Below are 57,671 nucleotides of genomic sequence, written 5' to 3' on the forward strand. Positions count from 1 at the left end.
GTGGAGCGTGCGGCCGTAAGGCTGCGCATTCCAGTCGTTGGTGGAGATGGAGAACGGGCCGAACGAATCTGCGCCCTTGATGGTGGTGTTGTTGCTGCCGGCGAGGTCGGCGGAGCCGCCCCACAGCTCGGGCAGGATCGGTCCGAGCGCGTTGAGTGCCGAACCGGAGGCCTTGCGAGTCGCAACGCCCTTGGCGTCGGCCTCGTAGGTCGGGAGAGCGTCGGCCCAGCCGGCGGGGAACTCACCGGCGAACAGGCGGTCGAAGAGTTCCTTGCGCTCGGTCTCACGTGCAGCCCACGCGTCGAACTCGACCTGCCATGCCTTGCGTGCGTCGGCGCCGCGGGAGACGACCTCACGGGCGTGAGCCAGAGCGTCGGCGTCGACGTCGAAGGACTTGGCCGGATCGAAGCCGAGGGCTTCCTTGACCGCTGCAACTTCGTCGGCACCGAGAGCGGAGCCGTGGACGTCGCCGGTGTTCATCTTCTTCGGAGCCGGGAAACCGATGATGGTGCGGAGCAAGATGATGGAGGGACGATCGACGACGGCCTTGGCCGCGGCAACCGCGTCGAGGATGCCGGAGACGTTCTCGCCACCTTCGACGTGCTGAACGTGCCAGCCGTATGCCTCGTATCGCTTTCCGACGTCTTCGCCGAGAGCGATGGTGGTGTCGTGCTCGATGGAGATCTTGTTGTCGTCGTAGAAGACGATGAGGTTGCCCAGTTCCTGGACACCGGCGAGAGACGAGGCCTCGGACGTAACGCCTTCTTCGATGTCACCGTCGGACGCGATCACGTAGATGTGATGGTCGAAGGGGGAGGAGCCGACCGGGGTCTCCGGATCGAACAACCCACGCTCACGACGCGCAGCCATCGCCATACCGACTGCGGACGCAAGGCCCTGGCCCAGCGGACCGGTGGTCATCTCGACGCCGACGGTGTGGCCGACCTCGGGGTGGCCGGGGGTCAGTGCGCCCCACGTGCGGAGAGCTTCGAGGTCAGCGAGCTCGAGACCGTAGCCCGACAGGTAGAGCTGGGTGTACAGCGTCAAGGATGAATGGCCACAGGAGAGAACGAAGCGGTCACGGCCGACCCATTCTGCATCCGAAGGATCGTGGCGCATGACGCGCTGGAAGAGGGTGTATGCCAACGGCGCCAAGCTCATTGCAGTTCCGGGATGGCCGTTGCCGACCTTCTGAACCGCGTCGGCGGCGAGCACGCGGGCGGTATCGACAGCCTTGGTGTCCAGGTCGGTCCAGTCCGAGGGGTGGACGGGTTGCGTGAGGACGTGGATCTCGTCTGTGATCGACACTGGCAGATGTCTCCTGACATGGTGTACGTGGATTGCGAGGGTGGGGTGTCCCTCCACTGCGTAACCCAGCCTAATGGTCCTGGCTGTCCGGGTCGATTCGGTTCCTCAATGGCTGCGGTCTACCATCGTTCGTAGTAGAGAACAGTGTCAGCAGTGTGTCGTGAAGAGTTAGTGCGGTAACGCGTGGTGCAAGGAGAGAACGTGCGGACAGGGCAACAGCCGAGCGGACATGGCTTCGGCAGCCCAGGTGCCGCCCCGCGGGCGACCAATACCGATACGGTGTGGGGTCGCGCAACGGGCAAGGTTCTGGCTTATATCGCGCTCACGAAGCCGCGAGTGATCGAATTGCTGTTGGTGGCAACCATTCCGGCAATGCTGCTGGCCGATCGCGGAACAGTCGACATCGTTCTGATCCTCAGCACCCTCTTCGGTGGCTGGATGGGCGCGGCGAGTGCGAACTCGCTCAACTGCGTCGTCGACGCCGACATCGACAAGGTCATGAAGCGCACGGCGAAGCGTCCGCTGGCCCGCGAGGCGGTGCCGACGCGCAACGCGCTCGTCTTCGGGCTCCTTCTCGGACTCGCGTCGTTCCTGTGGCTGTGGTGGCGAGCCAACCTCCTAGCCGGCATCCTCGTCGTGATCACGATCGCGTTCTACGTCCTCATCTACACGATGGTTCTCAAGCGTCGTACCTGGCAGAACGTCATCTGGGGTGGCGCAGCCGGATGTATGCCCGTCCTCGTGGGCTGGGCAGCTGTCACCGGTTCACTGAGCTGGCAGCCCGTCGTGCTGTTCCTGATCATCTTCTTCTGGACGCCGCCGCACACCTGGGCGCTGGCGATGCGATACAAAGAGGACTACAAAGCTGCCGGTGTTCCCATGCTTCCGGTGATCGCCACCGAAGAGCACGTCACCAAGCAGATCCTGTTCTACAGCTGGGCAATGGTCGTCACGACGCTTGTCCTCGTGCCCGCATCGGGAGTCATCTACGCCGCCATCACCATCGTTGCCGGTGCGTGGTTCCTGCTCATGGCACATCAGCTGTACCGCAGCGTTCGCGGTGGTGCTCAGGTCAAACCGCTCCGCCTGTTCCTGCAGTCCAACAACTATCTTGCGATCGTGTTCGTCGGCCTCGCTGTCGACTCGGTTCTCGGACTGCAGACGATCAGCGACATGCTGAGCTGATTCTGCTGTGCGCCTTTATTAACCGCGGGCGGTTAATAAAGGCGCACAGCACTTCGCTAGGGAATCAGAACGATCGACCCGGTCGTTGCTCTACCTTCCAGATCCCGATGGGCTGTTGCCGCGTCGGCGAGGGGATACTCGGCGCCGACGCGAATATCGAGTTTCCCGGCTGCAATGGCGTCGAAGACATCGCCGGCACGCCAGGTCAGTTCCTCTCGAGTGCGAATGTGATGCGCGAGCGTCGGACGCGTCAGGAACAGCGAACCCGACGAATTGAGCCGCTGCGGATCGACAGGCGGAACCGGTCCACTGGCCGCACCGAACAAAGCGACCGTGCCGCGGATGCGCACGGAAGCCAAGCTCGAATCAAAAGTTGTCGCGCCGACGCCGTCGTATGCCGCCGCTACTCCTTCGCCGCCGGTCAACTCCCGGACTCGCGCTGCGATGTCCTCGTCGTACCGCAGAACCTCCGAGGCACCCGCGCCGCGCGAGAGTTCTTCCTTTGCATCCGATGACACAGTCGTGATGACCTTCGCCCCGAGGCTGACGGCCATCTGCGTCAGGATCAACCCGACGCCGCCCGCGCCTGCGTGCACGAGCACGGTGTCGCCGCTCTGGATCGGATACGTCGACTTCGCGAGGTAGTGCGCCGTCATCCCCTGCAGGAGCGCCGACGCTGCGGCCGATGCCGGGACACCGTCAGGCACTTTCACGGCGACTGCGGCGGGAACAGCCACCTTCTCGGCATAGCTGCCAGTGGCAGCGGCCCACGCGACCCGGTCGCCCACGGAGAATTCGGAGACGTCGGAGCCGACAGCTTCGACGACACCGCTGCCCTCGTCGCCGGGAATGTAGGGGAGCGGACGCTTGTACTGGCCCATTCGGAAGTACGTGTCGATGAAATTGATGCCGATCGCTTCGGTCTTGACGAGTAGATCGCCTGGGCCGGGTGTCGGTTCGGGTTGTTCGGTCAGAGTCAGAACGTCTGGTCCGCCGGTCTCGGTCACGTAGATGGCTCGCATGGTTTCTGTTCTACACCCGAGGCGGCCGACGCTCAGTCCATGCCTGGTGTCGCTTCCGGGCTACCGACCAGTATTGTCGAGTCATGAGCACCGATACCGAGAAGTCGGACGCCACCCCGTCCGCGCCGGAACTGCCGAAGTCCACGGTGAACGCCATCACCAAGTTCGTCGCCGAGCACGGCGGCTCCGCCAGCGCCGTCATCCAGCCGGTCGGCCTGGCCGGCGTTCGCATCACCCTCGTAGGTGCCGACGGCATCCTCGGTGATCAGGTCGTCGAGGACCTCGCCACGGCAAACGCGGTCGTCGCGTCCTTCGACAACGTCACCGTCGCCGAGTGGGAGCGCGAACTGACGAGCATCGTCACCCCGCAGGAAGGCCATTTCAAGAAGATGGCCGGTTGGGTCGCCAACCAGACTCGGTTCCCGAAAGCTCGCAACGAATCCTGAAATGACGTGTGGGGCGTAGGAACACCTTTTGGTGTTCCTACGCCCCACACGTGTCTTGAAGCGTCAGACAGCTGGTATCGGCGAATTGGTCGGCGTGTACTGGCGGGTCTTACCCGCAGCCCAAACTGCTGCGGTCGCAGCCGTGCACAGTCCTGCACCGGCGACGTGCATGATCACCAGAACTTCCGGCACATCGGTGAAGTACTGCACGACACCGATGAGCGACTGCGCGAGGATCAGTCCCAGCAGGACCTTCAGACGGATCTTCACGGCTGCGGATGTCCCGACCGCATACAGGCCGAAGGTCAGACCCACGACCAGCGCGAGATATCCGACCAGAAGCTGTGAGTGCAGATGGACGAGCGTCACGATCTCGATCTCCAGGCGAGGCACCGTCCGGTCCAGTCCCTTGTCGCCGGCGTGCGGGCCTGCGCCCGTTACGAGAGTTCCAGCGACCAAAACGCCGGCGAGCGCGACACCTGACAGCGCGGTAAGCCAGCGCAACGGCTTCGGCATCACGACCAGAGTTGTTGCTTCGTCGGGTTCCGCGATCTTCGCGTACATCACCGTGGCAACCCAGACCATCAGCATCGACGCAACCAGGTGAATGGCGACCGTCCACCACAGCAAGCCTGTGAGGACGGTGATACCGCCGATCACTGCCTGAACGACAGTGCCGAGCGGCATCATCCAGGCGTAGACAAGCACCTCTTTGCGTCGGCGAGCGCGAGTCACCGCAAGCACGATCGCAGCGGCGACGATGACGACCAGGAAGGTCAGCAGGCGGTTGCCGAACTCGACGGCTTGGTGAATCACCGCGACCTGTCCGTGGCCGACCGGGACGAAGCTACCGGGGAAGCACTGCGGCCACGTCGGGCAACCGAGTCCCGAGTCCGTCACGCGCACCACCGCGCCGGTGACAGCGATGCCGCCCTGCGTCAGGATCACGATGAACGCGATGATCTTCTGCGTTTTCAGCGAGGGGAGAGGTAGTCGATCCACCAAGCGTAAAAATCCGGCATACACACGATTCACCACGCCAACGATCGTAGTTCCCCATCAACTACACAGTGTCGTTGGGGCCAGCTCGCTCCGCGCCTGCCCCGCGTCGTTGGGGCCAGCTCGCTCCGCGCCTGCCCCGCGTCGTTGGGGCCAGCTCGCTCCGCGCCTGCCCCGCGTCGTTGGGGCCAGCTCGCTCCGCGCCTGCCCCGCGTCGTTGGGGCCAGCTCGCTCCGCGCCTGCCCCGACTCGACGAGACCAGAACTGCGCAGCCGTGGGGCCAGCTCGCGTCAGTTCGCGCGAACTCGCACGATTCCCGAGATCGTTCCCTGGAAGTACTCGCCCGACTCGGTGATGAGTGCAGACATCTGAAGGGTGTCGTTGAGGATCGTCGACGGCAGCGGAGTCGAACCGATCTGCGACCCGTCCTTCGAGTCGATCACCGCGAAGGAGTAACCGTCCAGCGGAGAGGTGTTCGGAGCACCGTCTCGTGTCACGGTGTAGATCGAGCCGTCAGCCGTCGAGAGGTGGGGTACCGCGGAGCTGCGAATCGTGTTGTCCCACACGACATGGCAGCCGACCGGATCGATGTCGACGCGCGTCATCCCGCCGTTGAAGGGTGCCGTGGCGGGGACCGCTGGACCGGCACCTTCAGGAGTCGTGGGGTACGGGTATCCGTAGGTGCCGGCGACGTAGACGGAATGACCGATGCCGACGGGGGAGTTCTCGCTGCCGCTCGGTGAGCCGTCCTGGCTGGCAGCGGACAACACCGGCTGCGTGCACACCTCGGCGCCCGTGTCAGCACGATAGACATGCAAGCTTACTGTCGGGTGGGCGTTGTCGACGATGGTCAAGAAATCGCTGCCCGTCGACGGGCCGAAGTATGTCGGCGTCGATCCGGTTCCCCAGCTGAGCTGACCCGGATTACGGGCCGGCCCGCGGTCGTACGGCTGACGCCAGTCGATGACGACCTCGTCGCCATTTCGCTTCAGTTGGTAGAGCGCGTGGGTCGTTGCGACGGCAGTGCCCGTCGGGGAGGTGGAGATGCTGTTCTGCACCTGTTCACCTTCGGGGAGCGCAATGCTGTGCGCGATTCGATCCGCGCCGACATACCCGACGGTGCCGTGCCCGGTGGCGAACCAGACATTGCCTTCCCAGTCCGGAGCGAGGCCGGTGACGTTGTCGTCGGCGGCTACCGCACCACTGAGATCGACTACATCCGCGAGTTCCAGCCGCCAACTGCCGTCCGGATTCTGCGCATGGGAAATGCGGACCAGTTGACGGTTTCCGTCGACGGCTACGAGACGGTTCTCGTTGTCGAGGTAGGCGTAGACGCCGCCGAGCAGACTGCCCTTCGCGAGCGGCAGTTGTGCTACGGATCTACCCAACGGCGTGGCGTCGGCCTTCGGATCGATCAAATGGATGGTCGGGATCTGGCCGATCATCGTCGTGCAGAGCGAGACGACCATGCCGTCGGAACCCTGGAGGACCGTCGGGCAGGCGGCCATCATCGGGAAAGCAGTCACCTCGTGGGGGCCGGTTCCTGGACCGGGCAGCGGAGTGACGTCGGACGAGCCCGCGTCACCGTGCATGGTGGAAGTACCGACGGGACCGAGGTACGGATTTGCAGGTGCGAGTGGACCGGACACCGAAGGGGTCGCCGTTGCGGGTCCGGCACACAACATGACTGTTGCGGCCACACAGCCGACGATCTGAGCTGTCCGTCGTGTACTCACGTGAACTTGAACCACCTTGCTGCGCAGACTCCGGCCACTGCGGCCCAGATGAGTAGTACGAGAATCGAAAACCAGTCCATCGAGGTGTCGAGGGCCGCTTCGAGTGCGTGTGCGAGAGCGCCGGACGGAACAATGCGGACCAGCGTGTGAACAGCGGTCGGAAGTTCGCCGCTGGCGAAGACCACACTGCCGATGCCCACCATGATGAACCACAGGATGTTGGCGAGCGCGAGAACGATCTCTGCTCGCAAAGTACCGCCGAGCAGTAGGCCAAGCGCTGCAAATGTGACAGTACCGATGGCAATGACCACTGCACCGAGTACAAGTTCGACGAACGACGGACGCCATCCCAACGCCAAACCGATAGCGCCGAGCAAGAGTGACTGCAGAGCCACGACGATGATGACGGCAGCGCTCTTGCCTGCGATGATTCCCCACCGCGGTAGCGGCGTTGCACCGAGTCGCTTGAGCGCGCCGTATCGGCGGTCGAATCCGACGGCGATGGCCTGTCCGGTGAACGCCGTCGACATCACGGCAACCATCATGACACCAGGGAGCACGGTATCGACCCGAGAATCGCCCAAATCGCCGATCGGAAGTAGACACAGTCCGATGAGCAGGGTGATCGGGATGAACATGGTGAGCAGCAATTGCTCACCGTTGCGGAGCAGAAGAGTCAGCTCCAGTTTGGTCTGCGCCGCCAGCATCTTGGCCGCCGAATTGGGGCGGGGATCCGGCGAGAAGGTGCCTGGCTCGAAGCGGTTCTCGGCGAGCCGTCGGTCTCTGGCAACGCTGATGGGACTGCTCTGGCCGTTCGACGCTGTTTCGTTCATGACCTTGATCTCCGTCATCCCCTCAGTTCCCGGCCCGTCAATTCGAGGAAGACGTCTTCCAGACTCCGTTGATCGACGCGAATGTCGTTGATCAGCACGTCCTGATCGGCACACCACGTTGCGACAGTCGCCACGGTTGCCGGATCGATTGCACCTTCGACGACATAGGTGCCGGGGTTGGATTCCTCGATGCGGAACCCGGCGAGTGAACCGGCCAGCGAATCGAGGCTCAAACCGGGAACCGTCGTCAGACGGAGTTGTCCTTCGGCGCCCTTGCTGGTGACCTCCGCCGGCGTTCCCGACGCGACGATCTTGCCGTGGTCGATGATGACCAGTTCGTCGGCGAGCGCTTCGGCCTCGTCCATGAGGTGTGTGGTGAGCAGGACGCTCACGCCGTCGCGTCGCAGAGCGTCGATGAGTTCCCACACGAGCAGGCGCGCCTGAGCGTCGAGGCCGGCGGTGGGTTCGTCCAGAAATACCAACTCGGGACGCCCGACCAGCGCGCACGCCAGGGACAGTCGTTGCTGCTGGCCTCCGGAGAGGCGGCGGTACGGGGTCTTGCGCGCATCGGTGAGGCCGAGTTTGGAAAGGAGCCAGGCGGGATCGAGCGGGTCGGCCGAGTATGCGGCCACGAGGTCGAGCATTTCCCCGGCCTTGGACCCGGGGTACGCGCCGCCGCCCTGCAGCATGACGCCGATTCGCGAGCGGACTTCACCGGAGTCGGCGATGGGGTCGAGACCGAGCACTCGAACCGTGCCGGCATCGGGGGTGACAAACCCTTCGCACATCTCGACGGTGGTTGTCTTGCCGGCTCCGTTGGGGCCGAGCAGGGCAACGACCTGGGCCGTCTCGACAGTGAGATCGATACCGTCGACGGCTCGAACACCGTCGAAGGACTTGACGACACCCTGGATCTGTACCGCCGGCGTCGACGATCTGGAGGCTCTCGAGGTCACGGGGAATCAGCGTAAGCCCCCGCCGAGTTGTCTTCGTCTACCGGTCCGCCTTTCGTGATCTCCGCTACTGGCTTGTCGCTACGCCAGGGGAGTGAATTGCGGGTGAAGACGATGAGCGTTCCGGCGGTGAGGATGGTCGCGATGACGGCCTGCACGATCATGAACGGAAGGTATTCGGCGCCGTTGGACATCAACATGACGCTGACGATCGAGGTGAAGACGACGGCAGGGATGCGGAAAATCGGCGCGGTGGCCCACGCCGCCAACGGAAGGATCGCCCACAGCAGGTACCACGGCTGAACGACGGGGAACAGGAGAACGATCGCGCCGAGCGCGATGCCGAGTCCGCCGACCGGATGGATGCGGCCCATGTAGACCGAGATCATCATCCGTGCGGTGACGAGCATGGCGACGAGAGTAGCGATGGGCCGCGTGATCGTGAGGATCGCCGTCGTGTGATCGCCGAGTCCGAGCAGTACGCCTGCCAATCCCGTGCCGACGCCCAGGAGCGTCGGGATGGACATCCAACTCCGGACTGCCGTGGCGGTGTCGAGGGTGTTGATCCAACCCATACCGAGCCCACTGGCCACGCTGATGACAAACGTGACGACAGCGGCAACGATGCCCAGGAGAATCGCGGCTCCCGCCAGGGCTTTCCAGGTTCCACCCCAACGCCGAGCCAAGGCCATGCCGACAAATCCCAGCGCAAGCAAGGACGGAATTTTGACGGTCGACGACAACGCGATCAAACCTGATCCCGCAACGAGATAGAACAGCGCTCGCCCTCGGATGGGCCCGGACCCTTCGACTGCGCGGAGGGCGATCTCGATTCCGGCGAGCATCAACCCGAGCATGAGCGCTTCGTTGTGGATGCCGGCCACCAAGTGGAAGAGCAACAGCGGGTTCGCGGCACCGAGCCAGAGCGAACTGACGGCAGAGACACCGCATCGCTTGGCCAGTCGCGGTATCGCCCACACGATGAGCGCGACGCCGGCCAATGCGAGCAAGCGGTGCAAGAAGATTCCGGCCACGATGTTGTCGCCGGTCAGTGAGCTGATCCCGCGTCCCAGCCACAGGAAGAACGGACCGTACGGAGCCGGGGTGTCGCGCCAGATCGTCGGAACCGTGCGGGTGAGAACGTGGTCGACGCCCAGTGCCGCCTTGGGGCCGATGGCGTACGGATCGAGTCCACGGGCCGCGATTTCGCTTTGAGCCAGATACGAGTAGACGTCGCGGCTGAACATCGGCGGTGCGACCGAGAGCGGCAGGATCCACAGCAGGAGTGTGCGGTCCAACTGGGAACGGGTCATGCGCCGCGGTGCGCCGGAACGGCTGCGTATGTCCCCGACTGCAAATCGGCCCATCATCAGCCAGGCCAGAACGACGAGCACGGTTCCGGTCATCGTCATGGTGAGTGAGACCGTCGGCATACGTCCGGGAAGGCTGAGGACTCGAAGTCCTGCGGTCGGATTCTGCAGGACGGGTTGCGCGCCGGCGCCGAGCGCTCCGACTGCCATCAAGACCGCGCCGGTTGCGCCGAATCGGCGGATCCCTCGCAGTTGTGCGGTTTCCTTCGCGTTCAGGCCCGGGCGCTCGTCCTCGTCGCCGTGCAGCACCGCGGCCATACTCTGCCGGGGAGCGGATCCGAAAGGTCGAACGCCGATTGTGGAAAGCGCGAGTGCCTTGGGTTTTTCCAGCAGGATCGCGCGCGCCGATCGCGCGGTCGTCGTCTTCTCGGGGGTCTGCGGCACACCAGGCAGCGTAGCGGCTCCATCCAGCCGGACAGACAAGCACAAACAACGTACGTTGTCCGGATATTCCCGACTGTAATGCAGGTTGCCCTTAGTAGACCTGCGAAAAGAATTCCGTCACACTTGTGTTGTGAAAAGAAATGCGTCAGACCCACGAAGCAAGGAAGTTGCAGGTCAGCCCACTGTAGCGGCCTCGCCGAGTGCTGCCGCAAATCCGGTGACGGTGAGCGTCGAAGGTCAGACGCGGGCGGCAGTGGTCAAGCTGCTACTCGAAGAAGGCCCCATTACCGCCTCCGAAATCGGCACGCGCCTCGGTTTGAGTGCCGCAGGTGTCCGACGTCACTTGGACGCTTTGATCGAGTCCGGCGAAGCCCGAACTGCTTCGGCGTCGTCGCTGCGTCAGCGTGGACGAGGTCGTCCCGCCAAGCAGTTCCAGATCACCGCGACCGGTCGCGGCCGCCTCGGCCACACCTACGACGATCTGGCGGGAGCCGCGATGCGGCAACTCCGTGAAATCGGCGGAGACGCGGCAATCGAGGAGTTCGCCAAGCGTCGGGTCCAGGCGATCGTCGGAGACGTCGAACCGGCTGATCCGACAGATGTCGACAACGTCGAGGCGACAGCGGACGCAATCGCCGAAGCCTTCAATGCGGTGGGGTTCGCAGCGTCGACCCGGCCGGTCGGCAACGGCGTGCAGATCTGCCAACACCATTGCCCGGTTTCCCATGTGGCAGAAGAGTTTCCGGAACTGTGCGAGGCAGAGCAGCAAGCATTCCGGCAATTGCTCGGGACTCATGTTCAGCGTCTGGCGACCATCGCCAACGGTGACTGCGCCTGCACGACGCACGTGCCCCTCGTGTCCACCGGGAGTAGATGACCGGACCAGAGTGTTCTACAGAGCGTTGCCACCGTGCAGCGTTCGAATAGAGATTTTTCAGCTATTTCTTCAAAGTCAGAACTGCTCGACCACAGCGACCAGCCCTCGCTGAACCCGAGCAGCCGTCAAGAAACAAGACTCCGGAAGGAGCTCGCATGACCGTCACATCAGACCAGGCGACTACCACTGCGGCAGCAGGCACCGAGCCGCTCACGCAGGAAGAGACCATCGCGTCCCTCGGTCATTACGGCTACGGCTGGTCCGATTCCGACGAAGCCGGAGCCAGCGCGCAGCGCGGGTTGTCCGAGGCTGTCGTGCGGGACATCTCCGCCAAGAAGAGCGAGCCCGAGTGGATGCTCGACATCCGCCTCAAGGCGCTGCGCACCTTCGACAAGAAGCCGATGCCGAACTGGGGCAGCGACCTCGAAGGTATTCACTTCGACAACATCAAGTACTTCGTCCGGTCCAGCGAGAAGCAGGCCGAGTCGTGGGAAGATCTGCCCGAGGACATCAAGAACACGTACGACAAGCTCGGCATCCCCGAGGCGGAGAAGCAGCGCCTCGTGGCCGGCGTCGCAGCTCAGTACGAGTCCGAGGTCGTCTACCACTCGATCCGTGAGGACCTCGAGGAGCAGGGCGTCATCTTCCTCGACACGGACACCGGTCTCAAGCAGCACCCGGAGCTGTTCAAGGAGTACTTCGGATCGGTCATCCCGGCCGGCGACAACAAGTTCTCCGCGCTGAACACCGCCGTGTGGTCCGGTGGCTCGTTCATCTACGTTCCGCCGGGAGTCCACGTGGACATCCCGTTGCAGGCGTACTTCCGCATCAACACCGAGAACATGGGTCAGTTCGAGCGCACCCTGATCATCGTCGACGAAGATGCCTCCGTGCACTATGTCGAGGGTTGCACCGCGCCGATCTACAAGTCCGATTCACTGCACTCGGCCGTCGTCGAGATCATCGTGAAGAAGGGCGGCCACTGCCGCTACACGACCATCCAGAACTGGTCCAACAACGTCTACAACCTGGTGACCAAGCGCACCAAGGTCGAGGCCGGCGGATCCATGGAGTGGGTCGACGGCAACATCGGCTCCAAGGTCACCATGAAGTACCCGGCCGTGTGGCTGATGGGCGAGTACGCCCGCGGTGAGGTTCTCTCCGTTGCGTTCTCCGGCGAGGGCCAGCACCAGGACACCGGCGCCAAGATGCTCCACCTCGCGCCGCACACGTCCTCGACCATCATCAGCAAGTCTGTCGCCCGTGGTGGTGGACGTGCGTCGTACCGCGGTCTGGTGCAGGTCAACAAGGGTGCCCACGGCTCCAAGTCGACCGTCAAATGTGACGCTCTGCTCGTCGACCAGATCAGCCGCAGCGACACCTACCCGTACGTCGACATCCGCGAGGACGACGTCACCATGGGTCACGAGGCCACCGTCTCCAAGGTCAGTGACGATCAGCTCTTCTACCTGATGAGCCGCGGACTGACCGAGGACGAGGCGATGGCCACCATCGTGCGTGGATTCGTCGAGCCCATCGCGAAGGAACTCCCGATGGAGTACGCGCTCGAGCTCAACCGCCTTATCGAACTTCAGATGGAAGGGGCTGTGGGTTAGTGACCACGCCAGAGACCGGAGTCATCGGAGCTGTTGCCGGGGAGAACCCGACCGCTCCTGTAAAGGGTGCAGCCACAGGCTCACCCATCACGAACAAGGGTGAGCAGTTCTCCTCGTTCGACGTCAATGCTTTCGAGGTTCCCGGCGGACGTGACGAGATCTGGCGGTTCACCCCGCTGCGTCGCCTCCGGGGATTGCACGACGGCAGCGCCGTCGCCAACGGACAGGTCACCGTCGAGGTCGACGGCGGAAGCGACATCACCGTCGAGACCGTCGGCCGTGACGACGCACGTCTGGGCAAAGCCGGCGTTCCCGCTGATCGCATTGCAGCGCAGGCGTATTCGAGCTTCGAGACGGCAACGGTCATCTCGGTTGGCGCCGAGGTCGAGGTCGAGAAGCCCGTCGTGGTCACCATGACCGGCCCCGGAGTCGACAACGTCGCCTACGGACACACCCAGATTCGTCTGGCGCAGTTCGCCAAGGCGACGTTCGTGATCGACCAGCGCGGCAGCGGAACCTTCGCGGAGAACATCGAATTCGTTCTCGGTGACAGTGCGCAGCTGACGGTGGTGGCCATCCAGGACTGGGCGGACGACGCAGTTCACGTGACGTCACACCACGCTCGCCTGAACCGCGACGCAGTGCTTCGATACACCTCGATCAGCCTGGGCGGCGATCTGGTTCGCCTGTCCGCCACCGTCAAGTACGACGGACCGGGCGGCGACGCCGAACTGCTCGGCCTGTACTTCGCCGACGCCGGCCAGCATCTGGAACAGCGTCTGCTGGTGGATCATTCGCAGCCCAACTGCAAGTCCAACGTGGTCTACAAGGGTGCGCTTCAGGGAGATCCCGGATCCGGCAAGCCCGACGCGCACACCGTGTGGATCGGCGACGTTCTCATCCGCGCCGCAGCGGAGGGCACCGACACGTTCGAGCTCAACCGCAACCTGGTGCTGACCGACGGCGCCCGCGCCGACTCGGTTCCGAACCTCGAAATCGAGACCGGTGAGATCGTCGGGGCCGGCCACGCAAGTGCAACGGGACGTTTCGACGACGAGCAGCTGTTCTACCTGCGTGCTCGTGGTATCCCGGAGGATCAGGCTCGTCGTCTGGTCGTACGTGGGTTCTTCCACGAAATCATCAACAAGATCGCTGTTCCCGAGGTGCGCGATCGCCTCGAAGCCGCAGTCGAAGCCGAACTCGCAGCCGTCGGCTCCTGACCGCCCCGCCGGCGACACCACCCCGTCGCTACGCTCGCCCGCCTCATCTTGAAGGAATTTCATGTCTACCAGTGACAACACCACCACCTCGGTCCTCGAGGTTCGTGACCTGCACGTCGAGGTCGCCAACTCCGATGCCAACGCCGAGCCCATCCAGATCCTCAAGGGCGTCGACCTGACGGTCCGCTCGGGGGAGACCCACGCGATCATGGGCCCCAACGGCTCCGGCAAGTCGACTCTGTCGTACGCCATCGCCGGTCACCCCAAGTACCAGGTCACGTCCGGCTCCATCACCCTCAACGGTGAAGACGTCCTCGCAATGAGCGTCGACGAGCGTGCGCGTGCCGGGCTCTTCCTGGCCATGCAGTACCCCGTCGAGGTTCCCGGCGTTTCCATGTCCAACTTCCTGCGCACCGCCGCTACGGCCGTGCGAGGCGAGGCTCCCAAGCTGCGCCACTGGGTCAAGGAAGTCAAGGAAGCCCTCAGCGAGCTCGAGATCGATCCCTCGTTCATCGAGCGCTCGGTCAACGAAGGCTTCTCCGGTGGCGAGAAGAAGCGCCACGAGATCCTGCAGTTGGGCATGCTCAAGCCGAAGATCGCGATCCTCGACGAGACCGATTCCGGCCTCGACGTCGACGCTCTGCGCACCGTCTCCGAAGGCGTCAACCGCTACAAGGAGCGCGAGAACGGCGGCGTTCTGCTGATCACGCACTACACGCGCATTCTGCGCTACATCAACCCCGACTTCGTTCACGTGTTCGTCGGTGGCCGCATCGTCGAGTCCGGTGGACCGGAGCTGGCCGACGAGCTCGAGACCAACGGCTACGTTCGTTTCACCGCGGACACCGCAGCTACCCAGGGAGCGTAATCACGATGACCACCTCGGTGCGCGAGCTCGACGTCACAGCGGTTCGGGCCGACTTCCCGATCCTGGCGCGAACCGTGCGCGACGGAAAACCTTTGGTGTACTTGGATTCCGGCGCTACCTCACAGCGTCCGGTCCAGGTTCTCGATGCCGAACGGGACTTCCTGACCACGTGTAACGCGGCAGTACACCGGGGTGCTCATCAGCTCGCAGAAGAGGCGACTGACGCGTACGAGAATGCTCGCGCCACCATCGCTTCCTTCGTGGGTGCGGATTCGGACGAGTTGGTGTTCACCAAGAACGCCACCGAGGCTCTCAATCTGGTGACCTACGTTCTCGGTGACGATCGCTTCGACCGCCATGTCGGTCCTGGCGACGAAATCGTCATCACCGAACTCGAACACCACGCCAACCTCGTTCCCTGGCAGGAACTTGCGCGCCGAACCGGCGCGACGCTCAAGTGGTACGGCGTCACCGACGACGGCCGGATCGATCTCGATTCGCTACAGCTGACAGACGCGGTGAAGGTCGTTTCGTTCACCCACCAGTCCAACGTGACCGGCGCGATCGCGCCCGTCGAGGAATTGGTGCGACGAGCACGCGCCGTCGGTGCACTCGTCGTGCTCGACGCGTGCCAGTCGGTGCCTCACATGGCCGTCGACTTCCACGAACTGGGAGTGGACTACGCGGCGTTCTCGGGCCACAAGATGCTCGGCCCTTCGGGGGTCGGAGTTCTCTACGGCCGTCGTGAACTGCTGGCAGCGATGCCTCCGTTCATCACCGGCGGGTCGATGATCGAGACGGTCACCATGGAGGTCAGCACTTACGCGCCACCGCCTCAGCGTTTCGAAGCCGGCGTACCGATGACCTCACAGGTGGTCGGGTTGGGCGCTGCCGTGGATTACCTGAAAACCTTCGGGATGGACGCAGTCGCCGCGCACGAGCACGTGTTGGTGGAGGCTGCTCTCGAAAAGTTGTCGGCGATCGAAGGTCTGCGCATCATCGGACCGCAGACGTCCGAGAACCGCGGCGGAGCGATTTCCTTTGTCGTGGACGGTATTCACGCCCACGACCTCGGACAGATCCTCGACGACGAGGGCGTCGCGATTCGCGTCGGACACCATTGTGCGTGGCCGCTGCATCGTAAGTTCGGTGTCGCTGCGACGGCCCGTGCGTCGTTTGCGCTCTACAACACCACCGCGGAAATCGATGTTCTCGTTGCCGCGATCAAGCGTGCGCAGGAATTTTTCGGTGTCGCAGGGGAGTTGAACTGAATCATGCGCATGGAGCAGATGTATCAGGAAGTGATCCTCGATCACTACAAACATCCGCACGGCCGCGGACTCCGTGAGCCGTTCGGCGCCGAGGTGCACCACGTCAACCCGACGTGTGGCGACGAGGTGACGTTGCGCGTCCAGATATCCGAGGACGGAACGGTCTCCGACGTCTCGTACGACGGTCAGGGTTGTTCGATCAGCCAGGCGTCGACGTCGGTGCTCAACGACCTCGTCATCGGGATGCAGGTCACCGACGCACTGAAGACGGTGACGGCGTTCAACGAGATGGTGAGCAGTCGGGGCACCGTCGAGGGGGACGAGGACGTTCTCGGCGACGGTATCGCGTTCGTCGGAGTCTCGAAGTATCCGGCACGCGTGAAGTGCGCCTTGCTCGGATGGATGGCATTCAAGGATGCTGTAGTCCAGATTGTCGACGGCAGTGCTGTGACGACGGCGGACAGCAGCAGTGAATTGGTCGACACGACTGAAGGACAGGGATCATGACCGAGACACAACCAGTGCAGGACGCCGAGGTCGGCGCTCCGGTGAATCCGAATCCCGATTCCACTGCGGAATTCGGTGGCGCACAGGGCAGTGGCACTGTCCCGTCGCCTGAGCGACTCGACGAACTCGAAGAAGCGATGCGCGACGTCGTCGATCCCGAACTGGGAATCAACGTCGTCGATCTCGGCTTGGTCTACGGACTCTTCGAAGACGACGGTGTCGTCACTATCGACATGACTTTGACGTCGGCGGCGTGCCCGTTGACCGACGTGATCGAGGACCAGGCGCGCGGCGCACTTGTGCGTAGCGATCTGTGTACCGACATGAAGATCAACTGGGTGTGGTTGCCGCCGTGGGGACCGGACAAGATCACCGAAGACGGACGCGAGCAACTGCGCGCACTCGGCTTCACGGTCTGACAAGCAACCTCGGCACGATCAACTGAATACATTTCACCGGAGCGTCGGTGCCCGTTCGTCGGGTACCGGCGCTTCGGTTTGTTATATAGGGCCGTTTTAGCCATGATATTCAGGACAATAGTCCCAAATGGTTGTTTGATGAATATTTGCTGGAAGCTGACTGATCGGTAACATCGCAGCTGATTGTCACGATGTGATCTCCGGCGGGCGATTTGCCAGTTTCCACCCGAGCTTTCCAAAGTATTCGTCTCATTTTCGAAGTGCCCCGATCAGTTCGAAGCGTCCAGCGGACGCATAAACCTGTTTGCATCATGATCAAGTTGTAAGAGGGAGATTCGTGTGGATGGCAGTCCCGACCGAGGAATCGTTTCCGCAGCTCGTCCGGACGACGAACTCACCTTCCCTCTTTCTGCCGCGCAACTTTCCCTGCTTGTCGCACAACAGCTTCGACCCGAGATTCCCGTCAGCATCGCTCAGTACGTGGACGTGGACGGCCCACTCGACATCGAGCTGCTGACCGCTGCCAGCAAACAGACCGGTCGTGAGATCGGCTCCGGATATCTGCGCCTGGTGGAGGTGGACGGGGTTGCGCGTCAGTGGCTCGATCTCGACATGGACGACTCCCTCGACGTGGTCGATCTTCGCGCCGAATCGGATCCGGAATCTGCAGCGCAGGAATGGATGCGCAGAGAGCACACTGCTGCCATCGATCCGTTCACCGATCGCCTGGTCAGGCTGGCAGTCCTGGTGCTTCGCGACGACCATTACTACTGGTACAGCCGTATTCATCACGTAGCGCTCGACGGTTTCGGCGCGATGTCGATGATGAACCGCACAGCCGAGATCTACACCGCCGCGGGGCGCGATCTACCAGTTCCCCCAGCGGTAACTGCCCCCCTCCAATCGTTGGTGAAGGCAGAGGCCAACTATCTGGGCTCCACGCGGTGGGAGCGCGATCGCGACTACTGGAACACCAAGATGGCCGACAAACCGGGCGGAACCTCGCTCGCGTCCTCGACTGCTCCGTCGCAGGCATGGTCTCGCCTACGGTCGGCGACGGTACCTACGGAACTGCGGAGCTCCCTCGAACGGCTGGCCGCCGCCCACGATGTGACGACGTCGTCAGTGGTGATCGGTGCTCTGGCGGCTTACCTCGCCCGGGCCACCGGGACCCGCGACGTGGTCCTCAGCCTGCCGGTCTCGGGGCGGACGACAAAAGCTGCTCGCCGGTCCGGCGGAATGATGTCGAACGTCGTCCCGATACGTGCGAGCGTCGATCCGCATTTCGCGGTCGGGGACTTGCTGCACGAGGTGAAGATCGAACTCACCGGCGCACTGCGTCATCAGAAGTACCGCCACGAGGACCTACGACGCGACCTCAACGCCGGTGATCACAGCATCGCCGACGGACGAGGCTTCCACGGGCCGTTGATCAACCTCATGCTGTTCCATTCCGGAATCACTCTCGGGGACGCGCACGGCGAACTGAACGTGATCTCGACCGGGCCGATCGAAGACCTCTCCGTCAACGTCTATCAGACTTCCGCAGCCGAAGAGATCCAGATCGACTTCGCCGCGAATCCAGACCTGTACACCAACGAGGACATCTCGCGTCACCACCGGCGTTTCCTCGAGTTCCTCGACTTGTTCTGCGCTGCGGAATCGGGAACTCGATTGATGGATATCGACCCCGACGCCGCGGGTAAATGGATCGCCGAAGTTCAACACGCCCGCAACGTCGAGTACTGGTCTGCGACCTTGTCGAACCCCGCCGAGGAACTGGGTTTGCCGGTCGTCGCCGGATCCGGTCGAACGTCCACGCCCCTCGAGATCGAGGCAGGCCTCTGCCGGAGCCTCGAGACGATGGCGACGACGATGAACACGAGTCTGTTCGTGCTGTTCCAGTCTGCGATGGCCGGACTGCTGCGCCGCGTCGGTTCGGCCGACGAGGTGTCGATCGGCGTCTCGGTCCGAGGGTACGGCGCCTCCAATCCGGACGATTTCGTCTCGATGTTCGCCAACCAGTTGGTGCTTCGCTCGACGGTGTCGAACACCATGACGCTCACCGACCTGGTCGGTGCGGTGGACACCGTCGCAATCGAAGCTCTCGAACACGCAGACATTCTTCTGTCTTCGGTGACCGCCGCACTCGGTGACGGCCGCTGGGTCGAGACGGGCCCGTTGTTCCGGGCGATGGTCTGCTTCGAGGAGCCGCTGGATGCTCACCCGAGATTTCCGGGGCTCATGGTCGGTGCGCCTATCGGATCGGATCTGGCCACCGTGCCGGAACTGTTTGTCTCCCTGGCGATTCCGACTGGTGAGCATGCCGATTTCGATCAGCCGATCTCCGGTGTTCTGGATTGGCTCGGCACGAAGGAGCAAGCCGAGGACCTCGCCGACCGTTATCTACGAATCTTGACCGCGATGGTCGGTGCTCCGCACTCGGCGCTCGGCTCAGTGGATCTACTGCGCCCGGACGCGCGCCAGGCGCTGGTGCCGTCCGTTCTGCCGATTACCCCGGTCCGAACGCTCTCCGAGATCCTTTCCGACCGCATTCGGGCGACCCCGGAAGCGATCGCCGTGGTCGCGGGCAGCGAGCGCGTGTCGTACCGCGAACTCGATCGACGTTCGAATCAGTTGGCGCGCAAGCTCGTCGATCATGGCGTGCAATCCGAGTCGTTGGTCGGAATCATGCTGCCGAAATCCGTGGACATGATCGTTGCCGCTGTCGCGGTAGTGAGGGCCGGCGGCGGATACCTCCCACTCGATCGTGCACACCCCGCCGAGCGTTTGGCATACGTGGTCGAGGATGCGCAACCGGTGTGCGTCATCTCCGATTCCACTTTCCCGAACTCCGCCTTCCCGAACTCTGACGTGGTGGTCGTCGGCGTCGAATCCGACGAATACTCCGGTGAGAGTCTGGAAACCGATGAGCGCCCGCGCGGACACGGAGCCGACAATCTGGCGTACGTGATCTACACCTCGGGGTCGACGGGCCGACCCAAAGGTGTCTCCGTCACCCACGCCACCGTGGTGCGATTGTTCGAGAACACGCACGTCGAATTCGGATTCGACGGCAACGACGTGTGGACGATGTTCCACTCGTTCGCCTTCGACTTCTCGGTCTGGGAACTGTGGGGCGCGCTGCTCCACGGCGGAACGCTGGTCCTGGTCGATCACGAGGTATCACGCGACCCTGACGCCTTCCGGGCGCTGGTCGCCGCAGAAGGCGTCACCGTGCTCAATCAGACGCCCTCGGCCTTCTACCAGTACATCGAAGCCGACCTTCGGGCCGATTCGGAGACCCGGCTCCGGTACGTGATCTTCGGTGGCGAAGCCTTGGACCTGCGTCGACTCGGGCGCTGGTACGACAATCACCCGGGGTACGAAAGTCACACGGAATCCGCGCCTGCACTCGTCAACATGTACGGCATCACCGAGACGACGGTGCACGTCACCCATCTCGAACTCGACCGGGCGAGCGCGAGTGCGCTGACCGGCAGCCGGATCGGTGACGCGATCGACGGACTTCGTGTGTACCTGCTCGACGAGCATCTCTCCCCGGTCCCGGTGGGGATCGCGGGGGAGATCTATGTCGCGGGCGGTCAACTCGCCCGTGGCTATCTGGGCCGTCCAGACCTCACCGCGGGCCGGTTCGTCGCCGATCCGTTCAATGCCGGCGGACGACGGTTGTACCGGTCCGGCGACCGCGCACGATGGATTGCGCCCGGACAACTCGAGTACCTCGGACGCGGCGACGCGCAGGTCAAGATCCGCGGATTCCGGATCGAACTCGGCGAAATCGACTCCGTCATCCTCAGCGCGCCGGGAATCGACGATGCCGTGACCGTCGTGGCTCCGACGCCGGCGGGCGGCGCTCTCGTGACCTATGTGACCGCTTCCGACGTCGTGGACGCCGAAGCCCTCCGAGCTCACGCCGCCGAAGCCCTCCCGACCTACATGGTTCCCGATGCCTTCATGGTCCTCGATTCGATTCCGTTGACCACCAACGGAAAACTGGACCGGCGTGCGCTGCCTTCGCCTATCCTGGCCTCCACCAAGGTCTTCCGACCCCCGACGACCCCGACCGAGGGCAAGGTTGCGGCGGTTCTGGCTGACATCCTGAGTAGTGGACCGCTCGGACTCGACGATAATTTCTTCCATCTGGGCGGAAACTCGCTGGTAGCGACGACGGCGGTAGCGCGCTTGACCGAAGCCACCGGGGTTAAAATGCCGCTGCGTGCACTCTTCGACCATCCCACGGTGTCTGGGATCGCGGCGACGATCGAGCGTGCGGCACAGACCCCGGACGCCGACGGTATTCAGGTCGTGGCCCGGCCGCCTGTACTGCCTCTCGCTCCCGCGCAGCAGCGACTGTGGTTCCTGAACCGCGTGGCACCGGAATCAGGTGCGTACAACATTCCACTGGCGGTGTCGTTGCGCGGCGCCGTCGATCCCGACGCACTCAGTGCCGCGATCGTGGACGTCGTGACACGTCACGAGTCACTACGCACCGTGTTTCCTCAGATCGGGGACAACGCGACGCAGAAGGTTCTGGGCCTGGGCGAGGGGATCGCAGGGCTCGAGTCGATCGACGTGGAACGCGGAAGCCTCGAGAGAGTGATCTTCGAATTCTCTTCGGCCGGTTTCGATCTGGTCCGCGAACGTCCGGTGCGCTACCTGCTGATCACTGTCGCCGCCGAGAAGGAAGGCGATGACGAGGAAGCTGTCCTCGTAGTGGTTCTGCACCACATGGTGGCCGACGGTTGGTCGCTCGCGCCGTTGGCTGCTGATCTCACCGGCGCCTACGCCGCCCGCGTCGGCGGCAACAGCCCGCAGTGGGCACCCCTTCCGGTGCAGTACGCCGACTACACGCTCTGGCACCGAGAACACCTCGGCGACGCGTCATCCACCGATTCACTTGCCCACTCACAGATCGCGTTCTGGAAGCAGCAGCTGGCGGGAGCGCCCGAGCAGCTCCACCTGCCGACGGACCGTCCGCGCGCACTCGACCCGACCATGCGCGGAGCCGGAGTCGACATCAGAATCGGCGCTTCCACGCATCAGAAGCTCGTTGTACTTGCCGCCGATCACGACGCCACGCCGTTCATCGCCCTGCACGCGTGCTTCGCCCTGCTTCTGGCCAGGTACAGCGGCACGGACGACATCGTCATCGGAACACCGGTGGCCGGACGAGGGGACAGATCTCTCGATCTGCTCGTCGGCATGTTCGTCAACACTCTGGCCTTGCGGACCGTCGTCGATCGGGACGCAACGTTCGCCGCACACCTGTCGCAGGTCAGGGCCGTCGACGTGGATGCCTTCGACAATGCGGACGTGCCTTTCGACGTCGTCGTGGACGCGCTCGAACTGGACCGCTCGCCTGCGCACCATCCGGTCTTTCAAGCTGCCATCACCTCGCGGATAACCACCGCTCACACAGCCGAACTGGCCGGGGTGTCGATGACGGCGCGGGCAGTCGAGACGGGGCTGACCAAGTTCGACCTCGAGCTCACCGTTACCGAACGTCACGAGTCCGGGGCCGCAGCAGGAATCGATGCCACGTTCACCTATTCCACCGACCTGTTCGACAACGCGACCGTCGAAGCCTTGGCGCGAAACTTCGTAACCCTCGTGGAATCGGCAGTGTCGGAACCGACTGCACCGGTTGGTGACCTTCGTGTACTCGGATCGCGGGAGAGTGCCGCGACGTTGCCGCGACGCGGTGTGGCTTCGGTGGGCGAATCGACGCTGGCGCAGATCCTCGGAGACACCGCGAGGAAGTATCCCGACGCGATCGCCCTCGAAGACTCCGAGCGCTCACTCTCGTACGGGGAGCTGGAGCGTCGATCGAATCGGATCGCTCGATACCTCATGGACCTGGGCGTCGGCCCCGAGACACCGGTCGCACTGGCAGTTGCCCGATCGGTCGACTCCGTGCTCGCAGTCTGGTCGGTCACCAAAGCCGGTGGCGTTTTCGTCCCGGTCGATCCCCGTTATCCCGCAGATCGAGTTGCGCACATGCTCGCGGATTCGGGTGTGCGGATCGGAATTCGGTCCGCCGAGGTTGCGGCCGGTCCGGCAGCCGGTGGGAACGTCGCAGTCTGGATCGACCTCGGCGACGCGGACACGGTTGCAGAATGTGCCGCCTACTCCGACGCTGCCATCGACGACGCTGACAGAACAGCGTCGATCACTGCGGCGTCGGCCGCGTACGTCATCTACACGTCCGGCTCGACCGGAGTGCCGAAGGGCACCGTCGTCACTCACGCGGGTTTGGCCAATCTTGCTCGCGAACAACAGGATTGGTACCGGATCACCGCCGGGTCGCGAACTCTGCATTTTGCGTCACCGAGCTTCGACGGCGCCGTACTCGAGCTACTGCTCGCCGGTTCGACCGGCGCGACGATGGTGATCGCCCCTCCCGACATCTACGGAGGGGAGGCGTTGAGCGAGTTCCTCCGAAGCCGCGAGGTCACTCATGCCTTCATCACTCCGGCTGCGCTGGCGACCGTCGATCCGGCGGGCGTGACGGCACTGGAATGCGTAGTCGTCGGCGGCGACGTGTGCACGCCGGAATTGGTCTCGAGCTGGGGCAACGGGCGCAGACTGCACAACGGATACGGTCCGACCGAAACCACTGTCATGGTTGCCATCAGTGACCCACTCTCACCGGGGGAGCCGATCACCATCGGCGGTCCCATCCGCGGAATCGACGCCGTGGTGCTCGACTCTCGGCTGCAACCGGTCCCGATCGGCGGCGTCGGCGAGCTGTACATCGGTGGGCCGGGCCTTGCACGTGGTTACCACCTTCGTCCCGCGCTGACGTCGGATCGGTTTGTCGCGCATCCGTACTCGACGCCCGGTGCCCGGATTTACCGAACCGGTGACCTGGTCCGCTGGACCAAGGACCTGACCCTTCGCTACGTGGGCCGCAGCGATCATCAGCTCAAGATCCGCGGGTTCCGCATCGAACTCGGCGAGATCGACGCTGCTCTGATGGATTCCCCTCTCGTCCAGTTCGCCACGACGATTCCCGTCGAATCCGCCGCGGGTACCACTCTGGCGTCGTACGTGTTGCTGAGCGGCGACGCTGATATCGAGTCGCTGTTCGTGGGACTCGCCGACACGCTGCCGCGGTACATGATTCCGTCGTCGATCACCCCGATCGACGCCATTCCGTTGACTCCGGTCGGCAAACTCGATCGCAGAGCGTTGCCGACGCCGATACCGCGCGAAATCCTCGGAACGGGCCGTGAACCCGAGGCCGGACTCGAACGAACCGTTGCCGACGTGTTCGCTTCACTGCTCGACGTGCCCGAGGTCCGGGCCGGAGACAGCTTCTTCGATCTCGGGGGCAACTCGCTCGTCGCGACGCAGGTGTCCGCGCGGTTGAGCGCAGCGACGGGACTCACGGTGGACGTTCGCTCGATCTTCGAAGCGCCGACCGTCGAAGCGCTTGCTGCACGTCTGGCGGCGAGCGCCGGAGAATCAGACGATCGACCTGCCCTGAGCGCCGGCGCTCGGCCGGACCGCCTACCGCTCTCCGCCGCGCAACAGCGCCTGTGGTTCGTCAATCGCTTCGACCCCCAGTCCGCGGTCTACAACATTCCGTTCGCGATCCGCATCACCGGAGACATCCACGGCGATGCACTCGAGGAGGCGCTTGCGGACGTCATTGCACGCCATGAGGTGCTTCGAACGATCTACGTCGACAGCCCCGACGGCCCGAGCCAGGTCATCCGAGCAATTTCCGACGTGCAGTTCTCCGTCGAGCGCTACCGCGGATCCGAAGGTGTGGACGCGGCGACGACGGAGTTCGCGGCGCGTGGGTTCGATCTCGGTTCGGATCTGCCGATTCGGGCCATGTTGGTGCGCGAGGACACTTTCGCTCACGTACTGGTCGTCGTCATCCACCACATCGCCTTCGACGGCTGGTCCCTGACTCCCTTTGCGACAGATTTCGTCGCGGCGTACTCCGCACGCGTCGTCGGAGACGCCCCGGTTTTCACACCGCTCGACGTGCAGTACGCCGACTACGCGGTGTGGCAGCAAGACTCGCTCGGACAGGTCGGCGACCAGGAGTCTCTGGTTGCCCGCGAACTGACCTTCTGGACCACTGCCATGGCTGGTGCCCCGGACGAGGTACTGCTACCGGTCGATCGCCCACGCGGATCTGTCTCCACGACCGCCGTGGGATCGGTGCCGATCGTCATCGACGCGGCGACCGGGGAGCGTCTCGCCGCCTTGGCGAGGCGCAGTGGCTCGACGCAGTTCATGGTCGTACACGCGATCCTGGCGGTTGTTCTCGCGCGTCTCGGTGCAACCGACGACGTGGTGGTCGGCACCCCGGTGGCAGGCCGCGGGCGACCCGAGCTGGATTCCCTGATCGGGATGTTCGTCAATTCGGTACCGCTTCGCACGCCGGTCGATCACCGAGCGCCGTTCACCTCTCTGCTCGAGGTCGTCCGTGAACGCGACCTTGCCGCCTTTGCGCACCCCGAGCTGCCCTTCGAGGTGCTGGTCGACGCCCTCGATCTCGACCGGTCGACTACGCGACACCCCCTGTTCCAGGTCATGCTGTCCTATCACCAGAACGTGGTTTCGCCGCAGGTCACGGTCCACGACGCGCATCTCGAAGCGCAAGCACTCGAACCGTCCGTCGCGAAGTTCGACCTCGAGTTCACCCTGCTGGCAGGCGATTCCGAGAAGACCGAGATCACCGGGTCGCTCAGGTTCGCCGAGGCGCTCTTCGACATTGCCACCGCGGAAACGATCGCCGCGCGTGTGCAGTCGGTGGCCCGCGCCGTCGCCGCAGATCCGGAGACCGCGATCGGCGACCTAGATTTCCTCAGCACCCTCGAGCGGGCGTCGCTGATGCCGGTACGAGGTCCGGCGTGGACAGCCTCGCGTACCTTGGCCGAAATATTGACGCGGACCGCCACCCGTTCAGGCGATTCGGTGGCCCTTCGATCCGGTGACACCACCGTGCTCTACCGAGATCTCTTCGCCCGTGCATCGGCGCTTGCCCGCCGTCTGACCACGGAAGGGATCGGTGCCGAAGACATTGTGGCGATCGCGATTCCGCGCTCGATCGACTCTATCGTCGCCTTGTGGGGCGTTTCCTTGACCGGCGCCGCGTTTGTTCCGGTCGATCCGCGATACCCCGCCGATCGCATTCTGCACATGCTCACCGACTCCGGAGCCACTCGCGGAGTGACGACGGAAGCGGTGATCGAATCACTGCCCCGCCCGGTTCCGTGGATGACAATGGACGACATCCACGGCGACGGTGTCGGGCAGCCGGTTCCGGCCGCGCCGATCCGAATCGACAACCTCGCCTACATCATCTACACCTCCGGATCGACGGGAAAGCCCAAGGGCGTCAGCATCACTCATCGTGGCCTGAGCGCGTTGGCGGCCGAGCAGACGGCGCGTTACGGCATCTCGGCGCAGTCGCGGACGCTGCACTTCTCCTCACCGAGCTTCGACGCATCCATCCTCGAACTGCTGCTCGCAGTCGGTGAAGGCGCGACGATGGTGATCGCCTCTCCCGACGTCTACGGCGGCCAGGACCTCGCCGAATTGGTCACCGATCACCAGGTGACCCACGCGTTCATCACACCGGCAGCGCTGGCCTCGGTCGATCCCACCGGGCTGGACGTCTTGCAGTCGATCGTTGTCGGTGGCGAGGCATGCCCACCCGAACTGGTCCGTAAGTGGGCACCGGGTCGCCGATTGTTCAACGGCTACGGGCCGACGGAAACCACCGTCATGGTCTGCATCAGTGATGCCTTGAGCGTGGGGGAGACCGTGACCATCGGCGGGCCCGTCCGCGGCGTGTCCGCGGTAATTCTCGACGGCTCGGCTCAGCCGGTACCCGTCGGGGTCACCGGTGAGCTCTACATCGCCGGCCTGGGACTTGCCCGCGGCTACCTCGACCAACCCGCCTTGACGGCGACGCGATTCGTGGCAGCGCCGTTCGGCCCGGCCGGCACCCGCATGTACCGGACCGGTGACTTGGTTCGGTGGACGCCGCTCGGGACGATCGAATACGTCGGACGCTCCGATCACCAGGTGAAAGTGCGCGGATTCCGCATCGAACTGGGCGAGATCGACTCCGTCCTCAGCACTTACCCCGGCGTCGAGTTCGCGGTCACCGTGGGCGTCGACGCAGCTTCCGGTGAGACGATGTTGGCGTCGTACGTAGTGCTCGGCGCCGATGCGGTCGAGATGGACGAGTTGCTGAGCCATGCGCGCCGCTCACTGCCCGCCTTCATGGTGCCGTCGGCGATCACCCCGATCGATCACGTACCGCTGACCCCCGTCGGGAAGCTCGACCGATCGGCGCTGCCGGCGCCGACACTGCGTTCGTCCGAGCGAAGTGTCGAGCCGCTGACGACCGCGACCGAACTCCAGGTTGCCGGCGTCGTGGCGGAACTGCTGGGTATCGAACAGATCAGTGCGTCGGACAGTTTCTTCGAACTCGGTGGCAACTCACTGCTCGCCACCAGACTGGCCCAGCGACTCGGCGAGTCGTTGGGCAGGCAGGTGCCTGTCCGAATGCTGTTCGAGCACGCCGAAATTCGGGAACTTGCCACCGCGCTCGACACATCCGCCGGGGCGAAGGCGCTTCCACCGATCACCGCCGTAGACCGCCCCGAGCGAATTCCGCTGTCCTACGCGCAAGCACGCATCTGGTTCCTCAACCAGATGGATCCCGGCTCACCCGCGTACAACGTCCCTGCTGCGATCTCCCTCGACGGTGCACTCGACGTGCCGGCCCTCGAAGCTGCGGTCCTCGACGTGATCGAAAGGCACGAAATCCTGCGCACGGTGTTCCCCGACTCCGGCACCGGTCCACACCAGGTGATCCAGGATGCATTCACCTCGCTCGAGTACGGAAATGCGGACACCCGTGAACCGGCAGTGCTCGCCAGAGAATTCGCGTCGCGTGGATTCGACATCACGACCCAAGCTCCCGTTCGCGCGCTCCTGCTCGAATCGACGCCGCAGCACCACACACTTGTCATCGTGATCCACCACATCGCGGCGGACGGATGGTCGATCGCGCCGTTGATGAAGGACGTGCTCACCGCCTACGTCGCGAGAAGTTCGGGACACGCTCCCGAGTTCACCCCGCTCGAAGTGCACTACGCGGACTTCGCCATCTGGCAGCGGGAAGCGCTGGGCTCGGTGGACGAATCCGAGAGCGTGCTAGGGGCACAGGCGTCGTACTGGCGGGAGACGTTGCGGGGCGCACCTGAATTGATCGACCTTCCGAGCGATCGAGCGCGTCCGCTCACCCAGTCGTTGAGCGGTGCCCACACCGCGGTCTCGCTTCCGGCGCACACCCGGATCGCGGTCGAGGCGGTTGCCGGAGCCAATGCGGCGACGCCGTTCATGGTGTTGCACGCTGCCTATGCCGTCCTGCTGTCCAGGCTGAGTCGAAGCACGGACATCGTGATCGGATCTCCGGTCGCCGGGCGAGGACACCGCGTTCTCGACGACCTCGTGGGAATGTTCGTGGGCACGGTCGGACTGCGCACGACGGTCGACCCCGGGTCGACGTTCGTCGACGTTCTGCGTACTGTCCGCTCCGTCGATCTCGACGCCTTCGCCCACGCGGACATTCCGTTCGAGCAGGTCGTGGACGTGGTGGCGCCGACCCGGACCACCGACCGTCATCCGGTGTTCCAGACGATGATCTCGTTCCACGGCGCCCACCCGACGACGTGGGACCTGCCTGGACTTGCCGTTCGTGCGCACGAGATCACACCGGACATCGCCAAGTACGACCTGCAGTTCACCGTTGTCGAACAGACCGCGGAGGAAGGCGGCGGCTACGAGGCCTCCCTCACCTACGCGAAGGATCTCTTCGACACCGATACGGCGGAGTCGTTTGCAGTGATGCTGGAAACGATCGTCGAGACACTGACTGCCCAGCCCTCCGCCGTCGTCGGTGACGTGGATCTTGCGGGACGTCGCCTGCGTGCGTTGCCCGGACGTCCGGCCGGCGATGCTTTGACCTTGCCGGAGTTGCTGCTTCGCGGCGCGGCCGATCCGCACGCTCCGGCAATCGTCGACGTCGCCGCTTCCGTCACGCTCACGTACGGCGAACTCGACCGACGCTCCGACGCAATGGCGTTTGCGTTGATCGCTCGCGGAATAGCGCCGGAAATGATTGTGGCACTGGCGCTTCCAAGGTCGGCCGACTATGTGATCGCGCTCTGGGCTGTAGCGAAAGCCGGCGGAGTGTTTCTTCCCGTGGATCCGGCGTACCCCGCCGAGCGGATCGAGCACATGCTCACCGACAGTGGGGCGGTACTCGGTATCACCAGGGGCGAGTATGCGGCCGGCCTTCCGGGCGTCACGTCGTGGATCGAGTTGGATGCGATCGAATTCACCACCGAAATCGAGGCAGTCCATTCCGAGACACTGCCGGACGCGCCACTCGAGTTCGACAACCCGGCCTACTTGATCTACACCTCGGGCTCGACAGGAAAACCCAAGGGCGTGTTGGTCACTCACGCGGGACTGGCAGCGTTTGCCGACGAACAGCGGGAGCGTTTCGGCGTCACCGCGCACTCTCGCGCTCTGAGCTTCGCCTCGACGAGCTTCGACGCGTCGGTTCTCGAGCTCCTTCTGGCTTTCGGCGCCGGCGCAACGATGGTGATAGCGCCGCCGACAGTTCTCGGCGGTGTCGAATTGCACGAACTGCTCGACGAGCAGACGATCACCCATGCTTTCGTGACTCCAGCCGCCTTGGCGACTGTCGATCCCGCCGGGCTCGACCATCTCGAAGCCGTCGTCGTCGGCGGCGACGCCTGTTCCGCCGACCTCGTATCTCGGTGGGCACCGGGGCGCCGAATGTTCAACGCGTACGGCCCGACCGAGGCCACCGTCGCAGTCACCATCAGTGATTCGCTGGTCGCGGGGGAGCCCGTGACGATCGGCGGCCCGATCCGCGGCGTGGACGCGATGATTCTCGATTCCCGACTGCACTCGGTTCCCGGCCAGGTCGTCGGTGAGCTCTACGTCAGCGGCGACGGTCTCGCCCGCGGGTACCTCGGCAACCCCGCACTCACAGCCGCGCGCTTCGTCGCCGACCCGCATGGACCCGAAGGCGCTCGGATGTACCGCACCGGGGATCTTGTGCGCGAAGATCGCTCAGGGGCACTGATCTACCTCGGACGCGCAGACCACCAGGTCAAGATCCGAGGGTTCCGAATCGAACTCGGAGAAATCGACGCGGTGCTGGCAGCGGAAGCGTCCGTGCATTCGGCTGTCAGCGTCGTCGTCGGGGAGGGCGTCGACGCTCGGATCGTCGCGTACGTCGTCCCGGCACATGCGGACTTCGACGCCGCCGCGCTACGCCGTCACGCAGGTATATCGCTGCCTGCGCACATGATCCCGTCCGCTGTTGTCGTGATCGGCGCAGTCCCGACCACACCGGCGGGCAAGCTCGATCGCAGCGCTCTGCCTGCTCCCAACTGGGAGTCGCCGAGTGGACGCAGTCCGGAAGGCAGCGACGAGATCGCGATCTGCGCTGCTTTCGCAGAGGTACTCGATCTGGCCGACGTAGACACGTACGCCGATTCGAGTTTCTTCGAACTCGGCGGCAACTCACTCATGGCAACGCGTTTGGTCGCTGCCATCAAAGAACGCACCAGCATGACCGTCCCCGTCGCGTGGATATTCTCCGACCCGACTCCGGAGGCATTGGCGCGCAGACTCTTCGAACTCGAGGCAACAGTTGTGACAAGTGACGCGGATATCTCCGCACTTGCGGTAGTCCTGCCACTACGTCCGGAAGGCCGCGCCGAGCCACTGTTCTGCATCCATCCGGCCATCGGATTGGCCTGGTGCTACGGAGCGCTCGATCGCTACGTCGACTCCAGCCGGCCGCTCTACGGCCTGCAGTCGCCGGTCCTGACGGACTCCGAATTTCGGGCGGAGCTGATCGAGGACTTCGCGGCGCGGTACGTCGAGGAAATTCGCGGAGTTCAGCCGCACGGTCCGTATCACCTGCTGGGGTGGTCGATCGGCGGATTGATCGCTCACGCGGCGGCGGTGCAGTTGCAAGCCGCGGGTGAGAGCGTCGCCGACCTGATTCTGCTCGACAGCTTCGTTCTCGAAGACCCGACGATGGCGGGCGCGCAGCCTTCTCTCGCCGAACTGATCGGCGGGTTGGGGATCTCGGTCCCGGACACCGGCGAGCGTGATCTGACACCCGAGGACGCCGAAGCGCTCTTGCTCGAAGCCATCGGCGATCACCCTTTGGTCTCGAGCGATCGGATCGAGCGACTGTTCGAGGAATACTCCGCAGGCGCCGAACTGGCTCACCGATACCGCCCGGGCAAGTTCGTGGGCGATCTGCTGTTCTTCTCGGCACACGCCGACACCTTCGACCCGCTGCGAACCGCGTCGGCGTGGCGACCGTTCGTCTCCGGGGTGATCATCGACCGTCCGGTGCCCACGTCACACGCCGAAATGTTCACCGAGGCAGGTCTGGAGGCGATCGGACCCGTGATCAACCTTGCGGTCGGAACGGGTCGTCACGCGGCCCCGGACGTCGACGCAGAGTTGGACGCTCTGATCGAGGTCCAAGACGTGCGCGGCTGACTCAGGCTCGTTTCTTCCTCGGTGTGGTCGACTTCGACGAGCCGGCCTTGGAGGCGTTCGACTTCGCTTCGTCCACACTGCGCTGCAGTGCGGCAACCAGGTCCACCACCTCCGCATCGGTGCCCTCTTGGTCGACCTCGGCGGCCGGGATGACCTTCTTGCCGCCGTTCTCGATCATCTCGTCGAGCAACTGCCTCAGTTGGAGCTGATAGTCGTCGGTGAACTCGGTCGGATCGAAATCGCCCGCCATGCTCTCGACGAGCGTCTGCGCCATCTTCAGTTCCTTCGCCTTCGGCTTCTCCACGTCGTCGAGGGAAGGGAACTCTGCTGCACGAACTTCGTCGGGCCACAGCAAGGTCTGGATCACCAGAACACCATCGCGAGCGCGCATCGCGGCCAGGCGCGTCTTCTGTCGCAGCGTGAAATGCACCAGTGCCGTTCGATCACTCTCGGTGAGCACAGTCGAAAGCAGGACGTACGCCTTCGGCGACGCCGAATCGGGCTCGAGGAAGTAACTCTTCTCGAACAAGATCGGATCGATCTGATCGTTCGGCACGAATTCCAGCACCGGAATCTCGTGCTTCTCCGCAGCCGGGAGTTTGTTGAAGTCCTCGTCGCTCAAGATGACGCGCGATCCGTCTTCCGAGTCGTACGCCTTGTCGATGTCCGCGAACTGAACCGTGTTTCCGCACTCGGAACACACACGGTTGTACTTGATGCGGCCACCGTCTTTTGCATGGACCTGGTGAAATCGGATGTCGTGGTCCTCGGTCGCCGAGTACACCTTGACCGGGACGTTGACCAGACCGAAGGCTATCGAGCCTTTCCAAATCGAGCGCATGCCTCCCATGATGGTCGCCGCCGGCCGTTTGCGCGAGGCAAACGATCACGGTTGATCCCGAACCGTTGCGTGTGGATGGGTCGGTTCGGGGCGTATCGAGCGGGTATCCCCTTCGAGAACCCGACTCGCACACCTGGGGAGACGCTCCGATGAGAATCCGAACCTACCGTCGACGCGTCACCGCGGCGCTGGCGATTTCACTGGTTCCACTGCTGTTTGCGCCTTGGCCCGCGAACGCAGATCCGGCACGCACCGTAACCATCAGCGTCCACTCCGACGCGATGGGCCGCGACATTCCACTCGAGGTGGTCCTCCCCGCCGACACGAGCGCCCCACGGCCCACGTTGTATCTGCTCAACGGCGCCGGTGGTGGCGAGGACAGTGCAACGTGGGAAGGACGGACCGATGTCCTGGACTTCTTCGCCGACAAGAACGTCAACGTCGTGACGCCGCTGGAAGGTGCGTTCAGCTACTACACCGACTGGCAGAAAGACGATCCCGTACTCGGGCGCAACAAGTGGCAGACGTTCCTCACTCGCGAACTGCCGCCCGTCATCGATGCGCAGTTCGGTACCAACGGGGTCAACTCCATCGCGGCGATTTCGATGACGGCGACGTCGGTACTCAATCTCGCGATCTCGGCACCAGGGCTTTATCGGAGTGTCGGGGCCTACAGCGGGTGCGCGGAGACTTCCACCCAGCCGGGTCAGGACTATGTGCGGTTGGTGGTCGGCGCGCGGGGTGGCGCTGATCCGACAAACATGTGGGGACCGTTCGACGGTCCGGGGTGGCGCGAGAACGATCCGGTCGTGAACGCGGAGAAGTTGCGGGGGACCGCACTGTACGTTTCCACCGGATCCGGGCTGCCAGGTCCGCATGACAACCTTCAGGCACCCGATGTGAACGGAAATCCCGGAGCCCTCCTTAATCAGATCGTCGTCGGCGGCATCATCGAATCCGCGGTCAACGGGTGCACGCACGGCTTGGCGGACCGACTGAACGCACTGGGCATCCCCGCGACCTTCGACTTCAAGCCGACTGGAACCCACTCGTGGGGCTACTGGCAGGACGACCTTCACAATTCGTGGCCGATGATCGCCGGCTCGATGGGAGCGCAGTAGTCGGTCCAGAGTGCTCACCTCAGAAACGGCGCGCGCATCAACGTCTTTCGGACGTGCCACGGTGACGATCGGAACAGGGTTGCCATCACCTTCGCCGTCGCGGACGCGTCCCGCCGATCGGACAGGTAGGACCGCTGAGCCTCGACCGGTAGATCGAAGAACGTGTCGAAGAATGTCGCGACCTCTCCCGAGTCGAGGGTGAGAAGTGCGTTCAGGCCAACGCGGCGAAGGGCAGAGACCGCCTTGGCCGACCGCGGCCAGAGCGCCGCGTTGGGATCTCCACCGTCGGCGATTGCCTTCGCGACAGCGTCTGCCTCGGCGAGTGACGAGGCAACGCTGTATCCGGTTCCCGGATGCATCAGACCGCCTCGCCCGCCGAACCGGAGGACACCGTCGGGGAACGACTCCTTCGGGCCTTCGACCGCAAAACGGACTCGCTCGACCGGTGCGTCGTCGGGGACTTCGCAGCCCCGATTGTGAAGCCGGGTGCGCAGACGCGCTTCGAGTTCGCGGAGCCCCAACGCCGGCCGGCCGACGAGGCAGGTCTCCTCGAGGAGAACTCGCTCGTCATCGAGTGGGACCGCATAGAGAAACGACGGAGTGTCGGCGTCGGAGGCGCCGTTGTCTGTTCGCCAGTCCATGAACCAGGCTTCGCCACCACCCAGAATCGGATCGGCCAGAGCGCGGTCGACGATCACTCCGAAGGCGGTCTGCTGGGCGGTTGTCACCGTCAGTTCGGTACCCCGGGCGTCGATGACGACGGATCCTGTCAGCTGCGATCCGTCCACGCACAGGACGGCGGTAGGTGACAGTGTTTGAGCACGCAAGGCTCTGAACTGTACGGATGTGCCCGAGAGAAATAATTGCAGTAAAGATGTATTCAATACGCAATATGTGCGATCAAGCGTTTTCTGTCTGCGGGTCCACACGCTCGGGCGTTCGATCCGGCTTGCGATCACATCGACCGGCAGCCACGACGGCAGCTCGTCAGCCCACGCCGAATAGGTCGGCGTCCACACCCGATGGGGATGCGGATCGACAACGACGACGGTGAGTTGCCGGGCGATACAGCGGGTGGCGAGTGCCCGCCCGGCCGGGCCGCCACCGACGATCACCACGTCGGCGGAAGAGTTGTCTGTGCTCACGACCGGCGCACTACATCGATCCCGTTGCGAGCAGACCGCCGTCGACCCGGACCGTTTCGCCCGTGATCCACGCCGCCGCGTCGGAGACGAGGAAGCCGACCAGACCGGCAACGTCCTCGGGGGTGCCGAGCCGCTTCATCGGGTAGCCCGCCGACGCCTTGTCCTCGCCGGCAGCGACCAGGGCTGCCGCGAACTGCGTCTTGACGATCCCGGGAGCTACGGCGTTGACACGAATCCTCGGTCCCAGTTGCCAGGCCAGTTCTTCCGTCAGGCGGATGAGCGCAGCCTTCGACGCGCCGTACGCCGCGATGACGCCCGTCGACCGGATCCCGGCCACACTTGCCAGGTTCACGACGGCTCCACCGTGTTCGCCCATCCATGCCCGATGTGCTTGCTGGACGTAACCGAGGGCGGCAACCACATTCACGTCGAAGATCTTGCGCACGGCGTCGAGGTCCGCTTCCATGAGCGAACCGAAGACGGGGTTGATTCCGGTGTTGTTGACCAGAATGTCGAGTGAACCGAATTCGGACACGGCGCGGTCGACGGCACCGGAGCGGGCTTCGGCATCGGCTGCGTTGCCCGCGAATGCGACGACCTTTCCGCCGTGCCCCAGAGCGGACAGCTCGGATGCGGCGGCCTCGAGAGGCTCCGGCTTGCGGGCTGTGATCAAGACGTCGGCACCGCGAGCGAGGAGTTCGGCGGCGACAGCTTTGCCGATTCCGCGACTTGCGCCGGTGACGATGGCGGCACGGCCTTCGAGGTCGCGAGGACGAGTGCTGTTTTCGCTAGTCATGTCCCGAACGTTAGCGGACTCACACGCTGCTGGTCGGAACGACCGTCAGGTCACGGTAAAATCGATAGTTCTTGTGTCTGTAGTCAGGCATTGTTTACCCGTATTCGTCGTTTTTCCTGAGGAGTTTGCTTGATTACCGCCACTGACCTCGAAGTTCGTGCCGGTGTCCGCACCCTTCTCACGGCTCCCGGGCCTTCGTTGCGCATCCAGCCGGGCGACCGGATCGGACTCGTCGGACGTAACGGAGCCGGAAAGACGACCACACTGCGCATCCTCGCCGGCGAAGGTGAGGCATATGCCGGAAGCGTCGTACGTACCGGTGAACTCGGATACCTCCCGCAGGACCCCAAAGAGGGCGACCTGAGCGTCCTCGCCAAGGACCGGGTTCTCTCCGCACGTGGCCTCGACACGATGCTCCGCGAGATGGAGAAGCAGCAGATTCTGATGGGCGAGGTGCTCGATCAGGAATCGCAGGACCGCGCGGTCAAGAAGTACGGTCAGCTCGAGGATCGGTTCTCGGCCCTCGGCGGATACGAAGCCGAGAGTGAAGCTGCACGCATCACCAGCAGCCTCGGTCTCGAAGACCGTATTCTCGGGCAGCCGCTCAGCACGCTGTCCGGCGGTCAGCGTCGTCGCGTCGAATTGGCGCGCATCCTCTTCGCCGCCTCCGACGGCAGCGGTGCCCGCTCGGACACGACTCTGCTGCTCGACGAGCCCACCAACCACCTCGACGCCGACTCCATCACCTGGCTGCGTGGCTTCCTCCAGAACCACGAGGGTGGACTGGTGGTCATCAGCCACGACGTCGACCTGCTCAACGACGTCGTCAACCGCGTGTGGTTCCTCGACGCCGTCCGCGGTGAGGCCGACGTCTACAACATGAACTGGAAGAAGTACCTCGACGCTCGTGCCACGGACGAGCAGCGTCGTCGCCGCGAGCGCGCCAACGCCGAGAAGAAGGCCGGTGCGCTGCGGATTCAGGCCGCCAAGATGGGCGCAAAGGCAACCAAGGCCGTCGCGGCTCAGAACATGGCCAAGCGAGCCGACAAATTGATGGCGAACCTCGATGCCGAACGTGTCTCGGACAAGGTTGCGCGGATTCGTTTCCCCGAACCCGCCGCTTGTGGCAAGACTCCGCTGATGGGCAAGAACCTCACCAAGGTGTACGGCTCGCTCGAGATCTTCACCGGTGTCGATCTCGCGATCGATCGTGGGTCTCGTGTGGTGATCCTCGGACTCAACGGTGCAGGTAAGACCACACTGCTCCGCATCCTCGCGGGCGCGGAGAAAGCGGACGCTGGTGAGCTGATCGCCGGTCACGGACTCAAGGTCGGCTACTTCGCTCAGGAGCACGACACCCTCGACGACGACGCGTCCGTGTGGGAGAACATCCGCCACGCCGCGCCGGACACAGGGGAGCAGGAACTGCGTTCGCTGCTCGGTGCCTTCATGTTCACCGGCCCGCAGCTCGAACAGCCGGCCGGAACGCTCTCGGGTGGTGAGAAGACGCGTTTGGCTCTGGCCGGTCTGGTGTCTTCGGCTGCCAACGTTCTGCTTCTCGACGAGCCCACCAACAACCTGGACCCGATCTCGCGCGAGCAGGTGCTCGATGCGCTCCGCAGCTACACCGGTGCCGTCGTCCTGGTCACCCACGATCCGGGTGCTGCCGAGGCACTCAACCCTGAGCGAGTCATCCTCCTGCCCGACGGCAACGAGGACCACTGGTCGCAGGAATACCTCGAGCTGATCCAGCTCGCCTAACCCCCTGTGCGCCTTTTTGGTAGTGGGAACTACCAAAAAGGCGCACAGGGGCGAAGCCCCTCAATCTCTCCGCCGCACCGATTCCTCGACCAGATCGAGAACCGCTGACAGGTTGTCGACGCCGTGGCCGGAGGCGATTCTCGCGACCAGGCCGTCCATCACCAGATCCAGATACCCGATCAGAATTTCGGTGGGGACGTCGTCACGGAGTCTGCCTGCCGATTTCTGTCTGGCGAGACGCGCACTGGTCGCTTCCGTCAGTTCTACGGAGCGCTGCGACCACTTCTCGCGGAAATCGGCGTCGTTGCGCAGTCGACGCGCTATCTCCAGTCGCGTTCCCAGCCAATCGAATTGGTCGGGCTGCGCGAGCATGTCCCGCATGACCTGGACGAGGCCCTCTTCGGCGACGACATCTGCCATCCGGCTCGCATCCTCGCTTGCGAGAGCGAGGAACAGGCCGTCCTTGTCCTTGAAGTGATGGAAGATCGCTCCGCGGGACAAACCGGTGACTTCTTCGAGACGGCGAACTGTGGCGCCGTCGTAGCCGTATTCCGCAAAGCAGCGGCGGGCGCCGTCAAGGATCTGACTGCGCCGTGCCGCGAGATGGTCTTCACTGACCTTGGGCACGGGCATCCCTCCTTTGTCGGGTTGCCTGTGAACACTTTCGGCCGTAGGCGCTGAATGTCGACTCAGTGCACAAAGCGCTCACGACCACCGATGAAACCTGGTTCGCCTTCCGGCGAAAGTGGTCGTGAGCGCTTTGTGACCCGTCAGGGGCCGAAAGTGCTCACAGGCACGTAGTGCCTACTAGCCGCGGATCATGTTGCGAAGCACGTACTGCAGGATGCCGCCGTTGCGGTAGTAATCCGCTTCGCCGGGGGTATCGATGCGTACGACTGCGTCGAACACGACCTTCTCGCCGTTCTCGCGCGTCGCCGTGACCTTCATGGTCTTCGGGGTGACGCCCTCGTTGAGCTTCTCGACACCTTCGATGTCGAAGGTCTCGGTGCCGTCGAGCTTGAGCGAACCTGCGGACTCGCCGACCGGGAACTGCAGCGGGACAACGCCCATGCCGATCAGGTTGGAGCGGTGGATGCGCTCGAACGACTCGGTGATGACGGCCTTGACGCCGAGCAGGCTCGTGCCCTTGGCTGCCCAGTCACGCGAGGATCCGGAGCCGTACTCCTTGCCGCCCAGGACGACCAGCGGGATGCCGGCTGCCTGGTAGTTCTGCGACGCGTCGTAGATGAATGCCTGCGGTGCGCCTTCCTGCGTGAAGTCGCGGGTGTAACCACCCGAGACGTCGTCGAGGAGCTGGTTGCGCAGACGGATGTTCGCGAACGTTCCGCGAATCATGACCTCGTGGTTACCGCGACGCGAGCCGAGCGAGTTGTAATCCGCACGCTCGACGCCGTGGGAGTCGAGGTACTGCGCAGCGGGGGTACCGACCTTGATCGGACCTGCCGGGCTGATGTGGTCGGTGGTGACCGAGTCGCCGAGCAGTGCGAGGACGCGAGCGCCCTTGATGTCCTTGACCGGAGCCGGATCCATCGTCATGCCGTCGAAGTAAGGTGGCTTCCGCACGTAGGTGGAGTTCTCGTCCCACTCGAAGGTGTCACCCTTCGGGGTTTCGAGGTTCTGCCAGCGGCTGTCGCCCGCAAAGATGGTTGCGTACGACTTGCGGAACATGTCCTGGTCGATCGAGGACTTGATGGTCTCTTCGATTTCCTGCGTGGACGGCCAGATGTCCTTGAGGTAGACGGGGTTTCCGTCGGTGTCGTTACCGAGCGAATCGGTCTCGAAGTCGAAGTCCATGGTTCCGGCGAGGCCGTAGGCAATCACGAGCGGCGGGGAAGCCAGGTAGTTCATCTTGACGTCGGGGGAGATACGTCCCTCGAAGTTACGGTTACCCGAGAGCACCGCGGTGACCGAGAGGTCGTTGTCGTTGATCGCCTTCGAGACTGCCTCGGGCAGCGGTCCGGTGTTACCGATGCACGTGGTGCAGCCGTAACCACCGAGGTAGTAACCGAGCTTCTCGAGGTACGGCCACAGGCCGGCCTTCTCGTAGTAGTCGGTGACGACCTGCGAACCGGGAGCCATGTTCGTCTTGACCCACGGCTTGGTGGCGAGGCCCTTTTCGACGGCGTTGCGTGCGAGCAGTGCAGCACCGAGCATGACCGACGGGTTGGACGTGTTGGTGCAGGAGGTGATACCTGCAACAACGACGGCGCCGTGGTCGAGAACGAACTCACCGGCGTCGGACTTGACGACGACCGGCTTGCTCGGACGGCCTTCTGCACCGTTGGCAGCAGAGAGAACGTCGACCGCTCCGTCGTCGGCAAACGACAGAACCGCGGGATCGGAAGCCGGGAAGGACTCCTCGACGGCCTCGTCGAGCTGGGTGTGCTCGGTCGGGTGGTTCTCTTCCACGTAGTTGTGGATGTCCTTGCGGAACGCAGTCTTGGACTCCGACAACAGGATTCGGTCCTGGGGACGCTTCGGGCCGGCGATCGAGGGAACAACGGTTCCCAGATCCAGCTCGATGTACTCCGAGAAGACGGGTTCCTTGTCGGGGTTGTGCCACAGGCCCTGTTCCTTGGCGTACGCCTCGACGAGAGCGAGCTGCTCGTCGCTGCGGCCGGTGAGGCGCAGGTATTCGATGGTCTCGGCGTCGATCGGGAAGATCGCTGCGGTGGAACCGAATTCGGGGCTCATGTTGCCCAGCGTCGCGCGGTTCGCGAGCGGAACCTCGGCAACACCGTTGCCGTAGAACTCGACGAACTTGCCGACGACGCCGTGCTTACGGAGCATCTCGGTGGCGGTGAGCACGACGTCGGTTGCGGTGACGCCGGGCTTGATCTCACCGGAGAGCTTGAAGCCGACGACGCGGGGGATCAGCATGGAGACGGGCTGGCCGAGCATTGCTGCCTCGGCCTCGATGCCGCCGACGCCCCAGCCGAGCACGCCGAGGCCGTTGACCATCGTGGTGTGCGAGTCGGTGCCGACACAGGTGTCGGGGTATGCCTGTCCGTTACGCGACATGACGGTGGGTGCCAGGTACTCGATGTTGACCTGGTGAACGATGCCCATTCCCGGGGGGACGACCTTGAAGTCGTCGAATGCGCCCTGGCCCCAACGGAGGAACTGGTAACGCTCGCCGTTGCGCTCGTATTCGAGGTCGACGTTGCGCTCGAGTGCGTCGGCCTGGCCGAAGACGTCGAGGATGACCGAGTGGTCGATGACCATGTCGGCGGGGGAGAGCGGGTTGACCTTGTTCGGGTCGCCGCCGAGGGTGGTGACGGCCTCACGCATGGTGGCGAGGTCGACGATGCAAGGAACGCCGGTGAAGTCCTGCATGATCACGCGGGCAGGCGTGAACTGGATTTCGATGCTCGGCTCGGCTGAGGGATCCCAGCTTGCGATTGCGCGGATGTGATCCGCGGTGATGTTGGCGCCGTCTTCGGTGCGGAGAAGGTTCTCGGCGAGAACCTTCAAGGAATAGGGCAATTTCTCGGTGCCGGGGACGGCCGAGAGGCGGAAGATCTCGTAAGAGTTCTCACCGACCTCGAGGGTTCCCTTGGCTCCGAATGAATCGATACTGGTGCTCACGTCTGCTCCACTCGTCTATGAGGGTCGCTACCGACGGGGCTGTGTCGGCAGCTGAAGCGAGGTACTTCGGCCGGGAAGATCCTCCGTAGCTCACGCCAATCGCACAGTTCGCGTGAGAACTGTCCGAACATCGGAGCTGCAGTAGAACCTGTCCTGACCGGTGGTACCTCTTGGTCCAAGTCTAACAGTACGCTTGTCCTGTGAGAATTCAGGGCAAGTTGACCGAAACAATCTTCATGCAGACTGCGGGCCTGCGCAACGCAGGCTTGGCTGGGTGACCGCACCCACAGCTACCGCTCGGGCGGCACGCGCGGCGGTTGTGTGTGACGCCTGGTGGCAGTCGACCTGAAGTAGGGTGCATGCAGGCCCGTCGCGGGTCGGCCGCCGAAAAACGACCTCGGAAGAACTCCCCGCATCTCAGCGGTGGACGGAATCCGAACAGCACCCGGATGAGAGATGTCTGCTCCTACAAATCACGCTTTTGCGCCTGTGCACGTGAAGTCCCCGTTGCACGTCGCTGTTCCGTCGGACGTCGATCTCGACGACGTGCTCGCGGACATTTCGACGGACGGCGTCTCCGCCCCCGCGGATGATGTTGCGGGGCTGACCGCGGTGGTGACCGACGCTCGTGAACGTGGTGTCGACTTGAGCGTCGTAGTAGTCGACGCAAATCCGGGCCGGCCGTCCGATCTTCGAGACCTGGCCACGACGGTCGGCAAAACAGAAGGCGGAACGGTTCTCGTTCTGAGCCCTGACTGGATGGGTAGCTACAGCGATTCGATCAGTCGAGTGCAGCTCGAAACTGCACAGGACCGATCTTTCGGCGAAAGCGCAAGCGTGACCGCGGACCGCTTCTCGCACGAGATCGTGGCGCCAGGTCCGCCGTGGACGCTTTACACGGTCCTTGTCATCGCAGTGGTGGCGGTTATTGCCGGAATTACCTTTGCCGTCAAGTGGCGGCGAGAGCCAGAAAACGCGCAAACCAGACATATCGCCTCGACTTCGGAAACACCAGCACCATCCGACCACCGGGCCGATTCCGTCTGACCTTGGTCCTTTTGCGAGATTTTCAGTAACTCGTCGAAAACAGGTACTCACTGCTGTTTGCGGTGAGTACCTGCCCTTTTTGGTGCCTGCATGCCATTCGACCAGCTCAAATACCGTTTGTGTTATTTGTGGCTAAAGTTTCCAAAGAACGCTTGAGTGTCGTACGGTACAACTGGCACTTTTTGGGGAAGAAGTGTCGCAGACAGGCTGATGTTGTTCGACGCGTACTTGTCGGTTGCCTCGTTCTCGAGGTGTCGACGGTGGCGTTCGTACGGCACGTCCAGGTCGACGAGCAGCTCTCGGGCTGTGAGCGACCCGTGCTTGGTCTGCGCATTCCCTCCCCGCACGGATCGGCGACCCAGCGGGCCGTGGCGTTACACGCGAGGGAGAGTTATTTGTGAGGCAAGTAACACGTGGCGGCGAGTCCCGTCGTGGTCCTTCCCGTAAATCGATGCGCCTGGCGCAACTGGTCATAGGATTCGGCGTCGTCGGATCCCTGATCGTCGGGACGCCGGCCATGTCCTCGGCCGTACCGCCACCGCCGCCGAATCCGAGTGACTCGGATATCGCCGCGGCAGATTCGCAGGTCTCGTCGAGCGTCGGCACCGTCAGCGCGCTCATCAATCAAGTCGCATCGGCAAACGAACAGTTGTCGGCACTCGACAACGAAGTTGCGATCAAGCGTGAAGACGTCAACAAGACGCTCGTGGATCTGCAGAACGCTCGCGGCGCCGCAGACTCCGCAGCGCAGGCCGTCGGAGTCACGAAACAAGCTCTGAAGGACGCGTCGGCGCAGATCGAGGTCGCTCAGACGGACTTCGACAAGTACGCACGCTCGAGCTACGTCAAGGGCACCAATACTGCGTCGATCTCGTCGTTCCTCGACGCCAAGGGTCCTGGCGACGTTCTCGACCGCGCGCAGGTCCTCAAGCTTCTCGCCAATACGCAGAGTGCAGTGCTCGACGGTCTCCAGCGAGCACGTACCGAGCAGGCGAACAAGGATTCCGCGACCCGCCAGGCCAAGCAGCAGGCCGATGCCGCCGCCGAGGTCGCCGCGCAGCTGAAGGATCTGGCGGAGCAAGCGATTCAGATCGCGCGCAACGCTCTCGATCAGCAGGTAGCCAAGAAGGCCGCGATCGAAGCCGAGCGCAACTCTGCCCAGGCTCAGCTCGACGCCGCCCGCAACGCCGTCGCCGGCTTGCAGGGTCAACGCCAGGCATACGCGACCTGGGACGAACAGCGCCGCGCCGAGGAAGCTCATCAGAAGGCTCTCGAAGCCGCTGCCAAGGAAGCGGCCGCTCAGGCCGCCGCCCGTGCCGCTGCCGACCAGGCAGCCAAGGATCGAGCTGCCGCATTGGCAGCAGCCCAGCGTCCGCACACCGCGGTCGAAGACCCGACTCCGACCGTCATCCCGGACGACGACACCTGGACTGACGAAGAAACAGGGACCGACGAGGAAACAGGCACGGACGAAGAGACCGGCACCGACGAGGAAACGGTCACGACGCCCAAGCCCACCACCCCGAAGCCGACGACGCCGAAACCCACCACTCCGAAGCCTTCCGTCACCGGAAGCGCTGCAATCGAATCCGTCATCGACCGCGGAATGTCTCAGCTAGGCGTGCAGTATGCCTGGGGCGGCGGCGACGAGAACGGTCCGACGCGAGGCATCCGTGACGGCGGCGTCGCTGACAGTTACGGCGACTTCAACAAGGTCGGGTTCGACTGCTCCGGCTTGATGATTTATGCCTTTGCCGGCATCGGGATCTCGCTGCCGCACTACACCGGCTATCAGTACACCGCAGGCACTCAGGTTCCGTCTTCGGAGATGAAGCGCGGCGACATGATCTTCTACGGCCCCAACGCCAGCCAACACGTGGCGCTCTACCTCGGTAACGGTCAGATGCTCGAGGCACCACAATCCGGTTCGAGTGTCATGGTCTCACCGGTTCGGTGGGGCGGAATGACGCCGTACGCCGTCCGACTGGTGTCCTGACCGTCAGAGGAAATGCCGCTGACACCCGCATTGTCAGGGAAGTATCAAGTTCCCGACGTGGTGTTACGGCATCGAGCGCAACTACCTGGAATAGTTGACGGGGAACACGTTACTGTCGGTACTTTTCTAGGTGAAAGCGATGGATTCTTGGTGACCTCACGTGAAGATTCGGTCGGAACGGTCGACGTAAGCAAGGCGAGTGGAAGTGCGGACGGAGCAGCACCTTCCCTGGCAGCCGACGTTCAGACCTTGGAACGAGCGATTTACGAGGTCAAGCGAGTCATCGTCGGGCAGGACCGGCTTGTCGAGCGCATTCTCGTCGGACTTCTCGCCAAGGGGCACGTCCTCCTCGAAGGCGTACCCGGTGTCGCCAAGACGCTGGCCGTCGAGACTTTCGCGAAGGTCGTCGGCGGTTCGTTCTCCCGCGTCCAGTTCACCCCGGACCTGGTGCCCACCGACCTGATCGGCACGCGCATCTACCGTCAGGGCCGCGAGGAGTTCGACACCGAACTCGGACCCGTCGTCGCCAACTTCGTGTTGGCCGACGAGATCAACCGTGCCCCGGCCAAGGTGCAGTCCGCGCTCCTCGAGGTGATGGCAGAACGCCACGTCTCGATCGGTGGCAAGCGGTACCACATGCCCGATCCGTTCCTGGTGATGGCGACGCAGAACCCCATCGAGAACGAGGGCGTCTACCCGCTCCCCGAAGCGCAGCGCGACCGCTTCCTGTTCAAGATCCTCGTCGATTACCCGACAGTGGAGGAAGAACGCGAAATCGTCTACCGGATGGGCGTCGCGGCCCCGGAGCCGCACCAGATCCTCGGTCCGGAGGAGTTGGTCAGGCTCCAACGCGTCGCCAGCAACGTCTTCGTTCACCACGCGCTCGTCGATTACGTTGTCCGGGTCATCGCCGCCACGCGTACGCCGCGTGAGGTCGGACTCGAGGACGTCGCCGGCTGGATCGCGTACGGCGCCTCACCCCGCGCGACGCTCGGCATCATCGCCGCGTCGCGGGCCCTCGCTCTCGTCCGCGGGCGCGACTACGTAGTGCCGCAGGACGTCATCGAGGTGATCCCGGACGTGTTGCGTCACCGTCTCGTTCTTTCCTACGACGCCATGGCCGACGAGGTGACTCCCGACGCCGTCATCGCCCGGGTGCTGCAGACCGTCGGACTGCCGCAGATCGCCGCGCGGCCGGTTCCTACCGTTCCCGGACCGCCCCAGCAGGGCGCACCGCAAGCACCGCAGTTCAACGCACCGGGCACAGCTAATCCGCAGGGCACAGCTAATCCGCAGGGCAACGGCGCGCCGATCGCGACCGCTGAGACGATGAGTCGCCCGCAGTGACCGAAGGCCGCGACGGTGGCCAGGCGACACCCGCCGGATCCACCGGTTCTCCGCCGTCGTTCCGATCCGGCGAGCTCAGCGACCCCAAACTCACCGCTGCGCTGCGCACCCTCGAGCTGACGGTTCGCCGTCGCCTCGACGGTGTGCTGCACGGCGATCATCTCGGCCTGATTCCCGGTCCGGGTTCGGAGCCGGGAGATGCCCGCGAGTATCAGCCGGGCGACGACGTGCGGCAGATGGACTGGTCCGTCACCGCACGGACGACGCACCCACACGTGCGTCAGTCGGTCGCAGATCGTGAGCTCGAGACGTGGCTCGTCATCGACTTGTCCGCAAGTCTCGACTTCGGGACCGCCGGATGCGAGAAGCGCGACCTGGTCGTCGCCGCAGCCGCGGCGATCACTCACCTGACCAGTTCGGGCGGTAACCGCGTCGGCGCCATCATCTCGACCGGCGCACAGACAACTCGAATTCCGGCCCGCGGTGGGCGAATTCACGCACAGGCGATGCTCCGCAAGATCGCGACGACTCCGCACGCGCCGGACGGGGTACGCGGTGATCTGGTCGGCGCGATCGAAGCGCTCAGACGCCCACAGCGTCGGCGCGGACTCGCGGTGGTCATCAGTGACTTCCTCGGACCGATCGACTGGGAACGCTCGCTGCGCGCCATTTCAGGACGGCACGACGTGCTCGGTGTCGAAGTGGTCGATCCGCGAGACCTCGAACTGCCCGACGTGGGCGACGTGGTGCTCCACGATCCCGAGTCCGGCCGGACCAGAGAATTCACCACGACGCCGCAATTGCGCGCCGACTTCGCCAGAGTCGCCGCCGAGCACCGCGTCGAGGTCAGGCAAGCTCTACGTCGTTGCGGCGCACCGCTCATGTCCCTGCACACCGATCGGGACTGGATCGCCGACGTCGTGAGATTCATCTCGGCACGCCGACACAGTTATGGTGCCGGCGCCGGAACTGGGGGCGTTCGTTCGTGAGTCTTTCTCAATTCACCGCACCGTGGTGGCTGCTGTTCCTCGCTGTCATCGCCGCGTTGGTGGTCGGTTACGTACTCGTGCAGAAGCAGCGAGCCAAGCACACACTTCGGTTCACGAACTTCGCACTGTTGGAGAAGGTCGCGCCTTCGCGGCCCGGGCGGTGGCGTCATATTCCGGCGATTCTGATGGTCATCGCATTGGTGTTCTTCACCGTCGCCCTTGCCGGTCCGACGGCAGACAAGAAGGTCCCGCGAAACCGTGCCACGGTGATCCTCGTGATCGACGTGTCGCTGTCGATGCAGGCCACCGACGTCGAGCCGACGCGATTGGCAGCAGCGCAGGAAGCTGCGAAGTCGTTCGCCGACGGTCTGACTCCCGGCATCAACCTCGGGTTGGTCGCATTTGCCGGAACGGCTTCGGTTCTGGTGTCGCCCACCACGAATCGTGACGCGACGAAGGTCGCCATCGACAACCTCAAGCTCAGTGAGCGAACGGCGACGGGCGAAGCGATCTTCACCTCGTTGCAGTCGATCGACACGCTGTCGGCTGTTCTCGGCGGCAGCGACCAGGCGCCACCGGCGCGCATCGTGTTGCTGTCCGACGGTAAGCAGACCGTTCCCGAAAACTCGGACGATCCGCGGGGCGGATTCACCGCTGCCCGTCAGGCCAAGGACAAGGGCGTTCCGATCTCGACCATTTCCTTCGGAACGACATACGGGCGAGTCGAGATCGAAGGAGACCGAATCCCCGTCCCGGTCGACGACGCGTCATTGAAGGAGATCGCCAACCTTTCCGGCGGAAGTTTCTTCACGGCATCGAGCCTCGAAGAACTGCGCCAGGTGTACGACACGCTCGAAGAGCAGATCGGTTTCGAGACGACACGAGGAGACGCGAGTCGACCGTGGTTGGTTCTCGGCGTCGTGTTCGCGACCGCTGGTCTGACGATTGCCCTGGTACGCAGGCAGCGTCTGCCCTGATCGAGAGCAGTTCCGAATTGTCCAAATACCGCTGGTACGCGGCCCGCAGAGAATTGATAGGTTGATCGCCATGTCTACCCCTCCCACGACAGTGGTTTCCGAACGGACCGTCACCACACCTCGCTCGGTGCTCGTCACCGGCGGTAACCGCGGAATCGGCTTGGCCGTCGCTCAGCGGCTCGCCGCAGACGGCCACAAGGTAGCCGTCACGCACCGCGGTTCCGGTGTCCCCGAAGGGTTGTTCGGCGTCGTGTGCGACGTCACCGACACCGAGTCGATCGACCGTGCGTTCAAAGAGGTCGAAGCGCACCAGGGGCCGGTCGAGGTCATCGTCGCCAATGCCGGCGTCACCGACGACGCACTGATCATGCGAATGAGCGAAGAGCAGTTCACGAGCGTCGTCGACGCGAACCTCACCGGTACGTTCCGCCTCTCGAAGCGTGCGACCCGGTCGATGCTGCGCGCGCGTTTCGGACGGTTCATCTTCCTCGGCTCTGTGGTGGGTCTGGCAGGTCAAGCCGGCCAGGTCAACTACGCCGCGTCCAAAGCAGGCATCGTCGGTATCGCTCGTTCCCTGACAAGGGAACTCGGCTCACGTTCGATCACCGCCAACGTCGTCGCTCCCGGGTTCATCGAGACCGACATGACGGCAGCACTGGGCGACGACGTCAAGGACAAGGCCACCGAGTTCATCCCGTTGCAGCGGACCGGAAAGCCGGAAGATGTTGCAGCAGTTGTCAGTTTCCTCGCCTCCGACGATTCGGCCTACGTCTCGGGTGCGGTCATCCCCGTCGACGGTGGACTCGGCATGGGGCACTGACCCGCTTTTCGCACACACACCTTTCTCGTACGTCTGAAATCAGGAGGACATCTCATGGGCGGCTTGCTCGAGGGTAAGACCATTCTTGTCACCGGCATCATCACCGATTCGTCGATCGCGTTCCACGTGGCCAAGGTCGCGCAGGAGCAGGGCGCGAAGGTACTGATCACCGGATTCGATCGTCTGCGCCTCATCGACCGCATCGCCCAGCGACTGCCGCAGCCCGTGCCGCCGGCAATCTCGCTCAACGTCCAGAGCTCGGAGGATCTCGCATCTCTCGCCGAGCGTGTGCGCGAGCTGGCTCCCGAGGGTATCGACGGCGTCGTCCACTCGATCGGCTTCGCTCCCCGCTCCTGCCTGGGAAGCCCGTTCATGGACGCGCCGTGGGAAGACGTGGCGGTCGCACTCGAGGTGTCCGCATACTCGTACAGCGCACTGGCCAAGGCCTTGCTGCCGGTGCTCAACGACAACGCGTCCATCGTCGGTATGGACTTCGATCCGGCACGCGCGATGCCCTTCTACAACTGGATGGGTGTCTCCAAGGCGACCCTCGAGGCCGTCAATCGGTACGTGGCCAAAGAGGTCGGCGTCCGCGGCATCCGCTCGAACCTGGTGTCCTCCGGCCCGATCAAGACTCTGGCCGCCAAGGCCATTGCCGGTGACAGCACCGGTCCGGGCGCGGAGTTGGACAAGCTGAACACCGCCTGGGACGGTGCTGCGCCCATCGGCTGGGACGTCGACGATCGCGAGCCGGTCGCCAAAACGGTCTGCACCGTTCTCTCGGATTGGTTGCCCGGCACGACCGCGTCGATCATCTACGTCGACGGCGGCTTCCACGCGATGGTCGGCTAGTAGCACCCCTTCTACTACGCAGGTGAGTACCCGGGTGACTCCCGCCGAACGGCATCGCGCAAGATTGAACTCATGACCGTAAGTATGGACATGCAGTTCGATGCTCTTCTCGTTTTGTCGTTCGGCGGTCCCGAAAAACCCGAAGACGTACGGCCGTTCCTCGAAAACGTCACGCGCGGTAGGGGAGTGCCACCGGAGCGGCTCGACGCTGTCGTCGAGCACTACATGCATTTCGGTGGAGTTTCGCCCATCAACGCGCTCAACCGAGACCTGATCGAACGGGTCGAAGGTGAGCTGGCAGCAGCCGGCGTGGATTTGCCCGTGTACTTCGGCAACCGCAACTGGCACCCGATGGTCGAAGACACCGTTGCCAAGATGCGCGAGGACGGTGTCCGCAACGCCGCCGTGTTCGCCACGTCGGCGTGGGGTGGTTACTCCGGATGTCGGCAGTACCACGAGGACATCGCCCGTGCCCGTGAGGCGGTCGGTGACGGCGCACCGACGCTGACAAAACTTCGCCAGTACTACGACCATCCGCTGGTCGTCGGCGCGTTCGCCGACGGTGTGCGCGCGGCCCGCGCAGAGTTGCCCGAAGCGACTCGCGATATTGCGCGCCTGGTGTTCACCGCGCATTCGGTACCGAGTGCCGCAGACCGCAATGCAGGGCCTCCGGCAGAGGGCGGAAACCTCTACAGTCGACAGGTCGCCGAGGCCGCGAAGTTGGTTGCCGAGGCCGTCGGCGTCGAGGATTTCGATCTGGTGTGGCAGTCGCGATCAGGCCCGCCGCAGGTTCCGTGGCTGGACCCCGACATCTGTGATCACCTGGATACGTTGTCCGCCAAGGATGTTCGCGCCGTGATCGTGTGCCCCGTCGGTTTCGTCTCCGATCACCTCGAAGTGGTGTGGGACCTGGACACCGAGGCCAAGGACAAGGCAGCCGAACTCGGGATGGATTTCGTTCGGGCAGCAACGCCCGGCCGCGATCAGCGTTTCGCGCAGCTGGTGCCCACGCTCGTTCGGGAACTGGCCGAGGCCGAGCAGCCACTGCGACTGGGGGTCGAGCCGCTGCTCGGCTCGACCACCAACGGTCTCTCGTGTGCGGTCAATTGCTGCGCGGCCGTTCAGCGTCCCCGCTGACGGTCCGGCGCTCAGGTGTTCGGATGCTTGAGCTTTCCGCAGGGCCCGGGAACGGTGGACGTGCTGCGCGAGGTGAGGAGCGTCTCGACGATCTGTCGATCCTCGGGGCTCAGTGACGGGTCTATGTAGTTGAGTTCGGGCGCGCCCAGTTCGCGGACTCGCCCGGCGAGGGTCGCGACAAACGAGACGCGTTCTTCGTCGTCGTCGTTGACGTCGTGGATCTGCAGCACCGACACCGGAAACTTGCGCAGCGTCACAGGCAGGAAGCGGGCGCCGAGCACATGGTCGACGTTGAATCCCGCCCACTGCCCCTGGTTGGCCTCCACGCATTCGGCGTCGGAGTGAATTGCGCTCTCGCCGATGTACTTACGTGCGGGCAGCATCTTCTTGGGTGCAAGTTCGGATGCGCCCTGCTGAAGGACGGGAAAGTCGCCGTCCGAGTACAACCAGGGCTGGTTGGCCATCGAGATCAACCGACCGGCGTCCAGATCCGGGAGATAGCGAGACTTGAGGAGAAACGCGACGCTGTCGACCGAGATGCCCAGCAGTTCTGCGGCCTTCTGTCGGCTCATCGCGAACGTCGGGGCATTCTTCGGGGCGATCTGGATCAAATTGACCATGCGAACTCCTGTAAGTGTTCAATTGTTGCGGGCTTGGTACAGCTGACATGACAATTCGCCGATTATCAACCTCTAGCTGATTTCCGACTTGTAGATGAGTCGGTTGTCACCATCCGAGTTCACGCAACCGGGGATCTCCGATCCCGAAGTGGTGGCCGATTTCGTGGATCACTGTTCGGCGAACTTGCTCGATCACCTCGTCTTCGGTGCTGCAGATCGCACAGATGGCCCTGCGGTAGATCGTGATGCGGTCGGGAAGGACGCCGGCGTACGTGGTGGTTCTCTTGGTCAGTGGGATGCCCTGATACAGCCCGAGTAGCCCCGGTCGTCCACCTTCGAGTTGAACGGTCACTGCGACATTGGCCATCTCCGCACCCAATTTCGGTGGCAGGCTGTCGAGCGCCCGCTTGACCATGTCCTCGAACTGGCTGTCGTCCACGTCGATCATCTGCCCATTGTGCGTGCGGGGGCGGGATCCGGGTGTGTCCATGTGGAAACAGTGCAGCTTACGGCTATGTTCATTGCGTGGCCGAAGACCTCTATCACCGTTACGAATTCACATTCATCGTTCAGATGCTGACAGTCTCGCAAGAGCAGGCGATCGAAGAGAGCTTGGGCGGAAGGGTCGAGGACCGACGCGGGCTGCAGCTGCTGACGCTCACCTCGGAAGGTATGCGAGCGGCGACAACGGCTATCACCGTGGTGGACCAGTTGGTGGCTGCAGGCGTGCGTCCCCAGCGGACACATCCCGATCTGGTGTCACGTCAGGACATTGCCGACCGTGCGGGGGTGACGCGGCAAGCTGTCGGGCAGTGGGTGCGAGGGGTCCGGCAGGCGGCTACGCCTTTCCCGATTCCGTACAACTCGGTTGCCGGGGGGATCTGGTTCTGGGGCGACGTCCTGGATTGGTTGCGCCGTCAGGGGTACAGCCAGGACACCGGTTTGCGCTACCCGACGCTGGATGAACATATTCGCATCGACCGCCATATCGCGATCAATCACAAGACTGTGGGTTGATCGATCAAAAGGTTTGCTTGAAAATAGCTATTGAAACAAACCGACGGTAGGTATAAAGTCCCTAAATACCTCAATCAATCTATCGGTGCGTCGGTCCTGCTCTGGGGGGAGTCTGGTCTGCGCTGCAGATACCCGAGCATGCGAGCAGGAATTCATGGTTTCGACCCCCGAAGTACGACCGATGCCCAAATCGGCCGCGCTCACGACTTCTGTGGCTATTTCCAGCGATGGAGCAACGGCGAAGCTACGTGAAGGTGTATCGGGCAGGGGCCGTCTGCGAGCGGCGACGGCGGCGCTGTTCCGGCGCTCACGCCCACGTATGACCTTCGCGCCACCGTTGAGCGTGCTTCTTCTCGTCACCTCCGACAACGGTCTCTCGCAGCGGGCCGGTCTTGTTCTTCGCGAGGCGGGACACCAAGTCCGTACAGCCGTCGTCGCCGACGCGGACGCAGTGCTGGCCGCGACTTCTTCGGGAGATTTTGACCTCGTCATCTGCCCGTTTTTGAAAGCCTATGTCCCGGAATCTGTTTGGCAGCGGTGGACAACGATCATCATCCATCCCGGCCCGCCCGGAGATCGCGGGCCGTCGTCGCTGGACTGGGCGATAACGGATGGCGAACCGATCTGGGGTGTCATGGCATTGCAGGCCGCTGAGGAACTCGACGCCGGGCCGGTGTGGGCCTGGCGGACGTTCGAACTCCGGAACGGGGCAACCAAATCCTCGGTATACAACGAGGAAGTCACCGACGCGGCGATGGAGTGCATTACGGAGGTCGTCGAACATTTCCGTACTCCTGACTTCCAGGCGATCCCATCGGACCGAGTTGCGCGGCCCGTGGCATCGGCCCGATCGAGGCCCAGCATGAAACAGGCCGATCGCGTTTTCAGCTGGGAGGAAGACGCGTCGAGCATCGTCCGCGCCGTCAACGCCGCCGACGGGTTTCCCGGCGTCGCCGTTCAGTTGGGGCTCGACCGGGTCTACGTCTACGACGCTCACCTCGATACCCACGTCGATGCAGCGCCCGGCACCATCGTCGAGTACTTCCACCAGGCAATACGTGTTGCCACCGGTGCGGGCTCCGTATGGATCGGACATGCGCGGCTCGTCGGCGCCGGCAATGTCAAACTTCCGTCGACCGCGGTCGTACGTCCGGACGTGTTCGTTCCACAGGTCTGGGAGAGTCGTTACCCCGAGACCGACTATCACCGCGACGGCGAAATCGGATATCTCTCGTTCCGCTTCTACAACGGTGCGATGAGTACGAAGCAATGCGCGCGACTGGCCTCCAGGCTCCGCTGGGCGATCACGCAGGACACCAAGATCCTTGTCCTCACGGGTGACTTCGACAGATTCAGCAACGGTATCCACCTCAACGTCATCGAGGCCGCGTCGGATCAAGCCGGGGAAGCGTGGGCCAACATCAAGGCCATCAACGAGATCGCGAAAGCGATCGTCACCTGTACGGAACAGGTTGTGGTGGCGGCATTCACAGGCAACGCCGGTGCCGGCGGGGTCATGCTCCCGCTTGGAGCCGACGTAGTCGTGGCCCGGGACGGTGTGGTTCTCAATCCTCATTACGCCACGATGGGCCTGTTCGGCTCGGAACTGCACACGTACACACTTCCGGCTCGGGTCGGCGAGGAGCAGGCCCGCAGTCTGCTGGCCGAGTGCAGTGCGATCGGCATCCGTCGAGCCTTGGAGATCGGACTTGTCGACGCGATCGGCCCCAGGCGGCCGGATCTGTTCGAGGCGTGGTTGCGCGAGGTCGCCACCGACTTGCTCGAAGGAGATCGGCTGGAATCGATGCTGGAGCGCAAACGTCTTCGACTGGAACGTGATCCGGTGGAGCCCTACGAGGAGCGTGAGCTCGAAGAGATGAAGATCGACATGTTCGGTGACCGCAACGGGTTTGCCGAGAAACGCCGGAACTTCGTGCTCAAGCTCTGATCGACACGCTGTTCGCCGACGCGACACGGGCAGTGCGAACAACGTCCCACAGTCGTCGCAGCAGGTCGTCACGCCTCTGCGCAGTGGACACGCTCGGGGCCTGATTGGTCGATATCGACGCAGCCACGGTGAGAATGGCTGCCACGTTGTCGGCGGTGTCGATCACCTGTAAATGCCGAGGTGACAGTGTCGACGGCCAGCGGTGTCCGGCCTGGGCCTGCAGGGCTTCGGCGACCAGCGTACGAGCGTCGTTTCCAGGCATTCCGGTGGCTACGGTCGGAAGCCCGCCGAGCACCTCGGCTGCGTCCCGAACAGCTTGGCGCAGTTCGTATTCGGCTTCGCGGAGTCCGATCGATTCGGCGCTGCCCGCCACAGTGGGAATGGAGAAGACCGTCCATCGCAGGACGTCCGGGCCTTCCTTCGACGGCACGAGTCCGACTCCCGGCTTGCCGACGGCGCCGATCTGTAACCCTTCACCCGTTGCGATCGCAGCGCGCGCGAACTCGGTCCCGGTGGGCAGACCACGTACATCACCGGCCGTGGGAAGGACCAGGCGGACCTCGGCAGCCTCCGAGCGCGCGATTCTGAGCAGGGTGGGCACACCGGAAGCCGTGACTCCCGGCCATTCGAGATCGTGGCGGACCGCGGTTTCCGCATCGGCGGCGCCGATCAGGTGCATCGGTGCCCACGCGGCAAGGGCGTCGATGACGTCGTCCGGCGCAGCGTCGCCGGCGAGCCATGACGCTGCCCACACGGTGAGGGTTGCGCTGGGAGAACTCATGACCGTGAAGTTTAGTTCGGCGTGGCGACATGCGCGGCCCCGGCGTTGTGACCTAGCGTGATCCGGCGTGAGCGGTGGCAACGGATACGGTGACATTTTTGCGGGTCATACCCGCAAACAGAAGCGCGTGACGCCTGAAGTGGCGGCCGAGCGTGATCTTGTCGTCGAGGATGCGGCGACGGGATTCTGCGGTGCGGTAGTCGGTTTCGAGCGCACGTACGACGGCGATTTCGTGCGGCTCGAGGACGGTCGTTCCCGGACGCGGTTGTTCGCGATGCGCGAGGCGGCCTTCCTCATCGACGGCTCACCGGTCACCCTCGTACGCCCGGCCCCCAAGCCCGCGTCCACCAAACCCGCACGGTCGGCTTCGGGTTCGACGCGAGTCGAAGGCTTACGCGCCCGCACGGCACTGCCCAGCCGGATCTGGGTGGAGGGAGTACACGATGCTGCCCTCGTCGAGCGGGTGTGGGGTCACGATCTTCGCGTCGAAGGTGTTGTCGTCGAACATCTCGAAGGACTCGACAATCTGGGGGAGCGGCTTGCCGAATTCGGGCCTGGTCCCGGCCGCCGCGTCGGGGTCCTGGTCGACCACCTGGTCACCGGTTCCAAGGAAACCCAACTGACTCAGGGCCTCGGCCCGGACGTGTTGGTGACCGGGCACCCGTACATCGACGTGTGGGAGGCCGTTCGTCCCAAATCTGTCGGAATCGCCTCCTGGCCGAAGATTCCACGCGGCGAGGATTGGAAGACGGGAATCTGCCGCGAACTGGGCTGGGGGACACCTCAGGAGGGCTGGCGGCGGGTCTACAACTCGGTCGAGAGCTTCCGCGATCTGGAAGCGCCCTTGATCGGTGCCGTCGAACAACTTGTCGATTTCGTTACCGAGCCGAACTGACGTAGCGGCGGCCTGGGTCACACATTCTGGTTAGATGGTGTTGTGGCTGCACTTATTTGGCTGATCGGAGCACTGGTGCTCGCCGGGGCCGAAGCGCTGGTGGGGGATTTCTTCCTGCTGATGCTCGCCGGTGGGGCGCTCGCTACTGCCGGTGTCAGTGCTGTCACCGACTTCCCGGTGTGGGTCGACGCCGTCATGTTCGGAGTGTTCTCCGCCGCCCTCGTCCTGGGCGTGCGACCGATCATGTTGCGTCGCTTCGGTAGTCCGCCGCCGACCCCGACCGGAATACAGGCACTCGAAGGTAAGCACGCTCTGGTTCTGGAAGAAGTGGGCGAGCATTCCGGGCAGGTCAAGTTGGACGGCGAGGTGTGGACTGCCAGGCCGTACGACACCACCGAGGTGTACCCGCCGGGCACCAAGGTGACGGTGATGGAAATCAACGGCGCAACAGCAGTCGTCTGGAGGGGACCTTAATGGCAGCACTCATAGTGCTCGGTGTGTTGGTGCTATTCGTGATCTTGGTGGTCGCGAAGTCGGTAGCACTGGTACCGCAGGCAGAAGCCGCGGTGATCGAGCGGCTCGGTAGGTATTCGAAGACGGTGTCCGGGCAGCTCACGTTCTTGATCCCGTTCGCCGATCGTGTGCGCGCCAAGGTGGATCTTCGTGAGCGTGTGGTCTCCTTCCCACCGCAGCCGGTGATCACCCAGGACAACCTGACACTGTCCATCGACACGGTGGTGTACTTCCAGGTCACCAATCCGCAAGCTGCGGTGTACGAGATCAGCAACTACATCGCTGCCGTCGAGCAGTTGGCGACCACCACGCTGCGAAACGTCGTCGGTGGAATGACCCTCGAAGAGACGCTTACCTCGCGTGATTCCATCAACGGTCAGCTTCGTGGTGTCCTCGACGAGGCGACCGGTCGCTGGGGCCTGCGAGTGGCCCGCGTCGAGCTCAAGAGCATCGATCCGCCGCCCTCGATCCAGGAGTCGATGGAAAAGCAGATGAAGGCGGACCGCGAGAAGCGCGCGATGATTCTGACGGCTGAAGGTCACCGCGAATCCGCTATCAAGACCGCCGAGGGTGCCAAGCAGAGCCAGATTCTTTCTGCCGAGGGAAACAAGCAGGCCTCGATCCTCAACGCCGAGGGTGAGCGTCAGTCCCAGATCCTTCGTGCTCAAGGTGACCGCGCGGCCAAGTACTTGCAGGCTCAAGGCGAGGCCAAGGCCATCGAGAAGGTTTTTGCTGCAATCAAGTCCGGTAAGCCGACTCCGGAATTGCTTGCATACCAGTATCTTCAGACGTTGCCGCAGATGGCGCAAGGCGATGCGAACAAGGTGTGGCTCGTACCCAGCGACTTCGGTGACGCGCTGAAGGGATTTGCCAAAACGCTTGGCGCGCAAGGGCAGGATGGCGTTTTCCGGTACGAGCCGCCGGCCGCCGAAGAGAATCTTCCCAATCCTGAGGACGATTCAGCCGAGGTGGCGGAGTGGTTCGAGACCAAATCCGATCCGGCTATCGCGGAAGCAGTGCGCGCTGCTGAAGTTGCTGCACGCACACCGGTCGAAGACCCGGCAGCTGCGGTCAGGCACCGCCGTGAGAGTGCGCCCGAGCAGCCTGGATTCGTAGATCCCGCGTTGCCACAGCAGGGCGAAAATCCTTGGCCGGGTCAGTTGCCGCTGCCGCCCGAGCGTGAAGATTTCCAGCAGAAGTACCCGTACCAGGGGCAGCCGCCCGAGGGTGGCCAGCGCCAGTAGACGCCTCTCGTAGCGAACGTTGATCGGGACGGGCACTCATCACCTACGTGATGAGTGCCCGTCCCGTTCCGCATACGGCGATCGCCCAGAGGACACTGACGAAGGTTCCCATGATGAACTGCTCGGACGCATGAGGTTCGCGAAGTTCCGGGTACCGCGCGAGCCCCTTGACTGCCAAGACGATCGCGATGCCTTCCGGCCAGGTTGCGAGAATCGATGCCGCCACCGCGAGCCGTTCGAGGATGCCGATCACACGTCCGCCGCGAAGAGGTCCGGCGTCCGGTGCCGGGCTCCCGTCCGGTTGGCGACGAGCGATCTTGAAGGTGGCAAGTACCAACGGTGCACCGGCCGTGGCGGCGGCAAGTACGCACAGGACAAGCGTCGCCCCGAGAGCGAAACCGGTGACCGGGGTCGTTCGGGTCGATGCCAGTGCGGCAACACCCAGCGCCGGAAGAGCCACCACGGACGACGCCCATTCGGGGACTTCGAGTCGACCACGACTGAGCGGTCCCAGTGCCGCTGCAACTGCTGGTGCCGCGGCGGCGACGGCGAGCGCGATCAACGCCAGAACGACCA

At 63.7% G+C, this 57,671-nt stretch carries 41 protein-coding genes (2 of these 41 running past the window's edge); 25 read left to right on the forward strand and 16 right to left on the reverse strand.

Translation table 11 applies throughout. From position 1 onward, the window contains the following. Positions 1 to 1,308 carry the 5' portion of a transketolase gene (tkt, locus tag ASU23_RS23080; RefSeq protein WP_058038771.1) on the reverse strand. The gene continues 795 nt to the left of window position 1, outside the view, so only the first 1,308 of its 2,103 coding nucleotides appear in the window; its start codon is at positions 1,306 to 1,308; its stop codon lies beyond the left edge, outside the window. Positions 1,309 to 1,509: 201 nt separating this feature from the next. Between tkt and ASU23_RS23085 the strand changes: the two genes are divergently transcribed. Beyond that, positions 1,510 to 2,493, forward strand: coding sequence for a heme o synthase (locus ASU23_RS23085; RefSeq protein WP_003944994.1), 984 nt, complete (start codon positions 1,510 to 1,512; stop codon positions 2,491 to 2,493). Positions 2,494 to 2,549: 56 nt separating this feature from the next. Here the strand turns inward: ASU23_RS23085 and ASU23_RS23090 are convergent, their stop codons facing one another. Continuing rightward, on the reverse strand, positions 2,550 to 3,515 hold the full coding sequence (locus ASU23_RS23090; RefSeq protein WP_058038772.1) for a quinone oxidoreductase: 966 nt from the start codon (positions 3,513 to 3,515) through the stop codon (positions 2,550 to 2,552). A gap of 83 nt (positions 3,516 to 3,598) precedes the next feature. On the opposite strand from ASU23_RS23090, the gene ASU23_RS23095 reads away from it, so the two are divergent. After that, positions 3,599 to 3,961, forward strand: a complete 363-nt coding sequence (locus tag ASU23_RS23095) for a hypothetical protein (protein WP_003945032.1) — start codon at positions 3,599 to 3,601, stop codon at positions 3,959 to 3,961. Positions 3,962 to 4,024: 63 nt separating this feature from the next. On the opposite strand, the gene ASU23_RS23100 is transcribed toward ASU23_RS23095, so the two are convergent. The 5 genes from ASU23_RS23100 to mptB all read right to left on the reverse strand — a co-directional run bounded on the left by ASU23_RS23100 (position 4,025) and on the right by mptB (position 10,236). After that, positions 4,025 to 4,999, reverse strand: a complete 975-nt coding sequence (locus tag ASU23_RS23100) for a heme A synthase (RefSeq protein ID WP_021332987.1) — start codon at positions 4,997 to 4,999, stop codon at positions 4,025 to 4,027. Positions 5,000 to 5,250: 251 nt separating this feature from the next. Further along, positions 5,251 to 6,645: a hypothetical protein gene (locus ASU23_RS23105; RefSeq protein WP_233405710.1), complete on the reverse strand. Its 1,395-nt coding sequence runs from the start codon at positions 6,643 to 6,645 to the stop codon at positions 5,251 to 5,253. 47 nt (positions 6,646 to 6,692) lie between these two features. Next, positions 6,693 to 7,547: an ABC transporter permease gene (locus ASU23_RS23110; protein ID WP_003944914.1), complete on the reverse strand. Its 855-nt coding sequence runs from the start codon at positions 7,545 to 7,547 to the stop codon at positions 6,693 to 6,695. Then, entirely contained in the window at positions 7,544 to 8,485 is a 942-nt protein-coding gene (locus tag ASU23_RS23115; protein WP_007727917.1) for an ABC transporter ATP-binding protein, read from the reverse strand. Before ASU23_RS23115 ends, ASU23_RS23110 begins: the two co-directional genes overlap by 4 nt. Beyond that, positions 8,482 to 10,236 (reverse strand): polyprenol phosphomannose-dependent alpha 1,6 mannosyltransferase MptB, encoded by a 1,755-nt coding sequence (mptB, locus tag ASU23_RS23120; RefSeq protein ID WP_003944776.1) that lies wholly within the window; start codon positions 10,234 to 10,236, stop codon positions 8,482 to 8,484. The genes ASU23_RS23115 and mptB overlap by 4 nt, the downstream gene beginning before the upstream one ends. A 130-nt stretch (positions 10,237 to 10,366) precedes the next feature. On the opposite strand from mptB, the gene ASU23_RS23125 reads away from it, so the two are divergent. The 8 genes from ASU23_RS23125 to ASU23_RS23160 all read left to right on the forward strand — a co-directional run bounded on the left by ASU23_RS23125 (position 10,367) and on the right by ASU23_RS23160 (position 31,639). After that, entirely contained in the window at positions 10,367 to 11,113 is a 747-nt protein-coding gene (locus ASU23_RS23125) for a metalloregulator ArsR/SmtB family transcription factor (RefSeq protein WP_269455348.1), read from the forward strand. 155 nt (positions 11,114 to 11,268) lie between these two features. Then, positions 11,269 to 12,729, forward strand: coding sequence for a Fe-S cluster assembly protein SufB (sufB, locus tag ASU23_RS23130; RefSeq protein ID WP_003944799.1), 1,461 nt, complete (start codon positions 11,269 to 11,271; stop codon positions 12,727 to 12,729). After that, on the forward strand, positions 12,729 to 13,949 hold the full coding sequence (gene sufD / locus ASU23_RS23135) for a Fe-S cluster assembly protein SufD (RefSeq protein WP_042919809.1): 1,221 nt from the start codon (positions 12,729 to 12,731) through the stop codon (positions 13,947 to 13,949). The genes sufB and sufD overlap by 1 nt, the downstream gene beginning before the upstream one ends. A gap of 61 nt (positions 13,950 to 14,010) precedes the next feature. Beyond that, on the forward strand, positions 14,011 to 14,817 hold the full coding sequence (gene sufC / locus ASU23_RS23140; protein WP_003944795.1) for a Fe-S cluster assembly ATPase SufC: 807 nt from the start codon (positions 14,011 to 14,013) through the stop codon (positions 14,815 to 14,817). A 5-nt stretch (positions 14,818 to 14,822) separates the two neighbouring features. After that, the gene (locus ASU23_RS23145) at positions 14,823 to 16,088 is read left to right on the forward strand and encodes a cysteine desulfurase (protein WP_058038774.1); all 1,266 of its coding nucleotides are present in this window, start codon (positions 14,823 to 14,825) and stop codon (positions 16,086 to 16,088) included. Positions 16,089 to 16,091: 3 nt separating this feature from the next. After that, positions 16,092 to 16,595 carry a Fe-S cluster assembly sulfur transfer protein SufU gene (gene sufU / locus ASU23_RS23150; protein ID WP_003944894.1) on the forward strand — a complete coding sequence of 168 codons (504 nt, stop codon included), beginning with the start codon at positions 16,092 to 16,094 and terminating at the stop codon, positions 16,593 to 16,595. After that, entirely contained in the window at positions 16,592 to 17,014 is a 423-nt protein-coding gene (locus tag ASU23_RS23155; RefSeq protein WP_003944963.1) for a metal-sulfur cluster assembly factor, read from the forward strand. The genes sufU and ASU23_RS23155 overlap by 4 nt, the downstream gene beginning before the upstream one ends. Before the next feature lie 339 nt (positions 17,015 to 17,353). Then, the gene (locus ASU23_RS23160) at positions 17,354 to 31,639 is read left to right on the forward strand and encodes a non-ribosomal peptide synthetase (RefSeq protein WP_058038775.1); all 14,286 of its coding nucleotides are present in this window, start codon (positions 17,354 to 17,356) and stop codon (positions 31,637 to 31,639) included. A gap of 1 nt (position 31,640) precedes the next feature. Here ASU23_RS23160 and ASU23_RS23165 read toward each other — a convergent pair whose 3' ends face one another. Then, positions 31,641 to 32,489 carry a Ku protein gene (locus ASU23_RS23165; RefSeq protein WP_020907736.1) on the reverse strand — a complete coding sequence of 283 codons (849 nt, stop codon included), beginning with the start codon at positions 32,487 to 32,489 and terminating at the stop codon, positions 31,641 to 31,643. 140 nt (positions 32,490 to 32,629) lie between these two features. Here ASU23_RS23165 and ASU23_RS23170 point away from each other — a divergent pair, with 140 nt between their 5' ends. Next, positions 32,630 to 33,601 (forward strand): alpha/beta hydrolase family protein, encoded by a 972-nt coding sequence (locus ASU23_RS23170; RefSeq protein WP_058038776.1) that lies wholly within the window; start codon positions 32,630 to 32,632, stop codon positions 33,599 to 33,601. Positions 33,602 to 33,615: 14 nt separating this feature from the next. Here the strand turns inward: ASU23_RS23170 and ASU23_RS23175 are convergent, their stop codons facing one another. Beyond that, complete coding sequence (locus ASU23_RS23175; RefSeq protein WP_058038777.1) at positions 33,616 to 34,746, reverse strand: lycopene cyclase family protein; 1,131 nt, start codon at positions 34,744 to 34,746, stop codon at positions 33,616 to 33,618. A 10-nt stretch (positions 34,747 to 34,756) separates the two neighbouring features. After that, positions 34,757 to 35,542 (reverse strand): SDR family oxidoreductase, encoded by a 786-nt coding sequence (locus tag ASU23_RS23180; protein WP_007727887.1) that lies wholly within the window; start codon positions 35,540 to 35,542, stop codon positions 34,757 to 34,759. Between the two features lie 129 nt (positions 35,543 to 35,671). Here ASU23_RS23180 and ASU23_RS23185 point away from each other — a divergent pair, with 129 nt between their 5' ends. Further along, a complete protein-coding gene (locus ASU23_RS23185; RefSeq protein ID WP_003944932.1) occupies positions 35,672 to 37,303 on the forward strand; it encodes an ABC-F family ATP-binding cassette domain-containing protein in 1,632 nt (543 codons plus the stop codon). 60 nt (positions 37,304 to 37,363) lie between these two features. On the opposite strand, the gene ASU23_RS23190 is transcribed toward ASU23_RS23185, so the two are convergent. Both ASU23_RS23190 and acnA read right to left on the reverse strand, forming a co-directional pair. Continuing rightward, positions 37,364 to 37,930 (reverse strand): TetR/AcrR family transcriptional regulator, encoded by a 567-nt coding sequence (locus ASU23_RS23190; protein ID WP_003944970.1) that lies wholly within the window; start codon positions 37,928 to 37,930, stop codon positions 37,364 to 37,366. 180 nt (positions 37,931 to 38,110) lie between these two features. After that, positions 38,111 to 40,912 carry an aconitate hydratase AcnA gene (gene acnA, locus ASU23_RS23195; protein WP_007727883.1) on the reverse strand — a complete coding sequence of 934 codons (2,802 nt, stop codon included), beginning with the start codon at positions 40,910 to 40,912 and terminating at the stop codon, positions 38,111 to 38,113. Positions 40,913 to 41,368: 456 nt separating this feature from the next. On the opposite strand from acnA, the gene ASU23_RS23200 reads away from it, so the two are divergent. The 8 genes from ASU23_RS23200 to ASU23_RS23240 all read left to right on the forward strand — a co-directional run bounded on the left by ASU23_RS23200 (position 41,369) and on the right by ASU23_RS23240 (position 50,077). Next, the gene (locus ASU23_RS23200; RefSeq protein WP_021332993.1) at positions 41,369 to 41,959 is read left to right on the forward strand and encodes a DUF6676 family protein; all 591 of its coding nucleotides are present in this window, start codon (positions 41,369 to 41,371) and stop codon (positions 41,957 to 41,959) included. A gap of 451 nt (positions 41,960 to 42,410) precedes the next feature. Beyond that, the gene (locus ASU23_RS23210; protein WP_058038779.1) at positions 42,411 to 43,955 is read left to right on the forward strand and encodes an NlpC/P60 family protein; all 1,545 of its coding nucleotides are present in this window, start codon (positions 42,411 to 42,413) and stop codon (positions 43,953 to 43,955) included. A 228-nt stretch (positions 43,956 to 44,183) separates the two neighbouring features. Continuing rightward, positions 44,184 to 45,302, forward strand: a complete 1,119-nt coding sequence (locus tag ASU23_RS23215; protein WP_223304533.1) for a MoxR family ATPase — start codon at positions 44,184 to 44,186, stop codon at positions 45,300 to 45,302. After that, on the forward strand, positions 45,299 to 46,291 hold the full coding sequence (locus tag ASU23_RS23220) for a DUF58 domain-containing protein (protein WP_003944991.1): 993 nt from the start codon (positions 45,299 to 45,301) through the stop codon (positions 46,289 to 46,291). The genes ASU23_RS23215 and ASU23_RS23220 overlap by 4 nt, the downstream gene beginning before the upstream one ends. After that, positions 46,288 to 47,268: a VWA domain-containing protein gene (locus tag ASU23_RS23225; protein ID WP_003944878.1), complete on the forward strand. Its 981-nt coding sequence runs from the start codon at positions 46,288 to 46,290 to the stop codon at positions 47,266 to 47,268. Before ASU23_RS23220 ends, ASU23_RS23225 begins: the two co-directional genes overlap by 4 nt. Before the next feature lie 70 nt (positions 47,269 to 47,338). Next, on the forward strand, positions 47,339 to 48,088 hold the full coding sequence (fabG1, locus tag ASU23_RS23230; RefSeq protein ID WP_058038780.1) for a 3-oxoacyl-ACP reductase FabG1: 750 nt from the start codon (positions 47,339 to 47,341) through the stop codon (positions 48,086 to 48,088). 54 nt (positions 48,089 to 48,142) lie between these two features. Next, positions 48,143 to 48,940: an NADH-dependent enoyl-ACP reductase InhA gene (gene inhA, locus ASU23_RS23235; protein ID WP_003944803.1), complete on the forward strand. Its 798-nt coding sequence runs from the start codon at positions 48,143 to 48,145 to the stop codon at positions 48,938 to 48,940. Positions 48,941 to 49,012: 72 nt separating this feature from the next. Continuing rightward, positions 49,013 to 50,077 (forward strand): ferrochelatase, encoded by a 1,065-nt coding sequence (locus ASU23_RS23240; protein ID WP_253741441.1) that lies wholly within the window; start codon positions 49,013 to 49,015, stop codon positions 50,075 to 50,077. A gap of 11 nt (positions 50,078 to 50,088) precedes the next feature. Here ASU23_RS23240 and ASU23_RS23245 read toward each other — a convergent pair whose 3' ends face one another. Continuing rightward, complete coding sequence (locus tag ASU23_RS23245) at positions 50,089 to 50,697, reverse strand: hypothetical protein (RefSeq protein WP_003945014.1); 609 nt, start codon at positions 50,695 to 50,697, stop codon at positions 50,089 to 50,091. Positions 50,698 to 50,803: 106 nt separating this feature from the next. Next, the gene (locus ASU23_RS23250; RefSeq protein ID WP_003944783.1) at positions 50,804 to 51,145 is read right to left on the reverse strand and encodes a metallopeptidase family protein; all 342 of its coding nucleotides are present in this window, start codon (positions 51,143 to 51,145) and stop codon (positions 50,804 to 50,806) included. A 77-nt stretch (positions 51,146 to 51,222) separates the two neighbouring features. Here ASU23_RS23250 and ASU23_RS23255 point away from each other — a divergent pair, with 77 nt between their 5' ends. Both ASU23_RS23255 and ASU23_RS23260 read left to right on the forward strand, forming a co-directional pair. Continuing rightward, a complete protein-coding gene (locus ASU23_RS23255; RefSeq protein WP_003944993.1) occupies positions 51,223 to 51,714 on the forward strand; it encodes a hypothetical protein in 492 nt (163 codons plus the stop codon). Positions 51,715 to 51,868: 154 nt separating this feature from the next. Beyond that, the gene (locus ASU23_RS23260; RefSeq protein ID WP_058038782.1) at positions 51,869 to 53,662 is read left to right on the forward strand and encodes an enoyl-CoA hydratase-related protein; all 1,794 of its coding nucleotides are present in this window, start codon (positions 51,869 to 51,871) and stop codon (positions 53,660 to 53,662) included. Here the strand turns inward: ASU23_RS23260 and ASU23_RS23265 are convergent. Next, complete coding sequence (locus ASU23_RS23265) at positions 53,652 to 54,443, reverse strand: hypothetical protein (RefSeq protein ID WP_058038783.1); 792 nt, start codon at positions 54,441 to 54,443, stop codon at positions 53,652 to 53,654. The two genes, ASU23_RS23260 and ASU23_RS23265, sit on opposite strands and share 11 nt — an antisense overlap. Positions 54,444 to 54,510: 67 nt before the next feature. Here ASU23_RS23265 and ASU23_RS23270 point away from each other — a divergent pair, with 67 nt between their 5' ends. From ASU23_RS23270 to ASU23_RS23280, 3 genes are read left to right on the forward strand one after another with little or no spacing between them, the layout of a single operon-like run. Continuing rightward, a complete protein-coding gene (locus ASU23_RS23270) occupies positions 54,511 to 55,338 on the forward strand; it encodes a DUF3097 domain-containing protein (RefSeq protein ID WP_058038784.1) in 828 nt (275 codons plus the stop codon). Positions 55,339 to 55,380: 42 nt separating this feature from the next. After that, positions 55,381 to 55,812, forward strand: a complete 432-nt coding sequence (locus ASU23_RS23275) for an NfeD family protein (protein ID WP_003944877.1) — start codon at positions 55,381 to 55,383, stop codon at positions 55,810 to 55,812. Continuing rightward, positions 55,812 to 57,095 (forward strand): SPFH domain-containing protein, encoded by a 1,284-nt coding sequence (locus ASU23_RS23280; RefSeq protein WP_030536387.1) that lies wholly within the window; start codon positions 55,812 to 55,814, stop codon positions 57,093 to 57,095. Before ASU23_RS23275 ends, ASU23_RS23280 begins: the two co-directional genes overlap by 1 nt. A gap of 43 nt (positions 57,096 to 57,138) precedes the next feature. Here ASU23_RS23280 and ASU23_RS23285 read toward each other — a convergent pair whose 3' ends face one another. Continuing rightward, positions 57,139 to 57,671: the 3' portion of a hypothetical protein gene (locus ASU23_RS23285; RefSeq protein ID WP_003944797.1), read on the reverse strand. It continues 1 nt past the right edge of the window; the window shows 533 of its 534 coding nt (coding positions 2–534); only part of the start codon is in view: it crosses the right edge, with 2 bases visible at positions 57,670 to 57,671; it ends in the stop codon at positions 57,139 to 57,141.

It is taken from the genome of Rhodococcus sp. KB6 (assembly GCF_001445685.1).
Classification (GTDB): Bacteria; Actinomycetota; Actinomycetes; order Mycobacteriales; family Mycobacteriaceae; genus Rhodococcus_F; species Rhodococcus_F qingshengii.

Excerpts from the sequence above, each read along its gene's own strand:
- ASU23_RS23090 (WP_058038772.1), bottom strand. The coding sequence starts at position 3,515 with ATGCGAGCCATCTACGTGACCGAGACCGGCGGACCAGACGTTCTGACT.
- ASU23_RS23095 (WP_003945032.1), top strand. The coding sequence starts at position 3,599 with ATGAGCACCGATACCGAGAAGTCGGACGCCACCCCGTCCGCGCCGGAA.
- ASU23_RS23105 (WP_233405710.1), bottom strand. The coding sequence starts at position 6,645 with ATGTTGTGTGCCGGACCCGCAACGGCGACCCCTTCGGTGTCCGGTCCA.
- ASU23_RS23110 (WP_003944914.1), bottom strand. The coding sequence starts at position 7,547 with ATGACGGAGATCAAGGTCATGAACGAAACAGCGTCGAACGGCCAGAGC.
- sufB (WP_003944799.1), top strand. The coding sequence starts at position 11,269 with ATGACCGTCACATCAGACCAGGCGACTACCACTGCGGCAGCAGGCACC.
- sufC (WP_003944795.1), top strand. The coding sequence starts at position 14,011 with ATGTCTACCAGTGACAACACCACCACCTCGGTCCTCGAGGTTCGTGAC.
- ASU23_RS23145 (WP_058038774.1), top strand. The coding sequence starts at position 14,823 with ATGACCACCTCGGTGCGCGAGCTCGACGTCACAGCGGTTCGGGCCGAC.
- sufU (WP_003944894.1), top strand. The coding sequence starts at position 16,092 with ATGCGCATGGAGCAGATGTATCAGGAAGTGATCCTCGATCACTACAAA.
- ASU23_RS23155 (WP_003944963.1), top strand. The coding sequence starts at position 16,592 with ATGACCGAGACACAACCAGTGCAGGACGCCGAGGTCGGCGCTCCGGTG.
- ASU23_RS23165 (WP_020907736.1), bottom strand. The coding sequence starts at position 32,489 with ATGGGAGGCATGCGCTCGATTTGGAAAGGCTCGATAGCCTTCGGTCTG.
- ASU23_RS23170 (WP_058038776.1), top strand. The coding sequence starts at position 32,630 with ATGAGAATCCGAACCTACCGTCGACGCGTCACCGCGGCGCTGGCGATT.
- ASU23_RS23180 (WP_007727887.1), bottom strand. The coding sequence starts at position 35,542 with ATGACTAGCGAAAACAGCACTCGTCCTCGCGACCTCGAAGGCCGTGCC.
- ASU23_RS23200 (WP_021332993.1), top strand. The coding sequence starts at position 41,369 with ATGTCTGCTCCTACAAATCACGCTTTTGCGCCTGTGCACGTGAAGTCC.
- ASU23_RS23210 (WP_058038779.1), top strand. The coding sequence starts at position 42,411 with ATGCGCCTGGCGCAACTGGTCATAGGATTCGGCGTCGTCGGATCCCTG.
- fabG1 (WP_058038780.1), top strand. The coding sequence starts at position 47,339 with ATGTCTACCCCTCCCACGACAGTGGTTTCCGAACGGACCGTCACCACA.
- inhA (WP_003944803.1), top strand. The coding sequence starts at position 48,143 with ATGGGCGGCTTGCTCGAGGGTAAGACCATTCTTGTCACCGGCATCATC.
- ASU23_RS23240 (WP_253741441.1), top strand. The coding sequence starts at position 49,013 with ATGACCGTAAGTATGGACATGCAGTTCGATGCTCTTCTCGTTTTGTCG.
- ASU23_RS23245 (WP_003945014.1), bottom strand. The coding sequence starts at position 50,697 with ATGGTCAATTTGATCCAGATCGCCCCGAAGAATGCCCCGACGTTCGCG.
- ASU23_RS23250 (WP_003944783.1), bottom strand. The coding sequence starts at position 51,145 with ATGATCGACGTGGACGACAGCCAGTTCGAGGACATGGTCAAGCGGGCG.
- ASU23_RS23260 (WP_058038782.1), top strand. The coding sequence starts at position 51,869 with ATGGTTTCGACCCCCGAAGTACGACCGATGCCCAAATCGGCCGCGCTC.
- ASU23_RS23265 (WP_058038783.1), bottom strand. The coding sequence starts at position 54,443 with ATGAGTTCTCCCAGCGCAACCCTCACCGTGTGGGCAGCGTCATGGCTC.
- ASU23_RS23280 (WP_030536387.1), top strand. The coding sequence starts at position 55,812 with ATGGCAGCACTCATAGTGCTCGGTGTGTTGGTGCTATTCGTGATCTTG.